The sequence below is a fragment of the Mesorhizobium sp. CA7 genome, from assembly GCF_020165015.1.
GTDB lineage: Bacteria > Pseudomonadota > Alphaproteobacteria > Rhizobiales > Rhizobiaceae > Mesorhizobium.
In genome coordinates this window covers 451,375-506,805 of sequence record NZ_JAIUHH010000003.1, presented here as the reverse complement: position 1 = coordinate 506,805, position 55,431 = coordinate 451,375, and the positions used below count along the sequence as shown (strand labels likewise).

The window sequence follows — 55,431 nt, the reverse complement described above, 5'->3', positions numbered from 1 at the left end:
CAGCGCGCCGAGCGGCGCGCCGACCGCAACCGCCACAGTGGTGCCGCCGACGACGACGGCGATGGCGCGCGCCCGGTGATGATCGTCGACCAGCGCCACCGCCGTGCCTTGCGCGGTCGCCGCGAACAGGCCGGACGACAGCGCCATGACGATGCGGGCGATCAAAAGCACCTCGAAGGAGGAACTGAGCGCGGCAGCAACATTGCCAAGGACGAAGAACACCAGCGTCCACAAGATGACGCGCCGCCGGTCCCATTCGCCGGTCAGCGTCGCCAGCACCGGCGCGCCGAACGCATAGGCGAGCGCGAAGGCGGTGATCAGCGAGCCGGCGAGCGGCACGGATATGCCGGCGTCAGTGGCGATGTCGGGAAGAAGGCTGGAGATGACGAAGCCTTCGGTCGAGATCGCGAACGATCCGAGCGCAAGCCAGAAGATCCGCTTGTCCATGGGGAATTGTCCTTAGTTCAAAAGTTATTGAACAATTGGACATAACAGGGCATGATGTCAACCGAGCCGGGATAAAATAGCTGAACCCTGCTGACAGCCCTGTGTCAGGACGGACCGAAAGGAAGAGGCTATGTCTGTCGGCAGAAAAGGAAGCCGCGTTGAAGTTCGTGCCGTTTGTGCTTAATTCTGGGCCATGAGCCTGCCCCATCCAACCGCCGACCAGATCAGCCTGCCGATCGTGCTCGCCGTGCTCGGCGACCCGACCCGGCTTGCCATTGTCCGCTATCTGGCTCGCAAGGAAGGCGTGCCGATGAACTGCAGCAAGTTCCTCGACCTCGCCTCCAAGACCAATCTCAGCTACCACCTCGCCAAGCTGCGCGAGGCGGGCGTCACCCGCAGCGAGGCTGCCGGCACCAGCCGGCTTATCACGCTGCGCCGCGACGACCTCGACAAGCGCTTTCCCGGCCTGCTCGACAGCGTGATCGCCGCGGCTGACGGCGACAAGGATCTGCCGGCGGTCGGCACCTCCGAGATGGAACTCGAGGCCTGATTGCGGCGCTGACGAAATTGCCTGTCATGGAGCTCTCATGCGCATCGCCGTAGTGGCCGACATCCACGGCAACGTGCTCGCCTTGGACGCTGTGCTCGACGATCTGAACCAGCGAGGCGGCGCCGACATCATCGTCAATCTCGGCGACTGCGTGTCTGGCCCGCTCTGGCCGCGCCAGACGATGGAACGGCTGCAGGCTCTCAATCTGCCGACGGTGCGCGGCAATCACGACCGCCGCGTCGCCCAGGACGTGGCCGATGAAGCCATGTGGCCGTCCGACCGCTACGCCCAGGAGCGGTTGACCGCGCCGCAGCGCGCGGCGTTGCTCGCCCTACCGCTCACATTGGAGATCGTGCCCGGCGTCATAGCCTTCCACGCCCGGCCGGACCATGACGAAAAATATCTTTCCGACGCCATTGTCGACGGCCAGTTGGTGCGCGCGCCGCTCGCCGCGATCAGGCGCCGGCTGAAGCCGCTCGATCCGGCCTGCCGCCTCGTGCTGTGCGGCCACAGCCATCGCAACGAGCTGATCCGCATCCCCGACGGTCCGGTCATCTTTAACCCCGGCAGCGTCGGCTGCCCCGCCTATGACGATGACACGCCGCCGGCGCATGTCTCCGAGCAAGGCTCGCCGCATGCCCGCTACGGCATCGTCGAACTGGACGTGCCCGGCCGCGCCGACCGCTTCGAGGCGATCGCGGTGGACTACGACCATGAAGCCGCCGCAAAGCACGCCGAACAGGCGGGACGGCCAGAATGGGCACACGCGCTGCGGACCGGATTTATGAGGATTGAGCGGAGTTCATATCCCGATCGAGCGGAGCCTATGCATGAAGCGCAGGGTTAGGCTCCCATCCACGCTGCTCTTCGTCGCTCCATTGCTGGCGGCGGCCCTGCCGGCCATGGCCCAGGATGCGCCGGGACCGATCGTTTCGATTATCGGCGGCCTGGCGCCGGACGATCTCCTCAACATCCGCGTCACCGCTTCGCCGAGTGGAAAGGTGGCGGCGCGGCTGCCCAACGGCACGGCCGTCAAGAATTTCGGCTGCAACGTCGTCAACGGCTATCCCTGGTGCAAGGTCGAGGATACGCAGGACGCGCATATCGTCGGTTGGGCGCCCGCCCGCTATCTCAGCCCCAACAACCCTGCGCCGGCGCCTGAAGATGCCGCCGCGCCGGCAACGGATGCAAACCTGCCACGGGAAGCCAACGCGCCCGAGTCTTCCGAAGAACCGCAGCCGGACATTGCGGCGCGCCTGGGCCGCAGCGAGCCGGCCGCTCCGCCAACGGCAATCGATATCAGCGCAATCGCCATGCGGGATGCCTACGCCCTCGCCTTCGCGGCCTCGGCAACCGCTCAGGCCGATGCCCCTGCCCCCGATGCCAGCGGCATCCCCTGCGCCCGCCATGTCGGCCAGCCGATGACCCGCTGCGAAATCAGTGTCGCGCATGAGGGCGGCGACAGCGTCGTGACCGTGACCTGGCCGGACGGCGGCACCCGCCTCATCAATTTCCACGACGGCAAGCCCGCCGGCTCCGACTCCTCCGACGAATTCCGCTTTACCCGCGAAGGCAGCCTCAACATGATCCGCATCGGCGTTTCCGAGCGCTTCGAGATCACGGACGCACTGGCGTTGGGTGCTGATACTGGGGAATAAGGCAGTAGGGCAGTAGGGAAGAGAGCCCCTACTGCCCTACTGCCCTACTGCCCTACTGCCCTACTGCCCTACTGCCCTACTGCCCTACTGCCCTACTGCCCTACTGCCCTACTCCCCTACTCCCCTACTCCCTCATTTTCGGGGTTACATCCGCCAAAACTCTTCCCTATAAGGCCCTCCTAGCCTGATACCAGAATCGCAAGCACAACCGGCCGGGTCCTTCCCGCCCGGTTTTTCGTGCAAGCTGCTCGCCGAACGGAACCCGTAGACATGCCAAGACGCACCGACATCAAGTCGATCCTGATCATCGGGGCCGGCCCCATCGTCATCGGCCAGGCTTGCGAGTTCGACTATTCCGGCACCCAGGCCTGCAAGGCGCTGAAGGAAGAGGGCTTCCGCGTCATCCTGGTCAACTCCAATCCGGCCACCATCATGACCGATCCGGAGCTGGCCGACGCCACCTATATCGAGCCGATCACGCCCGAAGTGGTGGCCAAGATCATCGCCAAGGAGCGGCCGGACGCGCTGCTGCCGACCATGGGTGGCCAGACTGCGCTCAACACCGCGCTGTCGCTGCGCCGCATGGGCGTGCTCGAGCGCTATCAAGTGGAGATGATCGGCGCCGACGCGGCCGCCATCGACAAGGCCGAGGACCGCGCGCTGTTCCGCGAGGCGATGAGCAAGATCGGGCTGGAGACGCCGAAGTCGATGCTGGCCAACGCCACCGACGTCAAGAACGCCGACCGCAAGACGCATGAGGCCGAGCGCGCCGCGCTGAAGGCCGAACATCCCGAAAACCTCGACGCTGCGCTCGATGCGCTGGAAACGCGCTGGAATCTCGGCGAAGGCGACCGCAAGCAGCGCTATATCAGCCATGCCATGGCGATCGCCGCCCAGGCGCTCGACCATGTCGGCCTTCCCGCCATCATCCGCCCCTCCTTCACCATGGGCGGTACCGGCGGCGGCATCGCCTACAACCGCGCCGAATTCTACGACATCGTCCAGTCCGGCCTCGACGCCTCGCCCACCACCGAGGTGCTGATCGAGGAGAGCGTGCTCGGCTGGAAGGAGTATGAGATGGAGGTCGTCCGCGACAAGGCGGACAATTGCATCATCATCTGCTCGATCGAGAACCTCGATCCGATGGGCGTGCACACCGGCGATTCCATCACCGTCGCGCCGGCGCTGACCTTGACCGACAAGGAATACCAGATGATGCGCAACGCCTCGATCGCGGTGCTGCGCGAGATCGGCGTCGAGACCGGCGGCTCCAACGTGCAGTTCGCCGTCAACCCGGCCGACGGCCGCCTGGTGGTCATCGAGATGAACCCGCGCGTCTCGCGCTCGTCGGCGCTTGCCTCGAAGGCCACCGGCTTCCCGATCGCCAAGGTCGCGGCGAAGCTTGCCGTCGGCTACACGCTGGACGAGCTGGAGAACGACATCACCGGCGGCGCGACGCCCGCCTCGTTCGAGCCGACCATCGACTATGTGGTGACGAAGATCCCGCGCTTCGCCTTCGAGAAATTCCCCGGCGCCGAGCCGGTGCTGACCACCGCCATGAAGTCGGTGGGCGAAGTGATGGCCATCGGCCGCACCTTCCAGGAATCGCTGCAGAAGGCTTTGCGCGGACTGGAAACCGGTCTCACCGGATTGGATGAGATCGAGATTCCGGGCCTTGGCCACGGGAGCACCGCCGCCAGCCATGCCGACGACCGCAACGCGATCCGCGCCGCGCTCGGCACGCCGACGCCGGACCGGCTGCGCATGGTGGCGCAGGCGATCCGCATGGGCACCTCGCTGGAAGACGTGCACGCCATGTGCAAGATCGACCCGTGGTTCCTCGAGCAGATCGCCGGCATCATCGCCATGGAGGAACGCGTCCGCGAGCACGGCCTGCCGCAGGATGCCGTCAATCTGCGCATGCTGAAGGCGATGGGTTTTTCCGATGCCCGCCTCGCGTCGCTGACGAAGACCGACGCGGAAGCGATTCAGAAGGCTAGGCAAAAGCTCGACGTTCATCCGGTCTACAAGCGCATCGACACCTGCGCGGCCGAATTCGCCTCGCCGACCGCCTATATGTACTCGACCTATGAAGTGCCCTTCGTCGGCGAGCCCGCCAACGAGGCGCGCGTGTCGTCGCGCAAGAAGGTCGTCATCCTCGGCGGCGGCCCGAACCGCATCGGCCAGGGCATCGAGTTCGACTATTGCTGCTGCCATGCCGCATTCGCGCTGCGCGACGCCGGCTATGAAGCGATCATGGTCAACTGCAACCCGGAGACGGTCTCGACCGACTACGACACCTCCGACCGGCTCTATTTCGATCCGCTGACGGCGGAAGACGTGCTGGAGATCCTGCGCGCCGAGCAGGCGTCCGGCGAGCTGGTCGGCGTCATCGTCCAGTTCGGCGGCCAGACGCCGCTGAAGCTGGCCGACGCGCTGGAGAAGGCCGGCATCCCGATCCTCGGCACCTCGCCCGACATGATTGACCTGGCGGAGGACCGCGACCGCTTCCAGAAGCTCTTGCATAAGCTCAACCTCAGCCAGCCGAAGAACGGCATCGCCTATTCGGTCGAGCAGGCGCGCCTCGTCGCCGGCGAGCTCGGCTTCCCGCTGGTGGTGCGCCCGTCCTATGTGCTCGGCGGCCGCGCCATGCAGATCATCCATGACGAAGGCATGCTGCAGACTTATCTGCTCGACACCGTGCCGGGCCTGGTGCCGGAAGACATCAAGCAGAAATACCCGAACGACAAGACCGGCCAGATCAACACGCTGCTGGGCAAGAACCCACTGCTGTTCGACACCTATCTCTCCGGCGCCATCGAAGTCGATGTCGATTGCCTGTGCGACGGCAAGGATACTTTCGTCTCCGGCATCCTGGAGCATATTGAGGAGGCCGGCATCCATTCGGGCGACTCGGCCTGCTCGCTGCCGGTGCACTCGCTGCCGTCGGACCTCGTCGACGAGCTGGAGCGCCAGACGGCGGCCTTGGCCCGCGCGCTCAATGTCGGCGGCCTGATGAACGTGCAATATGCGATCAAGGACGGCACGGTCTATGTGCTGGAGGTCAACCCCCGCGCCTCGCGCACCGTGCCCTTCGTCGCCAAGACCATCGGGCGTCCGATCGCCAAGATCGCCGCCCGCATCATGGCCGGCGAGACGCTGGAAAACGCCTTCGCCCATTACGGCGCCATGCCCGACGCGCGCAACCCGGGCCACATCGCGGTCAAGGAAGCCGTCTTCCCCTTCGCCCGTTTCCCCGGCGTCGACATCCTGCTCGGCCCGGAAATGCGCTCGACCGGCGAGGTCATGGGCCTCGACCGCGATTTCGCTTTGGCCTTCGCCAAGAGCCAGCTCGGAGCGGGTGTCGACCTGCCACGCTCCGGCACGCTCTTCGTCTCGGTGCGCGACGAGGACAAGAAGGGCATCCTGCCGGCTGTCAAACGCCTTGCCGGCCAAGGTTTTAAAGTGCTGGCCACCTCCGGCACCGCCCGCTTCCTCGCCGAGAACGGTGTGACGGCCGAGAAGATCAACAAGGTGCTGGAAGGCCGCCCCCACATCGAGGACGCCATCCGCAACCGCCAGGTCCAGATCGTCTTCAACACGACGGACGGCCAGAAGGCGGTCTCGGATTCGAAGTCGCTGCGCAGGGCGACGCTGATGCAGAAGGTGCCGTATTACACGACGCTGTCGGGAGCTGCGGCCGTGGCGGAAGCGATTGCTGCGCTAAGGGCGGGGAATTTGGAGGTGCGGCCGCTGCAGGAGTATTTTGCTTAGAAGAGCAGCTGACCTTGTGGAAGGGACTCCGGTACAGGTGCGCTGTCGGCCAGCCTTGTGAGTGCAGCGGAGGAATTGCCAATCAGTGGCCTATTTCAGCTTTGGTCTCCTGCTGATTTTCTAATTCGATGCCCAGCTCTTGCACCACTTTTTCAAGTGTTGAAAAAATTCCAGATTCCTCATTCCAGATATAGGAGGGCCCCTTATCCTCAAGCCGTGGCTTTGCACTATCCTCGTACCATTCCGAGAGCTGACCGCCGCCACCTCGCCGAGATGTCTTTTCAAAGATATCTCTATATCTCCTGGGAGATATTCCCACGAAATGCTCAAAAATAACTCTCTTTTCCTGACCGTCGTCTAGTGAGACGGAATCTTCATGCAATGAGAGCGCTTTACTCTTTGGGTATGGTTCAATAAATACAACTCTTCGAATTCCCGATGCGATAATGTGCTTAGCACAGTTATGACATGGAAATGTCGTAACGAATATTGTAGCTCCGGCGGTGGCTCTACCCGATCGAGCAGCATCGCATAGAGCCGTCATTTCAGCGTGCGTCATCCTGCCGAACTCCGTTATGTCCGAAATTGCAGCATCTTTGATGCGCTTACGGACATTCTCGTCTGAGTAAATCGTTGCAGCGGATGCTCCGTCCCTCAAAACCTGAGCGCCTTCGAGCGTGCGGAGAAAGTCAAAAATAATACGATTCTTCTCGGTGCGGTTGGCATCAATCCCGTCATCAAAATCTCGGTGGGGATCATCGTCTTCGGTCCAATAAGTCCCACCCCCGAACTTTGGAACCTCATTGCAACCAAGTGATATTACTTCGCCTCGCGTTGAAAATATCGCCGCACCAATTTGGCGAGAAAGGTCGATAGATCGAAGCGAGGCCGAGGCCGCCATATAAGCACCGTACTCATCCTTTGTCGGGCTTATCGAGTTTTTTCCGAAGAACGCAGATATGAAGCGGTCAGTCGTTCGTGAAATACTGTCCTCGTTTCGTCCGCTAATGAAGGCATCCCCCATGTGAAAGACTTCCTCAATACGTTGACCATGAATGTCTGAGCGCTCGCTCATGTCGGTCTCAACAAGGCTTTCAGCGTAGTCCGCGCATTGCTTTGGCGTTAAATTTGCATTGTTAAGCGCTATATCACGCTCAAGATTTTTCTTTCGATCTTTCTCGCTTAGATGGACAGATATTTGAATAAATTTCCGTCCATAAACTTTTCTAAGCAGTAGAATTTCTTCGGCTCTTTTCAATTGTCGAAGAATGTAGGCTGCGCGCTCGACGGGGCGCTTTGCGGCATCAGGCGATGGATCAACTTCTCTCCAATGGGCTTCACGACGATTTCGTATCTCATCGATCGCGAGCGCAGCGAGAGCGGCATCATTTTCACATTTCTTCCGGACCGCATTTGCGTATCGAATTTTTGATTCGTATTTTGCGACTGGGTTCGAACCGTCGTCGATCTCGATCCCATCGATTGCAATTTGGGACATCAAATCGGTCAATCGAATTGACTGTGGATTGTAACCAACTGAGACGAGCGCCTCGCGCAGTTTCTGTTCTACGATGCGCATGTTCACGCCGATTGGGCCGACCAGCCCAAAAACGAGTTCGGGCCAATCCGTTGACTCACTTAGCGCGTTGTCATTCGATGTCATGAGTTCCCCCCGGAACCGGACATTTAACTTGTCCGTTGAAACGAAAAGATTCATTAATAGGAATCACGGAGGAATCAACCGATGGCTCAAAATCAGCGAGGGGAAACTGTGACAAACACAAATGTTAAACAGCACTCCAGCCAGCTTCAAAGAAATCTGAGTCAGGTAGCTAAATCTCTAAGCGCGAGGCCACAAGAGCTACGTGGACCATTCGCCGTGCGATCGCAGTCGATGTCTTTGAAGGCGGCCTCGGGGAACGATAAAAAATAGGGATATTAGTTGCACTCCCGCGAAACGGTTGCGTCTAAAAGCTCACCCCACCGCAACGCACTCGATCTCGATATCGAACTCCATCGGCCAGGATGCCACCGGTACGAAACTCCGCGCCGGCGGGTTGGTCGAAAAGTACTTCGCGTAAACCCGGTTGATGGCGTTGTAGAAGCCGGAATTGACGGCGTAGATGCGCACCATCACCACCTTGTCCAGCGAGCTGCCGGCCGCTTCCAGGCAATGCTTCAGCGCCTTCAGCGACGCTTCGGTCTGCGTTTCGATGTCGCCGCGCACCATCTCGCCCGTCACCATGTCCACCGGCGGCGTCGCCGAGATGAACACGAAGCCGTTGGCCCGCACCGCCGTCGAGCACGGCAGGCCGAGCGAGCGCACCTTCGCCGACGTCACGGGTACTTCGATGACTTCCTTGTCCATGGCGGTCCTCCCTTGGTTGCGCGCGAGCTTATCGCGGCAGCTGGGGAACGCCAGCGATTTCCCTTCCCCCCTTGTGGGGGAAGGTGGATCGGCGCGCAGCGCCGAGACGGATGAGGGGTGCTCCAGCGGAGTGCGACGTCGGCATTCCCTGAAGCACCCCTCATCCGACCGAGCTTCGCTCGGCCACCTTCTCCCACAAGGGGAGAAGGGGGAAGGCCCCCTCACTGATGCGCGACCGCCAGTTCCTTCACGTGCTTCTCGTGCATCTTCAGCACCGGCAGCGTTTTCTTGGCGAATTCCTTCATCGCCGGGTCGTCGCCGGATTTGGCGTAGGTGGAAAACAGCGCCACCGCATCCTTATGCGCGTCGGCCTGCATCTTGATGTATTTGGCGTCGAACTCCTTGCCGCTCGCCGCCTTCAAGTCGTCGAGCAACTGCTGCTCCTTCGGCTGCAGCGCAGGGCCGGCCGGCTTGATCGATGCCGTGGTCTGGCCTTGGCTGAGCGCCGCCTTGAAATCCTCCGCCGCCTTGCTGTGATCCTTGATCATCTGCGCGGCGAAAGTCTTGACGTCGGCCGACGCCGACTTCTCTTGCGCCAGCTTGCTCGACTCGATCTCGAACATGTTGGCATTCGGCACGGTGGTGACGAAGGTTTGTGTGTCGACCTTGTTCTCGGTCACCATCGGTCCCACGGCGTCTGAATTGTCCGATTGGGCGAACGCGGCGGGCGCGCCGGCAAGAAGCGCGACGGCGACCAGGGGCAGCAGCGTTTTCATCTCGATCTCCGATCCGAAACAGCCCCTCCGCCTTCCCCAACGCGGCACCGGCCCCAGGGTTGCCTAAGAGGTTGCCTCGAAAGAAGCGCGCGGGCTGAGCGCCCGCATCGCCATCAGTGGCAGTGCGCGCCGGCGGCGTGCCCGGCATATTGCAGCTGCTCGTGCCAGTTCGGCCGGCCTTCGGGCGTGAAATCCATCAGGTTCCACAGGATCTCGCAGGTGCCGATGCCGCGCGGATCCTGTCCCGGGTCCGATGGCGCGAAGTCTAGCTCCGACGACCAGAAATGGCGTATGCCGTCACCATCGCGGTGGAACACCGAAAGCAGCGGTATCTGCGCGCCCTCGGCCGTCTCGGAATTGTAGTCGCGCTTGAAAGGATTGCCAGCCGACGAGACGAGCCGCATGTTTCGCCAGCCGCGGTCGCGGCCGAGCGCTAGCAGATTGTCGAGCGCGGTCTTCGCCACCACGGCGAAGTTGAAGCCCGCCGCTTCGAGATGGCCGATCGCGCCGTCGAACTGGTCGAGCAGGGCCGTGCAGGACGGGCATGGCTGGTCCTGCCGGGCAAGCTTCGCCGTCTCGCCGCCTTTCGCCACCTCGCGCGTCTCCTGCGGGTGACGCGGGAACATCATCTGATAGAGGATCAGCGTATCCTTGCCCGGCGCGAACAGGTCCGACAGCTTGACTTTCGCCGTCTGGCCCTGGTCGTCCAGGGCGTCGAACACATAGTCCTGCGAAACCAAACCGCCCGGCGGCAAAGCGCGCCTTGCCTCCGCCACCGCTTCCATGGCACGGCGCAGCTCGATTTCCTTGCGCAGCAATTTTTCGCGCGCGGTGCGATATTTGGCGGATTCATTGGGAAAGGTGATCATGATCGTCTCCTGGCGCCGGCGTCCCGGCGCGGTTGCTCTACGATCCAAGGACGGCTCGCCGCGACCTGATCCGACATTTCGGCACACGCTTTCCGGTCACTTTTCGCGTCGCATCTAGCCTTTGACGCCGCCGGCAGTGAGACCCGACACGATCCTGCGCTGGAAGACGAGCACCAGCACCACCAGCGGCACGGTGACGATCACCGAGGCGGCCATGATGTTGCCCCACGGAATCTCGAACTGCGAATTGCCGGAGAGCAGCGCGATCGCCACCGGCACGGTGCGCTGCGTGTTCGTGGAGGTGAAGGTGAGCGCGAACAGGAACTCGTTCCAGGCGCTGATGAAGGCAAGCAGCCCGGTGGTGGCGAGCGCCGGCCACATCAGCGGCAGGAAGATGCGCGTGAGGATGGTCCATGGTCCGGCGCCGTCGAGGATCGCCGCTTCCTCGATCTCGACCGGCAGGTCGCGCACGAAAGTGGTGAGCACCCAGACGGTGAACGGCAGTGTGAAGATCATGTAGGACAGGATAAGCGCCAGTAGCGAATTGTAGAGATGCAGCGCCCGGATGATCTCGAACAGCCCGGCAAGTGCCGCGACCTGCGGAAACATCGAGACCGACAGGATGGCCAGCATCAGCGTCGAGCGCCCGCGGAAACGGATGCGCGCCAGCGCATAGGCCGCGGTGACGCCGAGCAGCAGCGAGACCGCCACGACCGCGCCGGAGACGATCAGCGAATTGACGAGATTGCGCAGGAAGGGACCTTCGGTCAGCACGTTGCGGTAATTGGCAAGGCTGAACGATTGCGGCCACAGGCCTGCCTGGAACAGCTCTGTTCCCGATTTCAGGCTGGTGACGATTGCGTAGTAGAACGGAAACACCGCGACGAAAACGATCGCCAGGAGCAGCAGGTAGAAGCCGGCGCGCTTCAGCATCTTCATGTCAGCGCCCTCCGTCGAAACTCAGCCGGCCGATGCGGATATAGGCGATGGTGAGCAGGCCGATGATCAGGAAAAGCAGCGTCGAGGCGGCGGAGCCATAGGCGAACTTGTCGAATTCGAACAGGTTCTCGCGCGCGAAGATCGACATCGACTTGGTCTGCACATTGTTCGGCGTCAGCACGTAGATCAGGTCGAAGATGCGCAGCGCGTCAAGCGCGCGGAAGATCACCGCCACCATCACCGCCGGCCGGATCAGCGGCAAGGTCACCCGCCAGAAGATCTGCCACGGGTTCGCGCCGTCGAGCTTCGCCACCTCGATAATCTCGCGCGGCAGCATCTGCAGGGCCGCCAGGATCAGCAGCGCCATGAACGGCGTCGTCTTCCAGATATCGACGATCAGCACGGCGATCATCGCGGTATCGGCATTGGCGGTCCAGGCGATCTTGGTGTCGATCAGGCCGAGATTGAGAAGCGCGACATTGATGATGCCGAACTGGTCGTTGAGCATCCACTGCCACATCTTGGCCGAGACGATGGTCGGGATCGCCCAGGGGATCAGGATCGCGGCCCGCACGATGCCGCGCCCGGGAAATTCGGCATTGAGGGCGAGGGCGACGATCATGCCCAGCACCGTCTCGCAGGCCACCGACACCACGGCAAAGCGCACCGTGTTCCACACCGCGCGCCACCAGACCGGATCGACGAGCAACCCGTCATAGAGCAGGCGGCCGCTCGGCAGGCGCAGCACCGAAAAGTAATTGTCGAAGCCCACCCATTGCCGCGCGTCGAGGTCCGCCAGCGAAGCATCGGTGAAACCGTAATAGACCGTGCGCAGGAACGGCCAGCCGGCGACGGCGGCGAGCACGAGAAGCATCGGCGCCAGAAACAGCCAGGCCGTGCGGACGCGTCGACGCATCAGCGGCGATCGCCTTGCCGCGCTCACCAGCCCTTGCCTTTCAGCCTGGTCAGCCTCGCGTCGAGATCGGCCAGATTCTCGGCGGCGGTTCCGTTGCCGGAGATCGTGTTGTGCACGGCCGTCCAGAACTGGCTGGATGCCTCGTTGTATTTGATCCTGGCGGTTGCCGAGGGACGCGGCTGCGCGTTGAGAAAGATCTCTTTCCAGCGCGGCACGATCGGCTGCTGCCGGGCGATGTCGGGGTCGTCATAGAGCGCTGCGATGGTCGGCAGGTTGGACGTCTTCAGCGTTCGGTATTTCTGCATCTCGCGCGACGCGATGAACTTGACCAGGTCGATCGCGGCGGCGGGATATTTCGAATATTTGGAGACGGCAAGGTTCCAGCCGCCGAGTGTGGCGACCGGCCGCCCGCCTTCGCCGGCCGGCAGCGGCGCCACGTCGAACTTGCCTTTGATCGGTGAATTCTCGCTGTTGCCGAGCGCATAGGCATAGGGCCAATTGCGCATGAAGACTGCATTGCCGGTCTGCCAGACCCCGCGCGTTTCTTCCTCCTGATAGGCGAGCACGCCCGGCGGCGCTATCGTGCCGATCCAGCCCTTGACCATGTCGAGCGCCGCGGCCGCCTTTGGATTGTCGATGGAGATTTCACCGTCCGGCTCGATGATCCGACCGCCGCCATTCGACATCACCCATTCGAGCGCGTTGCAGGTCAGCCCCTCATAGGCGTTGCCCTGGAAGACGAAGCCCCAGATGTCCTTGTTGCCGGCCGCCCGCTCCTTGTTCATCACGAGCTTGGCGGTATCGGCGAGCTCCTTCCAGGTGGTCGGAACCTTGGCGCCGTATTTGTCGAGCAGATCCTTGCGGTAATAGAGCGCCGGCGCGTCGGTGAAGATCGGCAGCGCGACGAGCCTGCCGTTGACCGTCTGCGATTGGATGATCGACGGGAAATGCTCTCCCACCACATCCCTTGTCGCCTTGGTCAGGTCGACCAGTTGGCTGGCAAGCTGCGGCGCCCAGATCACGTCGGTCTGGTAGACGTCGATATCGCTGCTGCCGGCGGCAAGCCAGAGCCGGTATTGGCCGAACTGGTCGGTGGTCGAAGGCGGAATGACGACGATATCGACCTTGTTGCCGCTCTTCTTCTCGTAACGATCGAGTATCTCGCGCAGCACCTTGATGCCGTTGCCGGTATCGCCCGACACGATCGACAGTTCCACGGCTCGCGCTTGAACAGCGCCGAGCAGGATGCCGGCGGCCAGGAATGCTGAAGCGAGCTTCACGGGATTGCGGACCTCCCTGCGCGACCGGCGACGCATAGGTCGCGGCTCATCAAGGCCCCTGCGTTGAATGCGCGACGCCGCTTAGGGTTCCCGCGTTGTGCGTGGCCGACCGGGCCAGCAGGTCGGTGAAGCCGATCTCGGTGGCTCGCCGCGTCGGCGGCCCGTTCCGTCCGCCTCGCTTCACGCAAAGCGGACGGGCTCCGAAACCCCCGCCCCGGAGCCCGCCTGGGAGTGGCTGACGCATGCCGGCACAGCCTCCTCCGACGCCTTGCCCGCGTCGATCCGCCGATCGGCCGCCCGGCACGACGACGCATTAGCATGCCCTAACGTCAGCCTATGTGAAGGAGTTCACAATGTCCGGGCGCAGGCGATTGCAACGCCGCGCCGGGAGCCTCCGATCCGGCCCGCCGTGCTTTGGCGTCAGCCTTCCCAGTCGACCGGGATCATGCCGAGCCGCTCGTAGAGCCTGAAGGCCGCGGTGTTCTTCACAATATTAGTCTTGAGATCGACATGGGTCGCCCCGCGCTCGCGAAAGGTCAGGAACACCTGCCGCATCAGCGCCTCGCCGAGGCCCTGCCGTCTCGATTCCGGATGGACGGCGAGATCCTTGACGAAACCGGATGTCCAGCAGAGCGCCGCGCCCGCCAGCAGCCCCTTGCCGTCGATCGCCAGGAAACAGAGAGCGGGATTGAACTCCGCATCGCCGGCAATGCGCGGCCACCACTCGTCGAACGTCCCGTCGGCGCCGTCATCGAACACCTCTTCCAGCAGCGCGTGCAAGGCTGGCGCGTCCCGGTGCTCGAACGCGCGCATGACGAAACCCTGCGGCCAGTGCGGCGCGGTGAGCGTGTCGTCGAGCAGCTTGCGCAGGCGGATGTCGTTGGCAGCCGGCGGACGGGGAATTGTGTTTTCATGCATGGCGCTGTCTCGAAACGCCGCGCGGGACCGTCCGCTCAGGCGTCGGGTGGCAGGCGGTGCCGCTTGCGGTCGGAGCCAAGCCCCGTCGCCTCGAGCAGGCCCTTGCGCTTGGCGTCGTAGTAGTAACCGGTCTGGTAGAGCGTGTCGGCCCGCTTAGCGTTGCCGCCCGAAACCAGCCAGGCGCCGCGCAGATATTTCACCGCGTATTTGAGGTTGGTCTCGGCGTCGAACAGGCCGGCCGCCGGCCCGTCATAGCCCATGCCGCGCGCCGTCGCGTGCTTGATCTGCATCAGCCCCCAATGGCCATGATTGTAGGCTTTCGGGTTGAAGGTGCTCTCGCGGTTCACGACATGGCGCACGAGCTCGACCGGCACTTCATAGATCGCCGAATATTTCTCGATCAGCCGCTCGATCTCGCCGCGCGGGCCGCTGGCGTGCTGCTCGGGCTGGCCGGGTGCCGCCAGCAGCGCCGGGTTGTCCGGCGCCACATAAGCAACCTGTTGGACCCCCGGCATCGGGGCGACTTTCGCCGATTGGCCGGTGACCGGCATGGCCATGCCCGCGGTCGTATAGACCGCCGCGCGGCTGATCGACGCCGCTTGCTTGATGGATCCAGGGCCGGTCGGCGAGCCGCCGGCCGTCAGCACCGGCGGCGGCGGAAACTGGCCGGCTATCGGCGTCGCTCCGGCGAAAGCCGCAGGCTGAGCCAGCGCCGCGGCGGGCGCGCCGGGCTGGACAGGCGGCGGCAACAGCGCGCTTTGCGTCGCGGGCGCGCTTTGCGTCGCGGGCGCGCTTTGCGTCGCAGGCGCGCCTTGCGTCGCGGGCGCGCCTTGCATCGCCAATGCGCTTTGCGTCGCGGGCGCCCCTGGCGTGGTCGCCATGGCGACGGCATCGCCAGCCAGCGCGGCAGTCTGCACCTGCGCGAGGCCAGAAGGCTCCGGCAGCACGGCCACCGTTTCGGGCAGCGCGAGCGTCGGCGTATCATCCGCGACGGCCGGCGTCGAGGCTTCCGCGAGCGCGGGCGCGGCCTTCATCTGCGAGGTCGAGGTACAGCCGCTGAGACCAGCAGCGGCTACGAGCACGCTGAGCGCGGTGAATATGATTTTAGCTGGCAAGCCGTGCGGGTCCGGTTTGTCGGTTGTTAAGGAGTCCTTACACCAGCGATTCACACCCGGCAATCGGGGCCACCCGGCGGTTTTCGGGTGGCGACAACAGGGCCGAAGTGCCATATTGTTCTGGATATGTACTCGTTTTTCGCTGTTTTGCCGAAGGAATACGCCATGAAACCCACATCCCAGATCACGGCCGGCCACGCAGTGTTAGAAACAGTGATCGGCTTCATGGGCATTGCCTGGAGCGAGAAGGGCCTGATCCGGCTTTGCCTGCCGGAGCGCAGCCGCGAAGCGGTCGAGCGCCGGCTGCTTCGCCACCCCGGCGTCTCAGCCTCGACAGACCAGCCGTCCTGGGTGGTCGATCTGATCGCCAAGATCAAGGCCTATGCGGCCGGCGAGGACGTCGACTTCTCGAGCGTGCCGGTCGATCTCGACGGCGTCGACGATTTCCGCCTCGCCATCTACGACGCGGCTCGCAAGCTCGGCTTCGGCGAGACCACCACCTATGGCGAACTGGCCAAGCGCGCCGGCCATGCGGGCCTTCCGCGCGAAACGGGCGCGGCGCTCGGCGCCAATCCGGTGCCGCTGGTCATTCCGTGCCATCGCATCCTGGCGGCCGGCGGCAAGATCGGCGGCTTCTCCGCTCCGGGCGGCTCGGCCACCAAGGAAAGGATGCTGGCCATGGAAGGCGTTCGCGTCGGCCCGCCGCCGGCGGCGCAGGCCTCGTTCGGTTTCTAAGGCGCTGCGTATCAGTCCTGCAGGAACCGGCGGCGGAAACGCCGCTCGAAATCCGGACGCTTGCAGACATAGACCATGCAGGACCGGGTGTCGGCGCTCGGCACGTAGGCGCGTGCCCTCACTTCGCCCGCGTTGCAGAAACGCTCGTCGCGCACATAGCGGTCGTAGAGCGGCAGCCCCGGCACGCGCGTCGACTGGTAGCGCAGGATGACGGCGCCCTGTCTGGCGATCGTCGCCTGCACCCGGTCGCAGCTCATGCGCGTCGGATCGTAGCGCGTCACCGCCTGCGCTTCCGCGGCCAGCAGCAGGAAGCAGGCGGCAGGCAGAATGGCTTTCATGGCTTCTCTCCTCTGAAGGGCAAGCATCCCATCCGTTCACAACGCGGCATCGCTGTCAAAACTTCCTGCTTGTATTCCGCTCGATCCGGGATGCGGGGCAGCGTCCAGGCAACCCATCTTGTTTTCTTGCTCAAACTATCCTATATCCGCAGCATTGAATTTGGCCGATCGATCGGGCCGCGATCTTCGCGTTTGCTGACGTCTATCTCCAAAATTTCGATACCGCCGGCCGGACGTTGGTCCGGTCAAACAAAAGCAAATGTGAAGGGCATTCTATATGGCAACTGGTACGGTCAAGTGGTTCAACGCCACCAAGGGCTACGGCTTCATCCAGCCTGACAATGGCGGCGCGGACGTTTTCGTCCACATCTCCGCTGTCGAGCGCGCTGGCATGACGAGCCTGGCTGAAGGCCAGAAAATCAACTTCGAGATCGAGCAGGACCGCCGCACCGGCAAGTCCGCTGCTGGCTCTCTTAGCAAGGCAGCCTGATTTGGCTTAAGCATTTTGCGGCAGGCTTTACGGCCAGCGACGCAAAATGCGACTAAGTAAGGCGCGCACCGGGCGAAGGTTCGGGGCGCGTGGCAAGTCACGGATGTACTGACGGTCGCGCGAGAAGCGCGCCGGAGCGAAAAGACCCGACAAGCTGGAACAGCAGATAGCTGCCGGCCCGGACCAGACGCTCCCGATCAGGCTACCGGCAGAGGAAGGCGGGCATTGCCCGCCTTTTTTGTTGCCTGGATTTTGGCGAGTTGCCTCCTTCTCCCCGTTCACGGGGAGAAGTGCCCGGCAGGGCGATGAGGGGCAGCGCCAACGTTTCAGGGCTGTCATTTTGGCTGACTTAGTAAGGTCGGCGCAGCCCCTCATCTGGCTGCCGCCATCTTCTCCCTGTGAACGGGGAGAAGGAAGCTGTCCCCCAGCCTTTCGCCGATCGCCGGCGCTGCCTTAAGGCATCCACTCGATCGGCACATGCCCCTTGTCCGCCTCGACGCGCTTCAGCCAGGCGGCGACCGCCGGATAGGCGTCGAGCTGAAAGCCGCCCATCCCGGCGGTGTGGGTATAGGCGTATAAGGCGATGTCGGCGACGCTATAGGCGCTGCCTGCGAAAAATTCGTTCCGCTCCAGATGCTGGTTCATCACGCCGAGCGCCTTGTTGCCTCGCTCCAGCGTCTGCGCCAGCCGTTCCGGCGTGGCGTCCTTCGCCCGTCCCGGAAAAGTCAAAAGCGCCTTGCGCACCGCGATATAGGGCTCGTGGCTGTATTGCTCGAAGAACAGCCATTGGTAAGCCAGCGCGCGTTCATACTTGTCAGTCGGCAGGAAGCGCGTGCCTTCGGCAAGATAGAGCAGGATGGCGTTGCTCTCGGCGATACGCCTGCCGTCGTCGAGCTCGAGCATCGGCACCATCGCGTTCGGATTCTTGGCGACGTAGTCTGGTTTGCGCGTCTCGCCGGTATGCGAGCTCACCTCGACCCGGGTGAAAGGAATGCCGAGCTTGGCCATCAACAGCCGCGGCTTGTAGCAATTGCCGCTGTCGGCCATGTCGTAAAGGATCATCGCACATACCTCGCGCGTCGCCTGAAGCTCATTTCAGCACGGCTCTAACGCGCCCAGGCGAGACCATCCAGTGATTTGTTTTCAAGAAGAACCATCAGCGACGCTGATATTTTTTCGCGTCTGCATTAGCGATGCTGATGCGCCTTTTGGATCGAGCATCAGCGATGCTGATGCGTCTTTTGGATCGAGCATCAGCGATGCTGATGCAGGGGCACGACCTTGTTGCCGGCGTCGATGAGAGCGTCGATGGAAAGCGGTTCTTCCTTGAAGACCGTGCCGGCGAGCGCCGGGCGGGCGAGATGGAAGCCTTGCAGCAGGTCGACGCCGCCCTCGAGCGCGACGCGCAAGTGCTGTGCATTCTCGATGCCCTCGACCAGCACTTTGGCGCCGCGCTCGTGCAGCATCGCCACCAACGGCCGGAAGAAGCGTTCGGCGGCGGCATGGCGGCAGAGCTCGCCAAACCAGGCGCCATCGATCTTGACGATGTCGGGTGCAAGCAGATCGATGCGCGCTTCGGTCGAATGCCCCGTGCCGAAATCGTCGATGGCGATGCGGATGCCGTCGCGCCGCATTTCGCGCACCAGGCTGGCAAGAACCTGGTCGTCGGCTGCCTGTTCGGTGATCTCGCAGACCAGCAGGCTGGGCTCAAGCTCCAGATCGCCGAGATGCCTGGTCATCAGCCGGATCTCGGCGAGCGCACGTCCGAGATGATCGTTGATGGTCGGATTATAGTTGAAGAACAGCGTCAATCCCTCGACGCCGATGTTGCGATAATTGCCGAGATGCAGCATCCGGCACATCGTTTCGACAAACAGAAGGTCGGACGCGGGAATGCTGCCGAAGAAGACCGAAGCGGCTACCGGCTGCGCGACGCGGCGCGGCTCGATCAGCCCCTCGACGGCGACGGCTCTGAGCACCCTGCCCTCCGGCGCGAAAATCGGCTGATAGGCGCTCCACAGCCGGTACTCGCCATAGACGCCGAACTGGAGGCCGATCTCGTCGGCGAAGATCGCCTCGGCGACGTTGCGCCGCCTGTCTGGTTGTCCGCTCATGGCGCGACCTTGCGCCCGAACACCCTTGCCGGCCGTCCGTGCAGCGTTGGGGCCGCCGGGCTTGCGGCGGCCGGTGCCTTGCTGTCTTCGCTCGAAGGCTGCTGCGCGCCCTTGCCGAAGACGCGAAAGCTGGTGGGGGCAAGTTCCGGCCGGGCAAGCACGTAGCCCTGCACCATGGAGGCGCCGGACCTCTCGGCGAGCTCCAACTGCCAGCCTTCCTCGATACCTTCGAAGACGGTGCGGATGCCCTGGTTCTCGAAACTTTGCACCATCGCCGTCAGCAAGGCGAAGCCGGCGCCGGACTCCATCAGATGGGTGATCCAATTCGCATCGAATTTGACGATGTCTGGCTTGAGTTCCTTGATCCGATTGATGTCGGAATCATCGGCGCCATAGTCGTCCACCGCGATGCTGAAGCCATTGGCCCTCAGCGCCTCGACAAAGCCGTAGAGCGCTTCCTGCGAAGCCGATTTCTGCTCGGTGACCTCGCAGACGATGCGGCGCGGATCGATGCCGGCTTCATGCAGCACCAGCCGCATGTCGCGCAGGGCCTTGTCGGCGATGTGACGATCGGTGAAGACCGACGGGTCGAAATTGACGAAGATGGAGGCCTCTTGCGGCAGGCAGGCGCCGGCGTTCAGAAGATGCAGCGTGCGTGTCAGCGCCTCGATATGCAGCCGGTCGGCTGCCGGGCAGGTGCCGAAAAATGTCCCCGGCGACTGCGGCTCGCCATCGCGGAACGGCCGGATCAGCCCTTCGAAAGCGACGACCGAGAGCTTGCCCTCCTTGAAGGCGAAGATCGGCTGGAACGCGCTCTGCAACGTATAGATGCCCCAGACACCGGTCGAGGTGCCGTCATCATGACGGATGATGTGGGCGAGCCCGATGCTGCGCGACAAGGTTTCTCGCTCCGCGAATAGTCGCAATCCGATCTGCGATCCTGCCAGCCAAGGGTTTACCGGCCGTTGATGAATTTAGCGTTGCCGCTCACGCAGGCCGACTTTGGTCACGCCTCCTTGACCTCTGGCTCATCGCACAATGCTTGCGCTCCGCGCGATGATGCGACATGAGAGGCGCCGCGGCCGCTCCTGGCCGCTTTTCCTAGGAGACATTTCGTCATGGCCTTTCTCGCCGACGCCCTTTCCCGCGTTAAGCCTTCCGCGACCATCGCGGTGACGCAGAAAGCGCGCGAGCTGAAAAATGCCGGCCGTGACGTGATCGGCCTCGGCGCCGGCGAGCCGGACTTCGATACGCCCGACAACATCAAGAATGCGGCGATCGAGGCGATCCGCCGCGGCGAGACCAAATATCCGCCGGTTTCCGGCATCGTGCCGCTGCGCGAGGCGATCGCGAAAAAATTCAAGCGCGAGAACAATCTCGACTACCGGCCGGAGCAGACCATCGTCGGCACCGGCGGCAAGCAGATCCTGTTCAACGCCTTCATGGCGACGCTGAACCCGGGCGACGAGGTCATCATCCCGCGCCCCTACTGGGTGAGCTATCCCGAAATGGTGGCGATCTGCGGCGGCACATCGGTGTTCGCCGACACCTCGATCGACAACGGCTTCAAGCTGACGGCGGAAGTGCTGGAAAAGGCGATCACGCCGAAGACCAAATGGCTGTTGATGAACTCGCCGTCGAACCCGTCGGGCGCCGCCTACACGGAGGCCGAGCTGCGGGCGCTGGCCGACGTGCTGCTCAGGCATCCGCATGTCTGGACGTTGACCGACGACATGTATGAGCACCTGACCTATGGCGATTTCGTCTTCAAGACCATCGCCGAGGTCGAGCCGAACCTCTATGAGCGCACGCTGACCATGAACGGCGTATCGAAAGCCTATGCCATGACCGGCTGGCGCATCGGCTATGCCGCCGGCCCGGTGCCGCTGATCAAGGCGATGGACATGATCCAGGGCCAGCAGACCTCGGGCGCCTGCACCATCGCGCAATGGGCTTCGGTCGAGGCGCTCAACGGACCGCAGGATTTCATCGCCAGGAACAAGGCGATCTTCCAGGGCCGGCGCGACCTTGTGGTCTCGATGCTCAACCAGGCGCGCGGCATCTCCTGCCCGTCGCCGGAAGGCGCCTTCTACGTCTACCCGTCCTGCGCCCAGCTGATCGGCAAGAAGACCAAGACGGGCAAGGTGATCGACAATGACGAGACCTTCTGCTCCGAACTGCTGGAGGCCGAAGGTGTCGCGGTGGTGTTCGGCTCGGCCTTCGGCCTCGGACCGAACTTCCGCATCTCCTACGCCACGTCGGATGCCTTGCTGGAAGAAGCCTGCACGCGCATCCAGCGCTTTACCGCGTCGCTGACCTGATCGGCCGCCCGGCCGGCCAGCAAGAAAAACCCGGCGCCGCGCCGGGTTTTTCTTGGACGCCGATCAGCTGCCATATTGCTCGTCGGAAACCTGCTCCAGCCAATCGGCGTGGACGCCGTCCAGCGCCTCCTGCATGGCGATGTGTGTCATGGCGGTTTTCCGGCCGGCGCCATGCCAGTGCTTTTCGCCCGGCGCGAAGGAAACGACATCCCCTGCCCTGATCTCCTGCACGGGGCCGCCCCAGCTTTGCGCCAGGCCGGCGCCGGCGGTGACATAGAGCGTCTGTCCAAGCGGATGCGTGTGCCAATGGGTGCGCGCGCCGGGCTCGAAGCTGACCAGCGTCGCCCTCAGCCGCGCCGGCGCCTCTTTCTCGATGATCGGCGTCTGCAGCACCCGCCCGGTGAAATATGTCTCCGGCGCGATGATCGTCGGCACGCTGCCGCACGCAATGAGCTTCATCGTTCAGATCCTCTCGAACAAAGCGCCCCGCCCGGCGTCTCACGCGGTAGTTTCACCTCGTCGGGAGACCGTTGCAACTGGCTTTGAGCCGTTGCCGGGCGGCAACCTCGGTTTCTCATTCGCGCAGCGGGCGGATTGCAGCATTAGAATGTCAGAGAACTGTCACAAATAGTTGCTTTTTAACCATAAAATCGCGATCTCCACTCAGCGGCAAAGGAATAGATCCAGGCAGCGGCCAAGCTCAGCGTTTCTTAACGGCTAAGGTCCTAGCCATGTCGCGTGCTGTGGGGGCGCGGACATGAGTATCTTGGCGACAATCAAAGATCACAGCGGCCGTATCTATCGCGGCATCCAGGCGTTGCTCGTGATGAGCATCGCCGCCACCGGGCTTGCGGCTTTCGCGCTGACGGAGAACGCCTCCCGCGCCGGCGCGCTCGCGGTGTCGGTGACTTCGACCTTAATGGCGCTTTTGGTGTTGATGTATATGCGCTCGAACGTCGTCCAGCGCCTGCAATCGGCGGCGGACGCCGAGGCCGAGAAGCATCGCTTTCTCACTGTCGATGCCATGACAGGCGCGATGACCCGGCGCTATTTCATCGAAGCGTTGGGCGATTGGCTGAGCGGCTCGCGCAATCGCCGCCAGGCAAGCCTGCTTTTGATCGACCTCGATCATTTCAAGCAGCTCAACGACACGTTCGGCCATCAGTTCGGCGATCTGGCGCTGGCGCATCTGGTCGCGGAAGCGCAGCGCATCTTCGAGGACGGCGTCATCGGCCGGCTCGGCGGCGACGAGTTCGGCATCATGGTTCCGCATGGCGACGTCGCCAGTATCGGCAACGACGCCCGCCGGCTGCTGCATGCGATGCGGGCCGGCAAGAGACATGAAGGCAAGATCATTCCCCTGTCGATCTCGGTGGGCGTCGCGCTCGCGCCGTTGCACGCTTCGAACGGCACTGAATTGATGCTGCTGGCCGATCTCGCGCTCTACGAGAGCAAGGCGGGCGGCCGCGGCCGCGTCACCGTTTTCGACGAGGAGATGCTGTCTGACAAACGCTATCGCCGGCTGGTCGAACGCGAGCTGCGCGCTGCGATCTATCTCGGCGAATTGGAACTGCACTACCAGCCGATCGTCGATCCCGACGGCTCGGTCGACGCACTGGAAGGATTGATCCGCTGGCGTCATCCCGTGCGCAGCTTGATCTCGCCGTCGGAATTCATCCCGATCGCCGAGCGTTCGACGCTGATCGACATGATCGGCGAATGGGTCTTCAAGCGCGCCTGCGCAGATATCGGGCATTTTCCCGGACGGCGCATCTCGATCAACGTCTCCGGCGAGCAGCTGAAGCGCGACGAGATCGTGACGATGTGCGACCGGGTCCTGCGCGAGACCGGCCGGTCCGCGTCGCAGTTCATCATCGAGATCACCGAGACGGTGGCGACGGCCGCGACGCCCGAGGTTCTCAGGCGCCTCGAGGCACTGCGCGGCCTCGGCTTCCACATCGCCCTCGACGACTTCGGCACCGGCCATTGCGGCTTCAACTACCTGAAGTCGCTGCCCATCGACAGCGTCAAGATCGATCGCTCCTACATCCGCAGCCTCGCCCACGACCAGGTGGCGCAGATCTTCGTGTCTGCGCTTGCGCAGATCGCCCGCATCCAGGACATCGCCATCGTCGCGGAAGGCGTCGAAACCGCGGAGGAATTCGCGCTTGCCCGGACGGCCGGCTGCAGCCGCTTCCAGGGCTACTTCTTCGGCAGGCCGGCGCCGCGCGACAAGGCAAGCGCGTTATGTGCCGCCGCCCGCGAACCGCTCGCCCTCACAGCCTGACAAGCAAAAATGGCGGCCTGCTGAACCCAAGCCGGCGAACGTCCTATTTTTCTTGCCCTCCGACAAACCTGTGTGACGATGGTTTTGGGAAGAGGTGAAACCCTGAAAAATGCCGGTCGTGACGCGATCGGCCTCGGCGCCGGCGAGCCGGACTTCGATACGCCCGACAACATCAAGAACGCGGCGATCGAGGCGATCCGCCGCGGCGAGACGAAATACCCGCCGGTCTCCGGCATCACTTGTCGGCTACCACCCCAGCCGCGGCCAGAACAGGCCGGCTCGACCGCGATAGGCCTGGTAATCGCCCGCCAATGGCGTCCGCGAAAATTTCTTTTCTTCGCCCAGCGCCGCAACCACATAGAGTACGGCGATCCCGGCGACCGGCACCACCGCCCAGATCGACCAGGTCGCGATCCCCCATCCAATCCAGAAGATGATGTATGACGAGTAGAAAGGGTGGCGGATGTAGCGATAGGGGCCACCGGTCAGCAGGCTGTGCGGATTATCGGGCGCGAAGGCGAAGTGCAGCCGCGCCTTCCGCGAGGTGACGATCGCCCACCAGAAGAGGGCAGAGCTTGCCAGTTCGACGGCGAGCCCGGCGAGCTTTGCCGGAACCGGCTGCGATTGGATCCACAGGATGGCGAGAAAGAAAAAAGTCGTGGCAATCACCGCTGCCGAAATCACCATGGCGCCTGGAAACATGGCCTGCAATTGGAAATGCGCCCGCATCGACCAGACATATTGGCCAATGGTCGCGATGCTGCAAATCGAGACAAGAAGATCGAGGAGTGGTTCCATCGTAGGGGTTTCCGCCGGTGCTGCCATCCAGCCGGTAGCCACGCCGGCCGCTATTTCCAGGAACCCTCTCTTAACCACATGCTTAAAGAAGATATAGAGCCCCGGATGCGATGTTGGCCACCAGCCACATCCGAGGATCTATCCAGCATGAGCGTCACTGACCGCACAATCCGTACGCCGCAGGCTGATTTGCGCCTCAGCCAGTCGTCTGGTTCCGGCCTGCCCATCGTCATGATCCACGGCTCGGGCAGTTCGCGCGCCGTCTTTGCGCGTCAGTTCGACAGTCCGCTCGCCGATGCCCACCGGCTGATCGCTTTCGACCTTCCCGGCCATGGCGACTCCTCCGATGCTCGCGACCCGGCCGCAACCTATACGATCACCGGCCTCGCCCAGACCACAGCCCGCCTTCTCGATGCCCTCAACATCGGCCACGCCATCATCTTCGGCTGGTCGCTTGGCGGCCATGTAGCGATTGAACTTGCCAGCTTCCATCACGCGGTGAACGGTCTGGTGTTGACCGGGGCGCCGCCGGTGTCGAGGGGGCCGCTCGGCATGCTGCGTGGCTTTCATGCCAACTGGGACATGCTGCTCACTTCCAAGAAAGTTTACTCCGAACGCGACATCGAGCGCTTTGAGGCGTTTTGCTTCGGCGGCAGCGCAAGTCCGTCTTTCCGCGAGGCCATAAGGCGCACCGACGGCAGGCTGCGCGCGGGCGTGGCGTTCGGCATGTTTGCCGGCAAGGGTGCCGACCAGAAGCAGGTGGTCGAGAATGCCCCCTTCCCGGTCGCGGTGATCAATGGAGAGCATGACCCGCTTGTGCGGTTGAGCTACTTCGAGACTGTGGCCTACGCCTCGCTGTGGGAACGGTGCCATGTCATATCCGGCGCCGGCCATGCACCTTTCTGGGAAAAGCCGGACCTGTTCAATCCGCTGCTGTCACGCTTTGCGGAGAGGGTAGTGAAGCAGAGCGCAGCCATGCCGGTGCGCCGAACCGAGGCCGGCTGAGCCTTTATTGACATCTTCCGATTCCGGCTTCTCGCGGACGGCCCAATTGGCAGGTGCCGGCTTGGCTTTTAGCGGCTGCGGTCTTGCCCTCACGGCCTGACGAATAGGAAATGGCAGCCTGCCTAAACCAAGCCGGCGAACATTCTATTTTCCTTGCCCTCCCGTCGAACCCGTGTGACGATGGCTTTGGGAAGAGGTGAAAACCCGCCCGCGACGGCCGAACAGGCCGGCCGCCGCTCTGCACAGGGTGCGATCGGACGCAAACCGGTTTCCACTTTTGCTGATCGCTCCTTGGGAAACGCCTGAGTGGAGGTTCAGCCATGGGTACTCGCGCCGGAGGACGACGCACGGGACCGAAATGCATTGCCATAGTCGGTCCCTTCGCAAGCGGTAAGACGACACTTCTCGAAGCCATCCTCGCCCGCACGGGCGCCATCCCCCGCCAGAACCCCGTTTCGTCGGGCAACACCGTTTCCGATCATTCGCCCGAAGCCCGCGCTCACGGCATGAGCGTCGAGGCGACCTTCGCCACTACTGATTTCATGGGCGAGCAGATCACATTCGTCGACTGCCCCGGCTCGATCGAATTCGCCTTCGAGGCCGAACCCGTGCTCGCCGCCTGCGACCTCGCGGTCGTCGTCGCCGAGGCCGACGAGAAGAAGATCCCGGCGCTGCAGCTCATCATGCGCAAGCTCGACGATCTCGCCATTCCGCGCATCTTGTTCCTCAACAAGGTCGACAAGGCAGTTGCGGGCGTGCGCGAAACGCTGAAGATGCTGCAGCCGGCAAGCACGGTACCGCTGCTGCTGCGCCAGATACCGGTGCGCAAGGACGGTATCGTCATCGGCTCGATCGATCTGGCGCTGGAACGCGCCTACATCTATCGCGAATATGCCGAAAGCCAGGTCGCCGAGATTCCGAACGACGACAAGGCGCGCGAGTTGGAAGCGCGTTTCTCCATGCTGGAGACGCTCGCCGACCATGACGATCACCTGATGGAGCAGTTGCTGGAGGAGATCGAGCCGCCGAAGGACGCGATCTTCGACGATCTCTCGGCCGATCTGCGCGCCGGCGCGGTGACGCCGGTGCTGATCGGCACGGCCGAGAAGGGCAACGGCGTGCTGCGCCTGTTGAAAGCCATCCGCCATGACGCGCCGGATGTCGAGGCGACGCGGAAGCGCCTTGGCGCGCCGGACGGCCAGACGGTAGTGCAGGTGATGAAGACCATTCACACCGCGCATGGCGGCAAGCTTTCGGTGTCGCGCGTGCTCTCGGGCCAATTGGCCGACGCAGCCGAGCTCTTCCTTTCCAACGGCGACACGGCGAAGGTTTCCGGCATCTACAGGATGCTCGGCAAGGACCAGTCGAAGCTGACATCCGCCAAGGCGGGCGACACGGTTGCGCTCGGCAAGCTCGACAACGTCAAGACCGGCCAGACGCTGAGCTCGGCCAAGGGCGGCATCCGGCCATTGGTCACGCTGGAGCCGCCGCAGCCGGTCTTCGCCTTCGCGCTTCGCCCCAAGGAGCGCAAGGACGAGGTCAAGATGTCGGCGGCGATCCAGCGGCTTGCCGAAGAAGATCCATCGCTCAGCCTGCGCCACAACCAGGACTCCGCCGAAACCGTCCTGTCGGGTCACGGCGAGATGCATCTGCGCGTGGTGCGCGAGCGCCTCGAAGGCAAGAACCAGATCCCGATCGAGGGCCATACCCCGGCGGTGCCTTACCGGGAGACGATCCGCAAATCGGCGCAACAGCGTGGCCGCCACAAGAAGCAGTCCGGCGGCCACGGCCAGTTCGGCGACGTGGTGATCGAGATCAAGCCGCTGCCGCGCGGGTCCGGCTTCCAGTTCTCCGACACCATCACCGGCGGCGTGGTGCCGAAAACCTATATCCAATCGGTGGAGACCGGCATTCGCGACTATCTGAAGACAGGCCCGCTCGGCTTTCCGGTCGTCGATGTCGCCGTCAATCTGTCGGATGGTTCCTACCACGCGGTCGATTCCTCCGACATGGCCTTCCAGATGGCGGCGAAGCTCGCGATGAAGGAAGGCATGGCCGCCTGTTCGCCGGTCCTGCTTGAGCCGATCATGAAGGTCGAGATCGTCACGCCCTCCGACGCGACCTCCAAGATCATCGCGCTGATCCCGCAGCGGCGCGGCCAGATCCTCGGCTATGACGCAAGGCCCGATTGGCCCGGCTGGGACGTCGTCGAGGCGACCATGCCGCAGGCCGAAATCGGCGATCTGATCATCGAGCTGCGCTCGGCGACCGCCGGCGTCGCCAGCTACAAGGCCACTTTCGATCACATGGCCGAGCTCACCGGCCGGCTGGCCGACGAAGCGATGAACGCCAACGGCAAAGCGGCCTAGAGCAATTCCGGGAAAAGTGTGAGCGGTTTTCCGTGCGGAATTGCGAAAGAACAAGGAGATAGTGCGGTTCGCCGTTTCCGTGAAACGGTGAAACGCACGAGCAGATCGGCCTGCTAGCAGGCTTCTGTTGGGGATATGAAAGCGGCGTCCGGATGATCCGGACGCCGTTCCTATTGCGGACCGTTCTCCTGGGAGGCAACGGCTGGTCCGCCGCATCCGTAAAAAGGTTCGGACGCGGTGCTTGCCTGAGCCCGGTCTTTCGAGTGATGCCCCCATCTCCCGAACCGACCAACCGCGTCCTATCGTCTACTTAAACGATAGAGTGGGTCTGCGACATGTTACCCGATGTTACATGTCACTGTTACGCGGTGGATTCAGTCGTTTTCTTGCCGGCTCGAAGGCATGCGGGCAACAAAAAAGCCGGATCAATAAAGATCCGGCTGAGTTTGATTGGAAGTGCCGATTAAGGCTAACCTCCAGAGGGGAACACTCAAGGGCGCTAATGGGAGGAGAACGCGCCCCGGAGATGTGACTATATATGTGCTCATCATGCCCAAGAAACAAGCATCTATTTTGCAACACACGCATGCAAAAAGACGCAGGCTGTGGTCCAACCTGTTCCTCGAAGCCATAGGACCAGAAAAGTCGCCGATTCCGGCGCGTTTCAGGCGCTAAAGCGACTGCTTAAAAGCAAACCGAGCCGATTTTGCTCAGAAATATGCGAGTCGGCGAAATGATGTCGATTTCGGCAGGCCGAGTTTATTTTTACGGCAGGAGACCGATGATGCGAACTTTTTCAGCAATCGCCGGCAGCGCGCTGTTCCTAGTCGCAGCGCCGGGCGTCGTCGCCGGCTTGGCGCCGTGGCTGCTGACCGACCATTATCGCAAACCTCTGTCGGCTCTGCCGGGCTTCGTGCCTGTGGGCTCGATTCTTGTGATCGGAGCGGCCGCCATCCTCCTTCATGCCTTCGCCCGCTTTGCCCTCGAGGGCCTGGGCACGCCCGCTCCCGTGGCGCCGACCGAGAAACTGGTCGTCGGCGGCGTCTACCGCTATGTGCGCAATCCCATGTATGTGGCGGTGTTGTCGATCATCCTCGGCCAGGCGCTGATCTTTTCGAGTTGGGCGGTGCTGGTCTACGGCCTCATCGCCGCGGCGGCGATGATCTCCTTCGTCAAGCTCTATGAAGAGCCGACGCTCGCCAACCGCTATGGCGAAGAATACGAGATCTACCGCCGCGCCGTGCCCGGCTGGCTGCCGCGCCTGAAACCCTGGCGCGGATAAGCCGCCCTTTCCGAGAGGGGTGCCGATATTCAGGTCAGGCCGAGTCGAGAACGGTAGGCTCCGAGAACCGGAACGGAGCGTACTTCAGTACGTGAGTACCGGAAGCGCAGGAGCCTGCCGTCCGCAGGCCGGCCTCACCTGAATATTCAGTAAGACCAGCTGCGCGCCTTGGCGATGATAAAGTCGCGAAACACGTGCAGCTTCGCCTGGTTCTTCATCGCGTCGGGATAGGCGAAATAGGTGTCGAAGGACGGCACCTCGGTCTCCGGCAGCAGCTGCACCAGGTTCGTGTCCTTGTTGATCACGTAGTCCGGCAGCATGGCGATGCCGGCGCCGCCCTGCACCGCCCGCTTGATCGACAGGATGTCGTTGATCTGCAGCGTCGGCACCCGCTGCCCGCCCTCGAAATCGCCGACCGTCTCCAGCCAGTTCAGCTCCGACAGATGCGAGGGCACCGGCAGGCCGAAAGTGACGATGCGGTGGTTCCTGAGCTCGGCGATCGAGGCCGGCCTGCCGAACTTGGCGATATAGGACGGCGCCGCATAGAGGTGGAAATGCACCGTGAACAGCCGGCGCTGGATAAGGTCGGGCTGCTGCGGTTGGCGCAGCCGGATCGCGCAATCGGCCTGGCGCATGGTGAGATCGAGCTCCTCATTGGCCAGGATCAGCTGCAGGCTGATCTCGGGATAGAGCTCAATGAATTCCTGCACGCGCTCGGTCAGCCAGCCGGCGCCCAGGCCGACCGTGGTCGTCACCCTGAGCACGCCCGACGGCCGATCCTTGGTTTCGGTCAGCCGCGTCTTGATGGTTTCCAGCTTCATCAGCACGTCATGCGCCGTGCGGAACAGCATCTCGCCCTGCTCGGTCAGCACCAGGCCGCGCGCATGGCGGTGGAACAGTGCGACGCCGACATCGTGCTCCAGCGCGCTGACCTGCCGCGAAATGGCCGATTGCGACAGATGCAGCGTCTCGGCGGCATGGGTGAACGACCCAGCCTCCGCCGCTGCGTGAAATACGCGTAGCTTGTCCCAGTCCAGCGCCATGATTCCCCTCGCGTTGCCTTTGGCGTCTGAATGAAAAATCAGGCTTTTAAACGGCTCTTTTCAGCCGATTGTCATTCCGCCGCTTCGCGGTGAACCTCTATGCCCGCCAGATATTTTTCCGCCTCGAGCGCCGCCATGCAGCCAAGCCCGGCCGCCGTCACCGCCTGGCGGTAGATGTCGTCGGTAACGTCGCCGGCGGCGAACACGCCGGGCACGTCGGTGCGGGTGGAATCGGGCGCCGTCCACAGATAGCCGTTCGGCTTCTGCTTCAGCTTGCCCGCGAAGAGCTCGACCGCCGGCGCATGGCCGATGGCGACGAACACGCCGTCGACCGGCAGCTTCGATTCCTGGCCGGTCACCACGTTGCGCAGCGTCAGGCCCTCGACCGAGGGCGGCAGCGGCGCCTTGCCCGGCCGTCCGGTGATCTCGTCGACGACCGTGTCCCAGATGACGCGGACATTGTCCCTCTTGAGCAGCCGCTCGCGCAGGATGCGCTCGGCGCGGAAATCGCCGCGCCGGTGGATGACCGTGACGCTCTTGGCGAGGTTCGACAGATAGAGCGCCTCCTCGACCGCCGAATTGCCGCCGCCCACCACCGCGACGTCCTTGCCGCGATAGAAGAAGCCGTCGCAGGTGGCGCAGGCCGAAACGCCGAACCCCATGAAGGTCTGCTCCGACGGGATGCCCAGCCACTTCGCCTGCGCGCCGGTGGCGATGATCAAGGCGTCCGCGGTGTAGACGGTGCCGGAATCGCCTGTGGCGCGGAATGGCCGCACATTGAGATCGACCTCGGTGATGATGTCGTTGATGATGTCGGTGCCGACATGCTCGGCCTGCTTGAGCATCTGCTCCATCAGCCACGGACCCTGGATCGGATCGGCGAAGCCCGGATAGTTTTCCACGTCGGTGGTGATCATCAATTGGCCGCCCTGCTGCAGGCCGGCGACCAGCATCGGCTTCAGCATGGCGCGCGCGGCATAGACCGCCGCCGTGTAGCCGGCCGGGCCGGAACCGATGATGAGAACGGGCGCATGTTTGGTGTTCATGAAAGTCCCCTGCGGCGCGCAGCCGTGGTTTGTCGCGGCTAATGTAAGTGTTGCCCGTGAGACCAGCAAGGCAAGTTGGCTTTCGTCCCCGGAAAGCTTCGTTCCTCGCATATCGGGCATATCGCCGCCCCTCACCGATGCATGTCGTCCGGAGGTATGCGCGGCTCTGGCATCACCGCATGCATCAAAAGAAGGAGAAAATCATCGTAAAGGGATGGCCTCCCAGGCGAAACCAAATTACAAAATCGCGAAAGATTCTTGCGCGAAAGCCATCCATGCCGCTCAAAGCCGATCTCGATGCCATCGACTGGAAGATCCTCCGCGAGCTGCAGGGCGACGGCCGCATGACCAATGTCGAATTGTCTAACCGGGTCGGCATTTCGGCGCCGCCCTGCCTGCGCCGTGTCAGGCGGCTGGAAGAGGCCGGCATCATCCGCGGTTACCGCGCGCTGCTGAACGCGCCGGCGCTCGGCATGGATGTCGTCGCCTTCTGCCTGATCGGCCTGCATCATCAGGCCGATGCCGAGCTGAAGACCTTCGCCGAACGCACGCGCGGCTGGCCGATCGTGCGCGATGCATGGATGGTTTCGGGCGAATCCGATTTCCTCCTGCATTGCGTGGCGAGCGATCTCGGCACCTTCCAGACCTTCGTCATCGAGGAACTGGCTTCGGCTCCGAATGTCGACACCGTGCGGACCGCCTTGACCATCCGCCGCGTCAAGGACGAAGGGCTGGTGGCGTTCCCGACTTAATGTGCCGGCTTGTGGAAATTCCCCAGCGCAAACAACGAGCTTAGCGCCAGATATTGAATCAATCTGCGATCAGAGCGACCGTATCGCGGCAAGCAGCCCTTCAAAGTCCGCGGCGTCGCGCAGCGGCGAGACCGAAAGCCCGTCCATCGTCGAGACCTCGCCGTCGACGAGCCAGCCGCGCCTGAGACCGGCGCGACGGCCGGCTTCCATATCGGCCGGCTTGTCGCCGACGATCAGCGATCGCCTCAGATCGATGCCGAGCCGGCGGCCCGCCTCCAGCAGCATGCCCGGATTGGGCTTGCGCATCGGGTGATCGGCAATGGCGAGAGGACCTGAACCGGCGTCGTGATAAGCGCAGGCCAGCACCATGTCGGCAAAGGCGTTCTGGTCGGCCAGCAGGTCGAGCACGCGCCCGTTGACCCGTGCGAACGCGTCCCAGCCGAAATAGCCGCGGGCGATGCCGGACTGGTTGGTAACGACAACGACCGGGATGCCGTGCCCGTTCGCGGCCTCGATGACCGGCGCGATGTCATCGCGCAGCACCATGGTCGCCGGATCGTCTGGATAGCCGGTATCGACATTGATGGTGCCGTCGCGATCGAGGAACAGCGCCGGCCGGCTGGCCGGAAACGTCCTGTCACCGACCCGCTCGACCCAAAGGCCCGGCCCGGCCAGTGGAAAGCCGTCGCTTTCAGCCATTGCTGAGGCGCGCTTCGACAGCCTCGCACAGATGGTGATAGAGGCACAAATGCCCCTGCTGAATGATCGGCGTCGAGGTCGACGGCACGTTGAGCAGGATATCGGTCAGCGGCTTGAGCTTGCCGCCGGTCTCGCCGGTGAGGCTGATCACCGTCATGCCCATCGCCCGCGCCTGCTCGGCGGCGGCAAGGATGCTTGGCGAATTGCCGCTGGTGGAAATGGCGAGCAGCACCGCGCCTTCCGATCCATGCGCCTCGACCTGGCGCGAGAAGACCGTGTCGAAGCCGTAATCGTTCCCCCAGGCGGTCAGCACCGCGGCGTTGGCCGGCAGCGCGATGACGTTGTAGGCCTTGCGCTCCTTCAGGAAGCGGCCGACCAGCTCGCCGGCGATGTGGATGGCATCGCTGGCCGAGCCGCCATTGCCGCAGATCAGCAGCGCCTTGCCTTGCGACAGCGCCGTCACCACGGTGCTCACCGCGCGTTCCATCTCGTCGGTGAGGTCGCGCTCGACCATCGCCGATATCGCCGCCGCGGAGCGGACCAGGTAGTCGTTCAAATCTGACATGAGATCCTCAGTTTGCGGCACGCAGCTTGCCGATCGTGTTCGTCGTGCTCTTGCCGGCGACGAGATCGACCAGCACCACGCGCCCGCCCGCCTTCTGCACGACATCGGCGCCGACCACGGTCTCGACCGTGTAATCCGCGCCCTTGACCAGAATGTCCGGCAGAAGCGCCTCGATCAGCTTCAGCGGCGTGTCCTCCTCGAAGACGACGACGGCGTCGACAGAGGCAAGTGCCGCCAGCACGCAGGCGCGGTCATGCTGGGTGTTGACCGGGCGCCCCGGCCCTTTCAGCCGGTGCACCGAGGCGTCGCTGTTGAGGCCGAGCACCAGCCGGTCGCACTGGCTGCGCGCGGCATGCAGCAGGCTAACATGGCCGGCATGCAGGATGTCGAAGCAGCCATTGGTGAAGCCGACGGTCAGCCCCTCTTCCTTCCAGGCAGCGACCATCCTGGCCGCGGCATTGAAATCGAGGATGGCGTCCTGATGGCCGGTCGGCCCGTGCGAGCGGAAAAGCGCGCCGGATAGCTCCTCGACGTTGAGCCGCGCCGTGCCGCGCTTGCCGACCACGACGCCGCCGGCCGCGTTGGCGATGACCGCGGCATGCACCCGGTCGGCGCCGGCGGCGAGCGACAGCGCGAAGCTTGCGATGACCGTGTCGCCGGCGCCGGAGACGTCGAACACTTCGCGCGCCTGGGTGGAGATGTGGCGGGCGTCCTCGGCGGAGACCACGCTCATGCCCTTCTCGCTGCGCGTGGCGACGATGAACTCGAAATCATGCGTGGCGATCAGGTCGCGCGCCGCCGCCACGATCTCGTCATCGCCGAACACATTGCGCCCGACCGCCTCGCCAAGCTCCTTGCGGTTCGGCGTCACAGCCGTGGCGCCGGCATAGCGCGCATAGTCGCGTCCCTTCGGATCGACCAGCACCGGCTTGCCGGCATCTCGGCAGATCGCGATCAGCTCGCCGGCGACGCCGTCGAGCAGGATGCCCTTGCCGTAATCGGAGAGGATGACGATGTCGGCGCGGCCAAGCGCCGCCTGGAAATGATCGATGAGCTTCGCCCGCTCGGCCCCGGTGAGCGGCTTGATCTCTTCCTCGTCGAACCGCAGCACCTGCTGGTTGAGCGCGCTGAAGCGGCTTTTCGACGAGGTCATGCGGTCCTGGCGCTGCAGGAGCCCGTCGGTATCGACGCCGATCTCGCTGAGCATGCGCATCAGATTGTCGCCGGCCTGGTCGGCACCGATCACCGAGACGGGAATGGCGGCCGCGCCCAACGAAACGATGTTGGAGACGACATTGCCGGCGCCGCCGATGTTCAACGCCTCGCCCTTTCCATGCAGCACGGGAATGGGAGCTTCCGGCGAGATGCGCTCGATCACCCCGCTGACGAAACGGTCCAGGATGAAATCGCCCACCACCAGCACGGTGACGTCGCCGAACCGGGCGATGGTGCGATGCAAAGGTTCCGGAGAAGGCAGATGGTGCTTGATCATCTCGCTCGAGCTATGCCTGAAGACGGCCGGACTTGATTAGGTTTCAGCGCCGGAATTGTGGCGCGGGCTGTTCAAAGCGATGCCGATATACCGCAATTCGGGCGAGCGCAACGGCAGCCCGGCGCGGACCTTAGCCGGAGCCGGGTTGGCAATCAGCTCCTCTGCAGGGCGACGTGGACGCCGAGGCCAACCAGCACGGCGCCGCCCGCTCGCTGCATCAGGCGCTGCGCGCGTCCCGAACGCCGCAGCCGCGCTATCATCGCGCCGGCAAGGAATACGCACATGACGTCGGCGGAGGAGAACATCAGGTTGACGATGGTTCCAAGCACGACGAACTGCAGCCAGACCGGAAACGCCGCCGAAGCATCGATGAATTGCGGCAGGAACGCCATGAAGAAGATCGCCGTCTTCGGATTGAGCACCTCGACGGTGATGCTTTCGAAAAAGGCGCGCCGGGCCGATTTCCGCTCGATGGCGGGCAGAGCCATATCGCCGTCCGCCCGTTTGCGGAACATGGCAACGCCGAGCCAGACCAGATAAAGCGCGCCGATCAGCTTGACCGCCAGGTACAGCGGCGGCACGGCGTGAAACAGGACGGACAGGCCGGCAGCGGCAGCGAAGACATGCACATAGCCGCCGAGATGGATGCCGAGTGCCGCCGTCAGCCCAGACCAGCGCCCGCGCGCCATTGTCTGCGCAGCGGCGTAGAGCATGGCGGGGCCAGGGATATAGGCGAAGACCGCGGTGGTGGCGAAAAAAGCGATGAGCAGTTCGGTCGACGGCATCTTGTCCCTCATGATCCGGTCGCAGCCTGTTCAGTCCGCACGCGGGATGGCTTTGGATTGACCTTTGCGGACAACCGCAATGAAAGCAGCCATGACTTTCTTGTGGAATGACGGACTGAACGCGCCGATGCGCGCGCCCGGCTCGAAATAGGCTGACGATTCCAGGATATCGTGATTGTATTCGTCGACTATGACCCAAAGAGGAATAGGGTCAAGGCCGGCGCGGCGGCGTTCGATTTCCGGAACGGAAACGGCAACACGATCGCGACCCGGTTGCGTAGAGGTGATTGCGAGGATGAAGAGGTTCGTGCCGCCGGCTTTCCCGGGAAGGACGGCCACGAAGGCAACGGGCCATCTCTTGCGGCCTTCGGTCTCGCCGTCTCCATGCTGCCGATACCAAAGATATGGATATCGCCAGACGTCGGCGGCAACCGGCTTAATCACGATCCAACTCCGCAGCGTACTCCTCAAGCATCTCGACATGGTCTGATGGAGCATCCTTGGCAGCGTAAGCGCGACGGCTGTCGTTGGCAAAGCGAGCCTCGTAGGCCTCGATGCTCATTAGGACATATCTCGGCTTGTTGTGACGGGTAATGGAGACAGGCTGCTGGCTCGCGGCCGCAAGCACGTCACCGAGATTTTGTTTCAGATCAGTAGACGGGTATTGCTTCATGAAGTCCTCCATCTTGTACAAAATAGGCAAAACAGACGAAATAGACAAGCTCAACGACCTAAGACGGGACGATGCCTGCTTTGTCGACAGCCCGACTGGCCTCCCCTATAAGAGCCGGAATCGCAAGCAGCAGAGGCCATCATGATCATCGTCACGGGCGGCGCCGGCATGATCGGCTCCAACATCGTCGCCGCTCTCAATGCCGAGGGCCATGACGACATCGTCGTCGTCGACGATCTCACCGACGGCCACAAGATCGCCAACCTTGCCGACCTTCGCATCGCCGACTATTTCGACAAGGACGATTTTCTCGCCCGGCTCGAGGACGGCGCGCTCGGTCGCATCGAAGCCGTCTTCCATCAAGGCGCCTGCTCGACCACCACAGAGTGGAACGGCAAGTTCATGATGGAGGTGAACTACGCCTATTCGAAACGGCTGCTGCATGCCTGCCTGAAGCTGCGCGTGCCTTTCCTCTATGCGTCGTCGGCTTCGGTCTATGGCGGCGGCAGCGAGTTTCGCGAGGAGCCGGACTTCGAGCGGCCGCTCAACGTCTATGCCTATTCGAAGAAGTTGTTCGACGACTACGTCCGCCGCAACGTCTTCGATACCGATCATTCGCAAGTGGCGGGCCTGCGCTACTTCAATGTCTATGGGCCGCGCGAGGCGCACAAGGGCGCCATGGCCTCGGTCGCCTTCCATCTGTTCAACCAGGTCGAGCGTGGCGAAAACCCGAAGCTGTTCGGCGCCTATGGCGACTTCGGACCCGGCGAGCAGAGCCGCGACTTCATCCATGTCGGCGATGTGGCCGACGTCAATCTGTGGCTGTGGAAGCGCGGCTTGAGCGGCATCTTCAACTGCGGCACCGGCCGCGCTCAGCCGTTCCGGGCGATCGCCGAGACGGTGATCGACACGCTGGGCAAAGGCGAGATTGAATTCATCCCCTTCCCCGACCATCTCAAGGGCAGCTACCAGAGTTTCACGCAGGCTGATATGTCCCGCTTGCGCGCGGCCGGCTACAATGGCCAATTCCGCACAGTCGAAACCGGCGTCAGGGACTATGTCGAATGGCTGAAGGCCCAACGATCCTCGTGATCGGCCCACGCTGGGTGGGCGACATGGTCATGGCGCAGTGCCTGTTTGCGGCGCTGAAGGAAAAACATCCGAACGCGGCCATCGACGTGCTGGCGCCGGCCTGGGCGGCCCCGCTGGTCAAGCGCATGCCTGAGATACGCAGCCAGATCGACTTTCCTTTGATGCCGGGAGCGCTCGAATTCCGCAGCCGCAGGCGCTTCGGCCGCCTGCTGCGCGGCCGCTACGACATAGCCTATGTGCTGCCGGGGAGCTGGAAATCGGCGCTGATCCCGTTCTTCGCCCGCATCCCACATCGCGTCGGCAATCTGCGCGAGATGCGCTACGGCCTGCTGACGGATGTCGTACCCCTGCCCGAAGCGCTGAAACGGCGCACCGCACGCGCCTATTTCGGCCTCGCGCGCGGCGGCACTTTTCGCGCGCCGCGTCTTACCATCGACAAGGCCAATCAGGCCGATCTGCTGGCGCGCTTCGGGCTGACCGGGAAGAAATTCGTGGCGCTCATGCCCGGCGCCGAATTCGGCCCGGCAAAACGCTGGCCGAGCGATCGCTATGCCGGGCTGGCCCGAGACATGATGGCCAAGGGCTTGGGCGTCGCGCTGCTCGGCTCGAAGAACGATGCCGACGTGACCGGCGAGATTGCAGCCCTTGCGCCGGGGGCCGTCGACCTTGCCGGCAAGACACGCCTCGAGGACGCTATCGACCTGATCGCCGCGGCGAAGCTTGCGGTCTCGAACGATAGCGGGCTCATGCATGTCGCCGCCGCCGTCGGCACGCCGATCGTTGCCGTCTATGGTTCGACCTCGCCGGAAAACACGCCGCCGCTCAGCGAGCGCTCCGAGCTGATCTGGCTGCATCTGTCCTGCTCGCCCTGCCACAAGAAGGTCTGTCCGCTCGGGCATCTCAACTGCCTCAAGACGCTCGACGTCGCCCGAGTCGCGACCGCAGCCGACCGCTTGCTCAACGTTCCGGCAGCGGCATGAAGGTGCTTATCGTCAAGACATCGTCGATGGGCGACATCATTCACACGTTTCCCGCCGTCGAGGATGCGGTGCGCAATCGCCCCGATATAGATTTCGATTGGTGCGTGGAGGAGCCGTTTGCCGGTATCGTGGCTCTGCATCCGGCGATCGGCACCATTCACAAGGTGGCGGTCCGGCGCTGGCGCAAGCGGCTTCTCGACGGAGCCACGTGGCGCGAAATGGCCGGACTGCGCGGAGCGCTCCGCGCCTCCCGCTACGATCTGGTCATCGATGCGCAGGGCTTATTGAAATCGGCCCTGGTCGCGATCCAGGCCGGCGCGCCGATTGCCGGCTTCGACCGGGCGAGCGCCCGCGAGCCTTCGGCGACGCTGTTTTATCGACACAGATACGCCGTGCCGCGCGACCTGCACGCCATCGAACGCACTAGGCGGCTGTTCGGGCTGGCGCTTGGCTATCAGCCCGACCTGTGGACGCTTCGCTCAGGCATCGTGCCGCCGGCGGGCAACCTGCCTGGCATCGACGGGCAGACCGCCTTCCTGCTGCACGGCACCAGCCGCGAGGACAAGAAATGGCCGGTCGAGGATTGGATCGAAACCGCGCGCCGACTGACCGACCGGCAGTTCACACCAGTGGTCACCTGGTCGAATGAGGCGGAAAAGAATGTGGCGGAAGCCGTTGCCACTGCGGTGCCAGGGACGGTGCTGGTTGCGAAATCGCCGCTCGCGGATGTCGCCGCGATCCTTGGCCGCGCGGCGCTGGTCATCGGCGCCGACACCGGCCTCACCCACCTCGCCAGCGCCTTCGGCCGGCCGACGGTCGCCATTTTCCTGGCGACGGAGCCAGGTCTCACCGGCCCGCGCGGGCCTTTCGCATCGACCTTGCTTGCGCCAGCCGGCGGCAGAGTGACGCCGGCTGAAGTGATAGCGGAAGCGGAACGGCTGCTGGCACTCAGTTCAAAGGCGCCAGCGTGAGGACCTTTTCAGAATTCGCTCTGGCGAGTCGAATGGCGTAGTTTTCGAGAACCGGAGCGGAGCGTACTTAAAGTACGTGAGCACCGGAAGCGCAGAAAACTACGCTAGTCGGCCGCCAGAGTAGAATTATCAAAAGGTCCTCAGATAAACTGCACCTGGACGATCTCGTACCCTCGGGCGCCGCCCGGAGCATTGACCTCGATGGCATCGCCGACTTCCTTGCCGATCAGCGCACGCGCGATCGGCGATGAAATCGAGATGCGGCCCGACTTCACGTCCGCCTCCTGGTCGCCGACGATCTGATAGGTCTTCTTTTCCTCGGTATCCTCGTCGACGAGCACGACGGTCGCACCGAACTTGACCTTGTCGCCGCTGAGCTTGGAGACGTCGATGACCTCGGCGCGCGCGATCAGATCCTCGAGCTCGTTGATGCGGCCTTCATTGAGGCTCTGCGACTCTTTCGCCGCGTGATACTCGGCATTTTCCGACAGGTCGCCATGCGAGCGCGCTTCGGAAATCGCCTCGATGATGCGAGGACGCTCCTCCTGCTGGCGCCAGCGAAGCTCTTCCTTCAATGACGCGAACCCCTCGCCTGTCATCGGGACCTTGATCATAGCCTGACCTTTCTGCCGCCACCCCCGTTTTCGGGAGGGACCTTGTCAATAGGTACAAAAAGAAAACGGTCCGGCAGCCTCGGGCTAACGGAACCGTCTCACCACAATTTCCCTGAATATAGCGATCTTTGCGCGATTTTCACGCCCAAAAATTGAAGTTCGGCAAAATGATCACCGCTTTCGCGGGTCCGGGCTGACGGCGAGCAATAAAAAACCGGCTGCGATTGCCCGCAGCCGGTTCGAGAGGCTTCGAGCCCTGTTCAGCTCCTCAGGAAATGATCGATCTGCTCGGACAGCATGCCATATTCGCGTGAGCCCTTGCCGGTCCGCTTTTCGATTTCCTGGAGCTGCTGCTGCGCGCCGGCGAGATCGCCGATCTGCAGATGCGCCTCGCCGAGATATTCGCGCACCAGCGTGTAATTCGGGTCGATCCGCAGCGCTTCCTCGTAATAGCCGAGGCCGACCGCGACGCGGCCCGAATGGCGATGCGAATAGCCGAGATAGTTGAGGATGCGCGGATCCTGCTTGTTGGCGGCGAGCGTCAGCACCGAGATCGCCTCGTCATAGCGTCCGGCCATCGCCAGATCGTGACCGGCCTCGTAGATGCTGTCGTCGTCCAGCATGCCATATTGCGGCTTTACGCATTTGTTCTTCTTCTTGTCCCAGACCTCGCCCTTCTTGCAGGTGGTGGTCGTCTGGCCACCGCTGCTGCCGCCTTCACCAGCCGCAAAAGCCGGCGCAACGAACAGCGGCAGCGCCGCAATAGCCATGACCTGAACAAGCAAACGTCTGCGCATCGAAGCCTCCGTGAGTGTGACAATGCCAGATTAACGCCGCCTTGGCGCGGTTTCATCCCGAAATGCGGGCGACCACCGAACTATTTTGAACGGGCCGGACAGAAGCCGATAGCTGCGGACGTGACGCGCGCTTTAATTCCGCTATCATCGGACCAAGCGCATCACGTGGAGAAGGACCGTGCAGCAGCGCCTCGAGAAGGAGTGGGAACTTTCGATCGATCCGGACACGGTGCGCCTGTTCATCCTCAAGGCGAAGGCGCTGAGTGCTGCCGTCAACGAGGACTATGATGACGGCGCTGAGCACGAGGTCGAGTTCGACGGCGACACGCATGACAGCCACCATCATGACGGCCTTGTCGAGGAAGCCTCGGAAGACCTGACCGGGGAAGAATTGCGCGAGCTGATCAACGATCTCAATATCGACGAAGCGGCCGAGCTCATCGCGCTCGCCTGGGTCGGCCGCGGTGACTATGAGGCATCCGAATGGACGGACGCGGTGGCCGCCGCCAGGGAGCGTCCCAGGAAGCGCGCGGCCAAATATCTGCTCGGGCTTCCGATGCTTGCCGACTGGCTGGAGGAAGGCCTTGAAGCCATCGGCGCGTAACGCGCCGGTAACCGATTGTGATCGGCAAGGCAGCCGATACAGGCAACTTCGCAACGCGACCGCCGTTTCCGGGCGATGGCAACGCTGAGCCTTTCACGACTTTGCAGATTGGCGCTGCCTGTGGCGGCTGCGATGTTGCTGGTTACGCCGGCCATGGCCAAGCATCATCAGCGGCATAAAAGACATCTGCCGCCGGCCAGCCAGAGCGCCGCTCCGGCTCCGGAAACGCCGCCGGCGACCCCGGTTCCAGGGTCGCGTCCGCAGGACCTGGAGAACGGCACTGAGAAGTCCGGGCAAGGCAAGCCGCGCGCGGACGGCAGCGACGACTTCCTCAACCAGCAGAAATCGCATCCGAAATGGGACGCCCGTCCGCCGCGTTCGAAGAGCGCTCAATCCGCGCCACGGACGGAATTCGAGCCGCAGACGCCGGATGTTGTGCCGACGCCCCCGCAGAAGCCCACCGAACTGGAGCCTGAGCCGCCGGAAACCGCGCCGCAGCCAGCGGAGAAACCCGAACCGCCGGGCGAGGAAAAGATGCTTCCCGATCCGCGCTCGGCCGACATGCCGGCCGAAACGATGCCGGCGGAAGAAACCGCGTGCCGCGAGCGGCTGAAGGCTCTGGGCGTCGAGTTCGAGGAGCACAAGGCCGAGCACGATGCGGAAATCGGCTGCTCGATCCCCTATCCGATAATTCTGAAAACGCTCGGCAAGTCCATCGGCATCAGTCCCGGCACCGAGCTCAACTGCCAGATGGCCGAAGCGGCGGCGCGCTTCATGGCCGAAATCGTCCAGCCCACGGCAAAGGCCGAGCTCGGCGCCGATTTGAAGTCTATCGACCAGGGCTCGGCCTTTGTCTGCCGCCCGCGCAACGGCACCCGCAAATTGTCCGAACACGCCTTCGGCAACGCGCTCGACATCGCCAGCTTCACCTTGTCGGACGGGAGGAAGATCGAGGTCGGGCCGACGCCGCCGGAGAAGGACGCAAAATTCCTCGACGTGGTGCGCAAGGCTGCCTGCGGGCCGTTCAAGACGGTGCTCGGACCAGGCGCCGATCCCGACCACGCGCTGCATTTCCATCTGGACCTGGAACCGCGCCGCCACGGCGGAACCTTCTGCCAATAGGTGAATTCCGGAAGTCTTGCCCGCACCAAGCCAAGCACAGCGCCGCAATTCCGCCCCATGCGTGAATGCCGGCGCTGATCTTTCCTTTACTGTTGGCGGTTAATCTTGTGCCATTCGGGGACAAGGACGCCTTTCAATGGCTCGAAGACTTGGCGCTATGCTGGCAGCGGCGCGACGGAGCAAGCGTGCGCGCATCACGATCGCCGGGCTGGCCGCGGGCGTCGCCATGGCGGCGATATCGGCCTGCACGACCGGCGACGTCTTTGCGCTGCAGCCGGCCGTCGATGTCGGCAGCCAGACGGCAGCCGTGCCGCAGCCCGATGCGCCGCAATATTCCGGAATGCAGCGTCTTGTTCCGTCCAACCCTTATATGACGCAGGCCGCCTATCCGCGCATGGACGAGCCGATGTCGCCTCTCGAGCAGATGCCGGCCAGCGAGATCGACTGCCGCAACGAGCTGAGGCGGATGGGAGTCGTCTATCAGGACGTCCAGCCGATCCATGAGGGCCAGTGCGGCATCGATTATCCGGTAAAAGTCTCGGCCATCGGCAATGTCGCCATGACGCCCGCGGCGACGCTGACCTGCAACATGGCCGCAACCTTTGCCGCCTGGACGAAGAACGAGTTGCAGCCGGCTGCCCGCTGGCGCTATTTCTCCGGCGTCAAGGCGATCCACCAGGGCTCCAGCTATTCCTGCCGCAACATCGCCGGCGAAGGCGTGCTGTCCGAGCACGGCAAGGGCAACGCCCTCGACGTCATGAGCATCGAGCTCAACAATGGCGACGACATCGACGTCCGCAAGCCCGGCCTGTTCGCCTTCCGCACGCGCGGCTTCCTCAACAATGTGCGCGCCGACGGCTGCGAGTATTTCACCACGGTGCTCGGCCCCGGCTACAATTACGACCACCGCAACCATTTCCATTTCGACATCAAGAACCGCAAAAGCGGTTATCGTGCCTGCCGCTGAGGCTGCCCTGCCCAAAACGGCCAACGCCGCATAAAATGGTCGCGAAAGGATTTGGGAGCGGTCGGTCGTGGGTGAACGAAGCGTGAGGCGGCGCGCGGCGATCTGGCTGGCGGCGGTTTGCGCCTTCTATCTGGCGCTCGCCTACGTCGCGGCGCCGGAATTCTGGACCTGGCGGGAGCGTGGTTTTCGTACCCGGCCCTTCGAGATGGTGACGCATACGCCGCAGGGCATTCCCGGCGACCCGATCAATGTCGGCCTGATCGGCACCGAGAAGGAAATCGTCCACGCCTTCGCGGTCGCCGGCTGGGACACGGCCGATGCCGTGACGCTGCGGACCGCGATCGACATCGGCGAAAGCGTCTTGTTTTCCGGCCCCTATCCCGATGCGCCGATGAGCCGCCTTCTGTTCGAGGGCCGAGCCCAGGACCTGGCCTTCGAGAAGCCGGTCGGCGACAGCGCAGACCGGCGCCACCACGTCCGCTTCTGGCAGACGGACACGGTGGGCGACGACGGCCGCCCGCTCTGGCTGGGCGCCGCGAGCTTCGACCGCGGCGTCGGCCTCAGCCACGATACCGGCGCCGTGACCCACCATATCGGCCCCGACGTCGATGCGGAGCGCGACTTCCTGATTGGCGACCTGAAGGCCGCCGACCTGCTGGCCTCCACCAGCGAGATACCCGGGATCGGCGCCACCAAGGCCGGACGCAATGGCGGCGGCGACCCCTATTTCACCGACGGCATGGCCATTATCGGCGTTCTGAAGACGCAGCAGTGACGGCGCACCCGTCACGCGCGCGCTGACGCCGAAGGTGCGCGTCGTGGTCGACGCGCTTGTCGGGGCATTTTTCGGCGCCGCTTTGGGATGCCGCCTGAACAGCGCGCCTGTCATGTTCCAAAAATACCCGCGGGCTATTTTCGAACGCACTGCAGCAATGCTATTGACCGCCCATGCTATATGTTGAAATCGCCGTCGTGGCCGTCCTCATTCTGGTGAACGGCCTCTTGTCGATGTCGGAGCTAGCCATCGTCTCGTCGCGGCCCGCCCGCCTCAAGGCGATGATCGACCGCAACGTCAGGGGCGCCGGCCGCGCGCTGGCGCTCGGCTCTAACCCCGGCAAGTTCCTGTCCTCGGTGCAGATCGGCATCACCCTGGTCGGCGTTCTCTCCGGCGCCTTTTCGGGCGCGACGCTCGGCGAAAGGCTGGCGCAATATCTGGCGTCGACCGGCATCCGCGAAAACATCGCCGATCCTGTCGGCGTCGGCATCGTCGTCGCTTTGATCACCTATGCCTCGCTCATCGTCGGCGAGCTGGTGCCGAAGCAGATCGCGCTCAAGGATCCGGAGCGCGTCGCCGTCAGAGCCGCGCCGGCAATGACCATCCTCGCCACCTTCTCGGCGCCCCTGGTTTTCCTGCTCGACCTCTCGGGCCGCGCGGTGCTTTGGCTGCTTGGGCAGGCCGGCGAGACCGAAGAGAAGGTCACCGACGAGGAAATCAAGATGCTGGTCGCCGAGGCCGAGCATCACGGCACCATCGAATCCGACGAGCGCCGCATGATCGCCGGCGTCATGCGTCTCGGCGACCGTGCCGTGCGCGCCGTCATGACGCCGCGCACCGAGGTCGACTGGCTGAACCTGCAGTCAGACGACACGGCGGTCAAAAAACTTCTGATGGATACCCAGCACTCGCGGCTGCCCGTCGGCGACGGCAATGTCGACGCCATGGTCGGCGTCATCCAGACGCGCGACGTGCTGGCCGCCCTTCTGGCCGGCAGGGTGCTGGATCCGCGCCAGCATGTGCGCGCCGCCCCCATCGTGCATGATCAGGCCGACGCGCTCGATGTCCTGCAGAAGCTGAGGGAATCGGACGTGCCGATGGCCCTCGTTCACGACGAATACGGCCATTTCGAAGGCATCGTCACCCCGGCCGACATCCTCGAAGCCATCACCGGCGTGTTCCGCTCCGACCTCGAAGCCGGCGAGGAGGAAAACGCCGTCAAGCGCGATGACGGCTCGTGGCTGCTCGCCGGCTACATGCAGGCCGACGAGATGGCCGAGGTGCTTGGCATCGACCTGCCCGAAAACCGCGACTACGAAACCGTCGCCGGCTATGTGCTGTCGCATCTGCATCATCTGCCGACCACCGGCGAATGCGTCGACGCGCAAGGCTGGCGTTTCGAGGTGGTCGACCTCGACGGCCGCCGCATCGACAAGCTGATCGCCACCCGCCTGCCCGACGGCCACCGCCCGGTGGCGCGCTGAGGACGAAATTTATGTGGTAACCAACTCGCCGTCAGCTTTGCGGCGGGAGGCGCCCAGTCTGCTTTTCGGCAGGCCCACCAACAAGCTGCCGCCCCCGACCGTACAGGGTCGCCGCATAGAGAAGGCGCAGATAGCGTTTCGATCATTCCGTCTCATCCGCCGATATAGGCCGCCAATTCGTCAGGGGTTCCCTTGGGAAAGGCCTGCTTCAAATAGTCGAGGAACGCTGATACCCGGACGCTGAGCAAGCGTCGGGACGGATAGAGCGTCCATAGGGCGATGTCCGGGCCGTCGACATCGCCCCAATGCACCAGCGTTCCAGCAGCCAGATCGTGACTTACGAGCGAGATCGGCAAACGTCCGGCGCCGACGCCCGCCCGGACGGCATCGCGGAACATCAGGAGCGACGAAAGGCGAAGGACTGGCTCAATCGCGATGCGTGATCGTCCGGTCGGCGTCACGATGTCCCAGGCGGCAACGCGCTCGCCGGATTCCCGCACGACGGCCGGAACGGCGAGATCGTCGGTCGGTCTGGCGAGGCCCGGACTCGCGACCACCACCAGCCGGTCGCGCAGGAACACCCGTCCGACAAGACTTTCATCGGGCTCAGGATTGACCCGGATCACCAGATCGTACCCCTCCTCGATCATATCGACGGCCCGGTCTTCCGTCGTGACCTCGAGCCGGATTTCCGGATATTTCAGCGCGAACCCGGCGGCCAGCTTCCCCATCGCAGTTTGGGAGAAGAGCAGCGGTGCGCTGATCCGCAGCTTGCCCCGCGGCGTGTGTCCGCCCGAAGCGATCGCCGTCGCGGTTTCGTCCAGTTCGGTCAGCAACGCTCCCGTCCGCTCGAAGAGCGCCCGTCCTTCCTCGGTGAGCTTCAGCGCGCGCGCCCCGCGCTCGAACAGACGCAAGTCGAGGGCGGCCTCCAGTTCCGCGACCCGGCGAGACAGGGTCGCCTTCGGGCGCCCCGCGGCGCGCGCCGCCCTTCCAAACCCTCCGTGCCGGGCAACCAGATTGAAATCAGCGAGGGCGAGAAGGTCCATCTGTTCCAACATTGAGACGCTGTGTCCAAATATAGCGCCTATCGGTTCGAATGTGGATCACTCATTTACGGGATGTCTTTTGACCCAAACCCGGAGTGAACCCCATGACCATTCTCGTTACCGGCGCGACCGGCAATGTCGGCAGCCAAGTCGTCAACCAACTCGTCAAGCGCGGCGCCGATGTCCGTGCGCTTGTCCGCGACCCTTCGAAGGCGAACTTCCCTGCGAGCGTCGCCGTGGTGCAGGGCGACCTGATCGACGTCGATTCTCTGCGCAGCGCCTTCTCGGGCGTTTCCACCCTATTTCTGCTCAATGCCGTGGTGCCCGACGAATTCACCCAGGCGCTGATCGCGCTCAACTCGGCCCGCGAGGCAGGCATCGAACGCATCGTCTACCTGTCGGTGATCCACGGTGAGCTTTACGCGAACGTGCCCCACTTCGCCGGCAAGCTCGCGGTCGAGCGGATGATCGAGCAGATGGGCGTCAACGCCACCATCCTTCGTCCGGCCTATTTCATGAACAACGAGTTCATGATCAAGGACGTGATCCTCAGCTATGGCGTCTATCCGATGCCGATCGGCAGCAAAGGCTTGGCAATGGTCGACGCGCGCGACATAGCCGAGGTCGCGGCGATCGAGTTGCTTCGCCGCGAGCAGACCGAAATTGCCCTCCCGCTCGACCGGATCAACCTCGTCGGTCCCGACACCCTGACCGGCACGGATGTCGCCGGCATCTGGACCGAGGTCCTGGGCCGCCAGATCGCCTATCCCGGCGAAGACCTGGCAGGCTTCGAACAGAACCTGCGGCAGTTCATGCCGGGTTGGATGGCATTCGACATGCGCCTGATGGGCGAGCGCTTCATCAGCGAGGGCATGATTCCCGACGCTGGCGACGTCGACCGCCTGACCAAGCTGCTGGGCCGTCCGCTACGCACCTATCGCGACTTCGCCGCAGAAATCGCTGCCTCGGCCTGACGCCGGCGGCAGCCTGCCACCCCAACATCAATCCCAAGGACACCATTATGATCTACTCAACCGCCACCGTCCCGGTGAACCCGGAAGGCGCGACCAGGCTGACCCGTGCACAAGCCTGGGCTGGCCTGGAGCTCAAGGCCCGCGACGCCCGCGAATTCCTGCCGCCCGGCCTCTGCACCCGCTGCGATGTCGTGGAAGAAAGCGAGACGCATTTCGTGCGCGAAGCAACCATCGCGGGTGCAGATCTGCGCGAGATCATCACGCTTGAACCGGAGAGCAAAGTCACATTCTTCCAGGCCACCGGGCCGCGCGAGGGCGCGATCATCAACGAACTGTTCGAGGGCACCGACGGCACGCTCCATCTGCGCTTCTACTGCTATCTCGGCCGGCGCGGCAAAGAGCCGAACGGCCCAGAGGAGCAGGCCGAACAGGCGCAGTTCGACGGCGACCAGGGCTACAAAGCTGCCCTGCTGTCCACACTGAAGCGCACCCGCGAGTTGCTCATGGAGGGCCGGCTCTGACCATCACCCATGAACATCAACCAGGGACCTTCTCTCGTCGGCTTGGCTATTCTCGGACGAAGGTGTCGAGGCTGATGCCGAAGGCACGCCAGGTTCCTACCTGCTTGCGGGAAGCGGTTTCGCCCTCTTTGCCGGTGATGGTGCTGCCGGCCACTGTCAGCCACATCGTCTCCAGCTTGCCGTCCCGCAAAATGCCGGTGTAGCTCACGGCGGCGGGGCCGGCCGTACCCTCGCCGGCGGCCGTTACTCCAATCACGTCGCCATGCGCGATGCCGGATATCGGCACGGTCTGTCCATAGAAGCTGCTGTCTTCGAGCGCCGTGCGAAACGTGCCTTCAATCCGGCCGCCGTCCTCGCCGGTGATGTCGAGGACGGACCCATACTGATTGCGCCATCTGCCAAGCCAAGGCATTCCGCCCCTCCCACGACTGTGCTGTCTTTTTCTTCGGTGGATTCGGGCCTGCATCTAACGCGCCGTTCCGAGCGGTCAACAGCGCGGCGGCAAAGGGATCAGCCTGGGATCCAGAAGACAGACAGCTCCGCAAATCGAAAGGGGCAGCGCTGGCGCCGCCCCTTTCTCATTGAGAGGACAGTGTCGATCGACCGCTCAGGCGGCCTGGGCTTCGCCGGCGATCGCATCGGCGGCGCGAGCCGCTTTCAGCACCCTTGCCCACCAGGCGACGTCGTTGACCAGGGCGGCGGCGGACTGGTTCAGGTGCTCGAGATCTTCGAGCTTCTTCTCGCCCTGGCGAACCGCAAGGAAATCGCCCCAGGCGATGTGCACCGCCGACTTGACCGGCGCCATCTGCAGCTCGACGGCGATCAGCCGAAGGTGCTCGATCGCGCGCGAGCCGCCGACGCTGCCATAGCCGACAAAGCCGGCCGGCTTCTTGTTCCACTCATTGGCGGCGTAATCGATGGCGTTCTTCAGCACAGCGGTCGGGGCGTGATTGTATTCGGCGGCGGTGAAGATGAAGCCGTCGAACTCGGCGACCTTCTTCTGCCAGCGCTGCGCCACTTCGTTCTGCGACGGCGCCCAGGCGGAGGAAGCGACCTCGTCGAAGAAAGGCAGCGGCCAGTCGCGCAGATCGACGATCTCGACATCGATATCGGCGTGCGACTTGGCGATCTTGACGATCCACTGCGTCGGCACGTCGGCGAAGCGGGCGGCGCGCGTCGAACCGACGACAATGGCGATTTTGGGCTTGGACATAAGGGGCTCTCCTTGCGGGAATTTCTGGTATCGTTTGGATACCGGCGCTATATGTGATACTGACAAATCGGCGCGCAAGGAGGCACTTCTTTGTTACTGAGGCACCCGCACAACACCGAGGACTGCCGGGCCGTTTCAGAAATCCTGCAACGGGTCGGCGACAAATGGACGGTGCTCGTGGTCGGCAAGCTCGGCGGCGGACCAATGCGCTTCAACGAATTGCGCGCCGCCGTTGGCGGAATTTCGCAAAAGATGCTGACCACCACCTTACGCGGTTTGGAGCGTGACGGCTTCGTCACGCGCAAAGTGTTTCCGACCATTCCGCCACGTGTCGATTACGAGCTCACCCAACTCGGTCACGAGCTGCTCGTGCCGGTCGGCGCGCTCGGCGAATGGGCGCGCAAGAACACCAATCGGGTCCGCGAAGCGCGCGCGAAATTCGACGGCCTGCAGGCCTGAAACCCTTGAAGTTCAAGGATTTCTGAACCATTGGATGAGCCATGCGGCTGGGCGCAGGGCCCGTCCCACCTTCCGGTTTAATGGATCCGCTGCGGCCCCGCAGTCAGCCTCGCCGGCGTCTCCGCGCAACCGGCTCGCCAAGGAGATCCGTCTTTAGCCGGCAACGGATCAGGCGCTTGGGGCAGTGCTGTCGCAGCACGCGGTCGAGCAGCTCTCCCGCTGCGCGGCCTTCTTGTCGATCGCCTTCAGGCCCCGCATGCAGGCGACGTGTGGAAGGCCTTTGCTGACCTCCACATAGGCTGTTATCCCGAGCAGGCAGACCAAGGCAATAAGAGCTGCCACGAGCCAGCCGTTCAGCATATGTTGACGCATTGTCTTTCCCTCGCGCCTACAAGGTGGGGGGTGAAGGCAACCATTGGATGTCGCGAAGCGAATCTCCCGAGCAGGCGTTGTTACAAAGCGGCAAGTCTGGGGAGAATCAGTATCCCGCCGGAGCGTCAGCTCTCGGCCGGAACCGGCTTCGGCTTGCCTTCGCCGTCGAGCGCCACCATGACGAAGTCGGCATGGGTGACCTTCTCCATCAGATCGGAAAGATAGCGCTGCGCCCAGGCCTCGACCTTGAGCACCATCGAGGTGCGGCCGACGCGCTCGACATGGGTGTAGATGCACAACGTGTCGCCGATCTTCATCGGCTTGGCGAAGGACATCTCCTTGACCGCGGCGGTGACCACGCGCCCCTTGGCGCGCTCGGCGGCGCGGATGCCGCAGGCAAGGTCCATCTGCGCCATCACCCAGCCGCCGAAGATGTCGCCGGCCGCATTGGCGTCGGACGGCATGGCGAGCGTGCGCAAGGTCAGATCGCCAAGGGGTTTTCCGTCCGCGTAATGCACCATGGCGAAATCCTCAAAGGGCAGCTTCTGTTGCGTATCAATGCGACCGCCATGTCGCAAGCTCTGGTAAAAGCAAAATGTGCCCCACTGCGCCGGTCGCTTTTTTCACAAGCCATGCCGGAAGCCACGGCGACGCCGCAAGCCGGCAATGTCTAGGGTAAGCGCAACATTGCGGAGCCCGCTTTTCCATCATGCAGACTTACGACTTCATCATCGTCGGCTCCGGCTCGGCCGGTTCGGTCGTTGCCGACAAATTGTCGGCGTCGGGCCGCTTCTCGGTGCTGGTGCTGGAGGCCGGCGGAACCGATCGGCGCTTCTATGTCCAGATGCCGCTCGGCTACGGCAAGACCTTCTTCGATCCGGCCGTCAACTGGAACTACAAGGCGGAGTCCGACCCCGGCCTTGCGGGCAACAGCGACCACTGGCCGCGCGGCAAGCTGCTCGGCGGCTCGAGCTCGATCAACGCCATGGTCTATATCAGGGGCGCGCGCGAGGATTTCGACGCCTGGGCCGCTGCCGGCAATCCCGGCTGGGCCTATGATGACCTCCTGCCCTCCTTCAAGGCGCTGGAAGATAATGCGGCGGGCGCTGACCAGTGGCGCGGAGTCGGGGGCCCTTTGCACATCACGGACTGCACGAACGCGGTGCATCCGCTGACCAAGCGCTACCTTGCCGCCGCACAGCAAGCCGGGCTGCCGCTCAATCCGGACTTCAACGGCGCCTCCCAGGAAGGCGTCGGCGTCTACCAGATCACGACGAAAAACGGACGCCGCATGTCGGCCGCCCGCGCCTTCCTCCGGCCGGCGATGAAACGCGGCAATGTCCGTGTCGAGACCAACGCGCTGGCGACGAAAATCCTGTTCGAGGGCAAGCGCGCCGTCGGCATCGAATACGAGCAGAGCGGGCAGAAGAAGACGGCTCGCGCGGGCCGCGAGGTGATCCTGTCGGGCGGCTCGATCAACTCGCCGCAGTTGCTGCAGCTGTCCGGTATCGGCCCTGCGGCATTGCTGGCCGACCTCGGCATCCCGGTCGTCCATGCAAACGACAACATCGGCGCCAATCTGCAGGACCATGTCGGCATCAACTACACCTTCAAGGGCAAGCTGCCGACGCTCAACCAGATCCTGCGCCCGTGGTGGGGCAAGCTGCTGGTCGGCATGCAATACATCCTCTTGCGCTCCGGTCCGCTGTCGCTGTCGATGAACAATGCCGGCGGCTTCTTCCGCACCGACCCGTCGATGACACGGCCGAACATGCAGCTCTATTTCCAGGCCTTCTCCACCGTCATCCCGAAGAGCGGCGAGCGTCCGATCCTGACGCCCGACCCCTGGCCGGGCTTCTCGATCGGCCTGTCCAACTGCCGGCCCTCGAGCCGCGGCGAGATCATGATCCGCTCGAAGGACCCGCGCGAGTATCCAAGGATCACGCCCAACGCCTATTCGACCAACGCCGATGTCGACGAGATGCTGGCGGCGGTGAAGTTCGTGCGCAAGATCGCCTCGATGCCGGCCATGGCCGAGATCATCGAGGAAGAGGTTCTGCCCGGCCCCTCGATCCAGTCGGACGCCGACCTGATCCAGGATTTCAGGAAACGCTCGGGCACCGTCTATCACCCGGTCTCGACCTGCCGCATGGGACCTGACGCATCGCGCGCCGTCGTCGACCCGCGGCTTCGGGTGCATGGGCTGGACGGTCTGCGCGTCATCGACGCTTCAATTTTCCCCGACAACATCACGGGCAACACCAACGCCGCCGCGATCCTGACCGGATGGAAAGGCGCCGACCTGGTTCTGGAGGATCACACATGAAAATCACCGACGTGAAGACCTGGGTTGTCGGCAACCCGCCGCCCGGCATCGGCGGCAAGTATTTCATCTTCGTCAAGCTCACCACCGATGGCGGCGTGGTCGGCTATGGCGAGGCCTACAACGCCACCTTCTCCGCGCATGTCACCGCCAGGATGATCGAGGACATGGCCGAGCGCTATCTCGTCGGCCGCGATCCGCACGACATCGAGAATTTCTTCCGCCGTGCCTATTCCTCCGGCTTCACCCAGCGCCCCGACGTCTCCGGCATGGGTTGCTTCTCGGCGCTCGAAATGGCCTGCTGGGACATCGTCGGCAAGGAGGCCGGCAAGCCGGTCTACAAGCTGCTCGGCGGCCAGGTGCACGAGACCCTGCGCTCCTACACCTACCTCTATCCGCACACCGGCAGCGTCCATTCGGAAGATGCGCGCGGCAAGAACGTCTACAATGACCCCGATATGGCGGCCGCCTGTGCGCTCGAATATGTCGAGCAGGGTTTTAATGCCGTGAAGCTCGATCCGGCCGGCCCCTACACCGCCTATGACGGCCATCAGCCGCGCTTGATCGACATCGACCTGTCGGCGCGCATGGTCAAGGCGATCCGCGAAGCAGTCGGTAACAGGGCGGATATCCTGTTTGGCACGCATGGCCAGTTCACCGCCTCGGGCGCGCTGCGGCTTGCCCGCGCCATCGAGCCCTACGATCCGCTGTGGTTCGAGGAGCCGGTGCCTCCGGACATGCCGGAAGTAATGGCGCAAGTCGCCCGCCAGACCTCCATCCCGATAGCAACCGGCGAGCGGCTGACGACGAAGTTCGAGTTCGCCCGCGTCATCGAGAACCGCGCCGCGACCATCCTGCAGCCGGATCTCGGCCGCTCCGGCGGCATTCTCGAGACCAAGAAGATCGCTGCCATGGCCGAAGCCTACCACATCCAGGTGGCGCCGCATTGCTATTGCGGCCCGATCGTCGGCGCCGCCAACATCCAGCTCGCGGTGACGCTGCCCAACTTCCTCATCCTGGAATCGCTCAAGCAGTGGGACGGTTTCCACGCCACGCTGCTCAAGAAGAAGATCGAATGGCAGGACGGCAACGTCATCCCCTCGAAGGAGCCCGGCCTCGGCGTCGAGCTCGACGAGGCGGTCTGCGAGGCCCATCCCTATAGCGGCAAGGAGCTGCATCTGCAGATGATGCAGACGCCGCTGATGCCGTGACCCTCGCTTATGCCTTCGTCGGCCTTGGCCATCTCGGCGGCAACCTTGCCGCCAGCCTGCTGCGCAACGGCTTTGCCGTCACCGTCTTCGACCGCGACCAGGCGCCGGTCGAGCGCCTGGTCGCGCTCGGTGCATCGGCGTCGGGTAGCCCCGCCGAGGCCGCTGCCCGCACCGGCAATGCAATCACCTGCCTGCCCTCGCCGAAGGTCAGCGAAACAGTGCTCGCCGGCCCCGACGGATTGCTCCAGGGCCTGCCCGCGGGCGGCACCTGGATCGAGATGTCGACCAATGGCCGTGACGAGATTTTACGACTCGCCGCGCTGGCATCGGCACAAGGCATCGAGACGCTCGAATGCCCGGTGACCGGCGGCGTGCATCTGGCCGCAGTGGGCAGGATCACGGCGCTCGTCGGCGGCGATGCGGCGCTCTACGAACGCCATCGTCCGGCCATCGAGGCGATGTGCGCGAAATCCTTCCTGATGGGCACGGTCGGCTCGGCGGCGGTGATCAAGGTCATCACCAATATGCTCGCCTTCATTCATCTCGTCGCTGCCGGCGAAGCGTTGATGCTGGCGAAGCAGGGCGGCCTCGACCTCGCTCAAGCCTACCACGCCATCGTCGCCTCTTCCGGCAACAGCTTCGTCCATGAGACCGAAAGCCAGCTGGTGCTCAACGGCTCATACGACATCGGCTTCACCATGGACCTGGCGCTGAAGGACCTCGGCTTCGCGCTGGCCATGGCCAGGGATTTCGGCGCGCCGCTCGATCTTGCCACCCGCGTCAACGCGATTTTCGAGGAGGGCAAGCGCGCCTATGGCGGTGGCGCCTGGTCGACCCAGATCGTCAAGCTGCTGGAGGATGCAGTCGGCACGGAGCTTCGCGCGCCGGGCTTTCCGGCCAAGCTGGAACTGTAAACGGGCAGCAATTTAGCCAACCATTTCAATAGCCTGACCGTACCGGCTGGATCGGCCTCTTAGCCGGCTGATTCAACCTCTCAAGGTCAGCGCGCCGGGCAGGATCTCGAAAGTCGCTGGAATTCGGCCTGGCGACTCGCCGTCTATGTCCACCAGCGCGCCGTTCTTCTCGGCATCGCCGAGCGGCTCGACCAGCACCTTGCGGCCACGCAGGATGGTGATTGCCGGATGGTTGCGGTGGCGCCCTCCGTAGAGCAGGCGGAGGTCGCGGATCAGCCCAAGCTTGCCGGCGGCCCGCAGGATGATGATGTCGAACTGGCCGTCGGCGAGCTCGGCGTCCGGCGCGATCATCATGCCGCCGCCGAAGAATTTGCCGTTGGCCACCGCCACCAGCGCCATGCGCGCCTCGACCGGCTCGCCGTCGTCGATGGTGATCCTGACATCCTGAAAACGGTAGCGGATGAACTCCAGCACGGTGCGCCAGAAGAACAGCGCCTTGGCCGAGACCCTGCCCTTGCGCTTGTCGGCATTGACGGCGCGATCCGTCGCGCCGGACAGGCCGAGGCTGGCGATGTTGATGAAGTGGCG

The 55,431-nt window shown here is 63.6% G+C and carries 58 protein-coding genes and 1 pseudogene (2 of these 59 cut by a window edge); 27 read left to right on the top strand and 32 right to left on the bottom strand.

Features of this window, described 5'->3' with window-relative positions:
• Positions 1-447 carry the start of an MFS transporter gene (locus LB552_RS10135; protein ID WP_224604687.1) on the bottom strand. 732 nt of this gene lie to the left of the window's left edge, so the window shows 447 of its 1,179 coding nt (coding positions 1-447); it begins with the start codon at positions 445-447; the stop codon falls past the left edge of the window.
• 193 nt (positions 448-640) lie between these two features.
• Here LB552_RS10135 and LB552_RS10130 point away from each other — a divergent pair, with 193 nt between their 5' ends.
• The 4 genes from LB552_RS10130 to carB all read left to right on the top strand — a co-directional run bounded on the left by LB552_RS10130 (position 641) and on the right by carB (position 6,429).
• Complete coding sequence (locus LB552_RS10130) at positions 641-997, top strand: ArsR/SmtB family transcription factor (RefSeq protein ID WP_140838528.1); 357 nt, start codon at positions 641-643, stop codon at positions 995-997.
• Between the two features lie 37 nt (positions 998-1,034).
• On the top strand, positions 1,035-1,844 hold the full coding sequence (locus LB552_RS10125; protein ID WP_224604686.1) for a metallophosphoesterase family protein: 810 nt from the start codon (positions 1,035-1,037) through the stop codon (positions 1,842-1,844).
• Positions 1,828-2,655: an SH3 domain-containing protein gene (locus tag LB552_RS10120; RefSeq protein ID WP_224604683.1), complete on the top strand. Its 828-nt coding sequence runs from the start codon at positions 1,828-1,830 to the stop codon at positions 2,653-2,655. The genes LB552_RS10125 and LB552_RS10120 overlap by 17 nt, the downstream gene beginning before the upstream one ends.
• 270 nt (positions 2,656-2,925) lie before the next feature.
• Entirely contained in the window at positions 2,926-6,429 is a 3,504-nt protein-coding gene (carB, locus tag LB552_RS10115; protein ID WP_224604679.1) for a carbamoyl-phosphate synthase large subunit, read from the top strand.
• Between the two features lie 82 nt (positions 6,430-6,511).
• On the opposite strand, the gene LB552_RS10110 is transcribed toward carB, so the two are convergent.
• The 9 genes from LB552_RS10110 to LB552_RS10070 form a co-directional block, all read right to left on the bottom strand.
• Positions 6,512-8,092, bottom strand: coding sequence for an anti-phage dCTP deaminase (locus LB552_RS10110; RefSeq protein WP_224604677.1), 1,581 nt, complete (start codon positions 8,090-8,092; stop codon positions 6,512-6,514).
• 312 nt (positions 8,093-8,404) lie between these two features.
• On the bottom strand, positions 8,405-8,797 hold the full coding sequence (locus LB552_RS10105) for a RidA family protein (protein WP_224604676.1): 393 nt from the start codon (positions 8,795-8,797) through the stop codon (positions 8,405-8,407).
• Positions 8,798-9,018: 221 nt separating this feature from the next.
• Positions 9,019-9,573 (bottom strand): DUF4142 domain-containing protein, encoded by a 555-nt coding sequence (locus LB552_RS10100; protein ID WP_224604673.1) that lies wholly within the window; start codon positions 9,571-9,573, stop codon positions 9,019-9,021.
• A 113-nt stretch (positions 9,574-9,686) separates the two neighbouring features.
• Complete coding sequence (locus LB552_RS10095; protein ID WP_224604668.1) at positions 9,687-10,442, bottom strand: DUF899 family protein; 756 nt, start codon at positions 10,440-10,442, stop codon at positions 9,687-9,689.
• 114 nt (positions 10,443-10,556) lie between these two features.
• A complete protein-coding gene (locus LB552_RS10090) occupies positions 10,557-11,381 on the bottom strand; it encodes a carbohydrate ABC transporter permease (RefSeq protein WP_224604665.1) in 825 nt (274 codons plus the stop codon).
• Between the two features lies 1 nt (position 11,382).
• Positions 11,383-12,297, bottom strand: a complete 915-nt coding sequence (locus LB552_RS10085; protein ID WP_224604662.1) for a carbohydrate ABC transporter permease — start codon at positions 12,295-12,297, stop codon at positions 11,383-11,385.
• Positions 12,298-12,320: 23 nt separating this feature from the next.
• Positions 12,321-13,577 carry an ABC transporter substrate-binding protein gene (locus LB552_RS10080; RefSeq protein ID WP_224604660.1) on the bottom strand — a complete coding sequence of 419 codons (1,257 nt, stop codon included), beginning with the start codon at positions 13,575-13,577 and terminating at the stop codon, positions 12,321-12,323.
• Positions 13,578-13,997: 420 nt separating this feature from the next.
• The gene (locus tag LB552_RS10075; protein ID WP_224604656.1) at positions 13,998-14,495 is read right to left on the bottom strand and encodes a GNAT family N-acetyltransferase; all 498 of its coding nucleotides are present in this window, start codon (positions 14,493-14,495) and stop codon (positions 13,998-14,000) included.
• Positions 14,496-14,530: 35 nt separating this feature from the next.
• The gene (locus LB552_RS10070) at positions 14,531-15,610 is read right to left on the bottom strand and encodes a transglycosylase SLT domain-containing protein (protein ID WP_224604654.1); all 1,080 of its coding nucleotides are present in this window, start codon (positions 15,608-15,610) and stop codon (positions 14,531-14,533) included.
• A 165-nt stretch (positions 15,611-15,775) separates the two neighbouring features.
• On the opposite strand from LB552_RS10070, the gene LB552_RS10065 reads away from it, so the two are divergent.
• Positions 15,776-16,345: a methylated-DNA--[protein]-cysteine S-methyltransferase gene (locus LB552_RS10065; RefSeq protein WP_224543126.1), complete on the top strand. Its 570-nt coding sequence runs from the start codon at positions 15,776-15,778 to the stop codon at positions 16,343-16,345.
• An 11-nt stretch (positions 16,346-16,356) separates the two neighbouring features.
• Here the strand turns inward: LB552_RS10065 and LB552_RS10060 are convergent, their stop codons facing one another.
• Positions 16,357-16,683 carry a hypothetical protein gene (locus LB552_RS10060; protein ID WP_224604649.1) on the bottom strand — a complete coding sequence of 109 codons (327 nt, stop codon included), beginning with the start codon at positions 16,681-16,683 and terminating at the stop codon, positions 16,357-16,359.
• 277 nt (positions 16,684-16,960) lie between these two features.
• On the opposite strand from LB552_RS10060, the gene LB552_RS10055 reads away from it, so the two are divergent.
• A complete protein-coding gene (locus LB552_RS10055) occupies positions 16,961-17,173 on the top strand; it encodes a cold-shock protein (protein ID WP_027168154.1) in 213 nt (70 codons plus the stop codon).
• A gap of 453 nt (positions 17,174-17,626) precedes the next feature.
• Here LB552_RS10055 and LB552_RS10050 read toward each other — a convergent pair whose 3' ends face one another.
• The 3 genes from LB552_RS10050 to LB552_RS10040 form a co-directional block, all read right to left on the bottom strand.
• The gene (locus tag LB552_RS10050) at positions 17,627-18,235 is read right to left on the bottom strand and encodes a glutathione S-transferase family protein (RefSeq protein WP_224604647.1); all 609 of its coding nucleotides are present in this window, start codon (positions 18,233-18,235) and stop codon (positions 17,627-17,629) included.
• 191 nt (positions 18,236-18,426) lie between these two features.
• The gene (locus LB552_RS10045; protein WP_224604643.1) at positions 18,427-19,287 is read right to left on the bottom strand and encodes an EAL domain-containing protein; all 861 of its coding nucleotides are present in this window, start codon (positions 19,285-19,287) and stop codon (positions 18,427-18,429) included.
• Entirely contained in the window at positions 19,284-20,186 is a 903-nt protein-coding gene (locus LB552_RS10040) for an EAL domain-containing protein (protein ID WP_140838562.1), read from the bottom strand. The genes LB552_RS10045 and LB552_RS10040 overlap by 4 nt, the downstream gene beginning before the upstream one ends.
• Positions 20,187-20,405: 219 nt before the next feature.
• On the opposite strand from LB552_RS10040, the gene LB552_RS10035 reads away from it, so the two are divergent.
• Positions 20,406-21,608 (top strand): pyridoxal phosphate-dependent aminotransferase, encoded by a 1,203-nt coding sequence (locus LB552_RS10035; RefSeq protein ID WP_224604640.1) that lies wholly within the window; start codon positions 20,406-20,408, stop codon positions 21,606-21,608.
• Positions 21,609-21,671: 63 nt separating this feature from the next.
• Here the strand turns inward: LB552_RS10035 and LB552_RS10030 are convergent, their stop codons facing one another.
• Complete coding sequence (locus LB552_RS10030; protein WP_224604625.1) at positions 21,672-22,067, bottom strand: cupin domain-containing protein; 396 nt, start codon at positions 22,065-22,067, stop codon at positions 21,672-21,674.
• Between the two features lie 298 nt (positions 22,068-22,365).
• Here LB552_RS10030 and LB552_RS10025 point away from each other — a divergent pair, with 298 nt between their 5' ends.
• The gene (locus tag LB552_RS10025) at positions 22,366-23,895 is read left to right on the top strand and encodes a putative bifunctional diguanylate cyclase/phosphodiesterase (RefSeq protein ID WP_224604623.1); all 1,530 of its coding nucleotides are present in this window, start codon (positions 22,366-22,368) and stop codon (positions 23,893-23,895) included.
• Positions 23,896-23,994: 99 nt separating this feature from the next.
• Positions 23,995-24,132 (top strand): annotated as a pseudogene (locus LB552_RS10020) (aspartate transaminase); the annotation flags it as partial.
• A 9-nt stretch (positions 24,133-24,141) separates the two neighbouring features.
• Here LB552_RS10020 and LB552_RS10015 read toward each other — a convergent pair.
• Positions 24,142-24,693, bottom strand: coding sequence for a methyltransferase family protein (locus LB552_RS10015; RefSeq protein WP_224531322.1), 552 nt, complete (start codon positions 24,691-24,693; stop codon positions 24,142-24,144).
• Positions 24,694-24,771: 78 nt separating this feature from the next.
• Between LB552_RS10015 and LB552_RS10010 the strand changes: the two genes are divergently transcribed.
• The 3 genes from LB552_RS10010 to LB552_RS10000 all read left to right on the top strand — a co-directional run bounded on the left by LB552_RS10010 (position 24,772) and on the right by LB552_RS10000 (position 29,349).
• Positions 24,772-25,698, top strand: coding sequence for an alpha/beta fold hydrolase (locus tag LB552_RS10010; protein WP_224604621.1), 927 nt, complete (start codon positions 24,772-24,774; stop codon positions 25,696-25,698).
• Between the two features lie 320 nt (positions 25,699-26,018).
• Entirely contained in the window at positions 26,019-28,067 is a 2,049-nt protein-coding gene (locus LB552_RS10005) for an elongation factor G (protein WP_224604619.1), read from the top strand.
• A 784-nt stretch (positions 28,068-28,851) separates the two neighbouring features.
• Positions 28,852-29,349 (top strand): methyltransferase family protein, encoded by a 498-nt coding sequence (locus LB552_RS10000; protein ID WP_224604617.1) that lies wholly within the window; start codon positions 28,852-28,854, stop codon positions 29,347-29,349.
• 146 nt (positions 29,350-29,495) lie between these two features.
• Here the strand turns inward: LB552_RS10000 and LB552_RS09995 are convergent, their stop codons facing one another.
• Positions 29,496-30,392: a LysR family transcriptional regulator gene (locus tag LB552_RS09995; RefSeq protein ID WP_095766582.1), complete on the bottom strand. Its 897-nt coding sequence runs from the start codon at positions 30,390-30,392 to the stop codon at positions 29,496-29,498.
• A 71-nt stretch (positions 30,393-30,463) separates the two neighbouring features.
• Entirely contained in the window at positions 30,464-31,438 is a 975-nt protein-coding gene (gene trxB, locus LB552_RS09990) for a thioredoxin-disulfide reductase (protein ID WP_224604603.1), read from the bottom strand.
• 275 nt (positions 31,439-31,713) lie between these two features.
• Here trxB and LB552_RS09985 point away from each other — a divergent pair, with 275 nt between their 5' ends.
• Entirely contained in the window at positions 31,714-32,190 is a 477-nt protein-coding gene (locus tag LB552_RS09985; RefSeq protein ID WP_040989590.1) for an Lrp/AsnC family transcriptional regulator, read from the top strand.
• Positions 32,191-32,259: 69 nt separating this feature from the next.
• On the opposite strand, the gene LB552_RS09980 is transcribed toward LB552_RS09985, so the two are convergent.
• The 6 genes from LB552_RS09980 to LB552_RS09955 form a co-directional block, all read right to left on the bottom strand.
• Positions 32,260-32,889, bottom strand: a complete 630-nt coding sequence (locus LB552_RS09980) for an HAD family hydrolase (RefSeq protein ID WP_224604601.1) — start codon at positions 32,887-32,889, stop codon at positions 32,260-32,262.
• Positions 32,882-33,454, bottom strand: coding sequence for an SIS domain-containing protein (locus tag LB552_RS09975; protein WP_224543137.1), 573 nt, complete (start codon positions 33,452-33,454; stop codon positions 32,882-32,884). Before LB552_RS09975 ends, LB552_RS09980 begins: the two co-directional genes overlap by 8 nt.
• A 7-nt stretch (positions 33,455-33,461) precedes the next feature.
• Entirely contained in the window at positions 33,462-34,946 is a 1,485-nt protein-coding gene (gene rfaE1, locus LB552_RS09970; protein WP_224604588.1) for a D-glycero-beta-D-manno-heptose-7-phosphate kinase, read from the bottom strand.
• A gap of 152 nt (positions 34,947-35,098) precedes the next feature.
• Complete coding sequence (locus LB552_RS09965) at positions 35,099-35,731, bottom strand: LysE family translocator (RefSeq protein ID WP_224604742.1); 633 nt, start codon at positions 35,729-35,731, stop codon at positions 35,099-35,101.
• A 30-nt stretch (positions 35,732-35,761) separates the two neighbouring features.
• On the bottom strand, positions 35,762-36,175 hold the full coding sequence (locus tag LB552_RS09960; protein ID WP_411965791.1) for a hypothetical protein: 414 nt from the start codon (positions 36,173-36,175) through the stop codon (positions 35,762-35,764).
• Positions 36,168-36,404: a type II toxin-antitoxin system Phd/YefM family antitoxin gene (locus tag LB552_RS09955; protein ID WP_217575619.1), complete on the bottom strand. Its 237-nt coding sequence runs from the start codon at positions 36,402-36,404 to the stop codon at positions 36,168-36,170. The genes LB552_RS09960 and LB552_RS09955 overlap by 8 nt, the downstream gene beginning before the upstream one ends.
• A 141-nt stretch (positions 36,405-36,545) precedes the next feature.
• Here LB552_RS09955 and rfaD point away from each other — a divergent pair, with 141 nt between their 5' ends.
• The 3 genes from rfaD to waaC are packed head-to-tail and all read left to right on the top strand — an operon-like array spanning position 36,546 to position 39,447.
• Positions 36,546-37,496: an ADP-glyceromanno-heptose 6-epimerase gene (gene rfaD / locus LB552_RS09950; RefSeq protein WP_224604586.1), complete on the top strand. Its 951-nt coding sequence runs from the start codon at positions 36,546-36,548 to the stop codon at positions 37,494-37,496.
• A complete protein-coding gene (gene waaF / locus LB552_RS09945) occupies positions 37,469-38,476 on the top strand; it encodes a lipopolysaccharide heptosyltransferase II (protein WP_224604583.1) in 1,008 nt (335 codons plus the stop codon). The genes rfaD and waaF overlap by 28 nt, the downstream gene beginning before the upstream one ends.
• A complete protein-coding gene (gene waaC, locus LB552_RS09940) occupies positions 38,473-39,447 on the top strand; it encodes a lipopolysaccharide heptosyltransferase I (RefSeq protein ID WP_224604580.1) in 975 nt (324 codons plus the stop codon). Before waaF ends, waaC begins: the two co-directional genes overlap by 4 nt.
• A 140-nt stretch (positions 39,448-39,587) precedes the next feature.
• On the opposite strand, the gene greA is transcribed toward waaC, so the two are convergent.
• On the bottom strand, positions 39,588-40,061 hold the full coding sequence (greA, locus tag LB552_RS09935) for a transcription elongation factor GreA (RefSeq protein WP_095766573.1): 474 nt from the start codon (positions 40,059-40,061) through the stop codon (positions 39,588-39,590).
• A gap of 260 nt (positions 40,062-40,321) precedes the next feature.
• Positions 40,322-40,858, bottom strand: coding sequence for a tetratricopeptide repeat protein (locus tag LB552_RS09930; protein ID WP_224604578.1), 537 nt, complete (start codon positions 40,856-40,858; stop codon positions 40,322-40,324).
• A gap of 178 nt (positions 40,859-41,036) precedes the next feature.
• On the opposite strand from LB552_RS09930, the gene LB552_RS09925 reads away from it, so the two are divergent.
• The 5 genes from LB552_RS09925 (at position 41,037) to LB552_RS09905 (ending at position 45,810) form a co-directional block, all read left to right on the top strand.
• A complete protein-coding gene (locus tag LB552_RS09925; RefSeq protein WP_224531280.1) occupies positions 41,037-41,462 on the top strand; it encodes a DUF3775 domain-containing protein in 426 nt (141 codons plus the stop codon).
• Between the two features lie 132 nt (positions 41,463-41,594).
• The gene (locus tag LB552_RS09920; RefSeq protein WP_224604576.1) at positions 41,595-42,584 is read left to right on the top strand and encodes an extensin family protein; all 990 of its coding nucleotides are present in this window, start codon (positions 41,595-41,597) and stop codon (positions 42,582-42,584) included.
• A 136-nt stretch (positions 42,585-42,720) separates the two neighbouring features.
• Complete coding sequence (locus LB552_RS09915) at positions 42,721-43,551, top strand: extensin family protein (protein ID WP_224604550.1); 831 nt, start codon at positions 42,721-42,723, stop codon at positions 43,549-43,551.
• A 67-nt stretch (positions 43,552-43,618) separates the two neighbouring features.
• Positions 43,619-44,326, top strand: a complete 708-nt coding sequence (locus tag LB552_RS09910) for an LssY C-terminal domain-containing protein (protein ID WP_224604548.1) — start codon at positions 43,619-43,621, stop codon at positions 44,324-44,326.
• Positions 44,327-44,499: 173 nt separating this feature from the next.
• Positions 44,500-45,810 (top strand): hemolysin family protein, encoded by a 1,311-nt coding sequence (locus LB552_RS09905; protein ID WP_224604546.1) that lies wholly within the window; start codon positions 44,500-44,502, stop codon positions 45,808-45,810.
• 152 nt (positions 45,811-45,962) lie between these two features.
• Here the strand turns inward: LB552_RS09905 and LB552_RS09900 are convergent, their stop codons facing one another.
• Positions 45,963-46,856, bottom strand: a complete 894-nt coding sequence (locus LB552_RS09900) for a LysR family transcriptional regulator (RefSeq protein WP_224604737.1) — start codon at positions 46,854-46,856, stop codon at positions 45,963-45,965.
• Between the two features lie 104 nt (positions 46,857-46,960).
• On the opposite strand from LB552_RS09900, the gene LB552_RS09895 reads away from it, so the two are divergent.
• Together LB552_RS09895 and LB552_RS09890 are read left to right on the top strand one after the other, a co-directional pair.
• Positions 46,961-47,830, top strand: coding sequence for an SDR family oxidoreductase (locus LB552_RS09895; RefSeq protein WP_224604545.1), 870 nt, complete (start codon positions 46,961-46,963; stop codon positions 47,828-47,830).
• Between the two features lie 47 nt (positions 47,831-47,877).
• Entirely contained in the window at positions 47,878-48,351 is a 474-nt protein-coding gene (locus LB552_RS09890; protein WP_224604543.1) for an SRPBCC family protein, read from the top strand.
• A 46-nt stretch (positions 48,352-48,397) separates the two neighbouring features.
• Here LB552_RS09890 and LB552_RS09885 read toward each other — a convergent pair whose 3' ends face one another.
• Both LB552_RS09885 and LB552_RS09880 read right to left on the bottom strand, forming a co-directional pair.
• Positions 48,398-48,763, bottom strand: a complete 366-nt coding sequence (locus tag LB552_RS09885; RefSeq protein ID WP_224604541.1) for an avidin/streptavidin family protein — start codon at positions 48,761-48,763, stop codon at positions 48,398-48,400.
• A gap of 195 nt (positions 48,764-48,958) precedes the next feature.
• Complete coding sequence (locus tag LB552_RS09880) at positions 48,959-49,564, bottom strand: NADPH-dependent FMN reductase (RefSeq protein WP_224604532.1); 606 nt, start codon at positions 49,562-49,564, stop codon at positions 48,959-48,961.
• 90 nt (positions 49,565-49,654) lie between these two features.
• On the opposite strand from LB552_RS09880, the gene LB552_RS09875 reads away from it, so the two are divergent.
• Positions 49,655-50,023, top strand: coding sequence for a winged helix-turn-helix transcriptional regulator (locus LB552_RS09875; RefSeq protein ID WP_140629822.1), 369 nt, complete (start codon positions 49,655-49,657; stop codon positions 50,021-50,023).
• Positions 50,024-50,191: 168 nt separating this feature from the next.
• Here the strand turns inward: LB552_RS09875 and LB552_RS09870 are convergent, their stop codons facing one another.
• Both LB552_RS09870 and LB552_RS09865 read right to left on the bottom strand, forming a co-directional pair.
• The gene (locus LB552_RS09870) at positions 50,192-50,395 is read right to left on the bottom strand and encodes a hypothetical protein (protein ID WP_224604530.1); all 204 of its coding nucleotides are present in this window, start codon (positions 50,393-50,395) and stop codon (positions 50,192-50,194) included.
• A 125-nt stretch (positions 50,396-50,520) separates the two neighbouring features.
• Positions 50,521-50,916, bottom strand: coding sequence for an acyl-CoA thioesterase (locus tag LB552_RS09865; RefSeq protein ID WP_042646168.1), 396 nt, complete (start codon positions 50,914-50,916; stop codon positions 50,521-50,523).
• Positions 50,917-51,104: 188 nt separating this feature from the next.
• Here LB552_RS09865 and LB552_RS09860 point away from each other — a divergent pair, with 188 nt between their 5' ends.
• From LB552_RS09860 to LB552_RS09850, 3 genes are read left to right on the top strand one after another with little or no spacing between them, the layout of a single operon-like run.
• The gene (locus LB552_RS09860; RefSeq protein ID WP_224604528.1) at positions 51,105-52,721 is read left to right on the top strand and encodes a GMC family oxidoreductase; all 1,617 of its coding nucleotides are present in this window, start codon (positions 51,105-51,107) and stop codon (positions 52,719-52,721) included.
• On the top strand, positions 52,718-53,929 hold the full coding sequence (locus tag LB552_RS09855; RefSeq protein WP_095766560.1) for a mandelate racemase/muconate lactonizing enzyme family protein: 1,212 nt from the start codon (positions 52,718-52,720) through the stop codon (positions 53,927-53,929). Before LB552_RS09860 ends, LB552_RS09855 begins: the two co-directional genes overlap by 4 nt.
• On the top strand, positions 53,926-54,843 hold the full coding sequence (locus tag LB552_RS09850; protein WP_224604525.1) for an NAD(P)-dependent oxidoreductase: 918 nt from the start codon (positions 53,926-53,928) through the stop codon (positions 54,841-54,843). Before LB552_RS09855 ends, LB552_RS09850 begins: the two co-directional genes overlap by 4 nt.
• Before the next feature lie 72 nt (positions 54,844-54,915).
• Here the strand turns inward: LB552_RS09850 and LB552_RS09845 are convergent, their stop codons facing one another.
• On the bottom strand, positions 54,916-55,431 hold the 3' portion of the coding sequence (locus LB552_RS09845; RefSeq protein ID WP_224604523.1) for a diacylglycerol/lipid kinase family protein. Its footprint extends 423 nt past the window's final position; the window shows 516 of its 939 coding nt (coding positions 424-939); the start codon falls outside the window, past its right edge; it ends in the stop codon at positions 54,916-54,918.

Bases quoted from the DNA above. Each gene is read 5' to 3' on its own strand.
- LB552_RS10090 (WP_224604665.1), bottom strand. From the start codon at position 11,381: ATGAAGATGCTGAAGCGCGCCGGCTTCTACCTGCTGCTCCTGGCGATC.
- carB (WP_224604679.1), top strand. From the start codon at position 2,926: ATGCCAAGACGCACCGACATCAAGTCGATCCTGATCATCGGGGCCGGC.
- LB552_RS09885 (WP_224604541.1), bottom strand. From the start codon at position 48,763: ATGCCTTGGCTTGGCAGATGGCGCAATCAGTATGGGTCCGTCCTCGAC.
- LB552_RS10025 (WP_224604623.1), top strand. From the start codon at position 22,366: ATGAGTATCTTGGCGACAATCAAAGATCACAGCGGCCGTATCTATCGC.
- LB552_RS09975 (WP_224543137.1), bottom strand. From the start codon at position 33,454: ATGTCAGATTTGAACGACTACCTGGTCCGCTCCGCGGCGGCGATATCG.
- LB552_RS10050 (WP_224604647.1), bottom strand. From the start codon at position 18,235: ATGATCCTTTACGACATGGCCGACAGCGGCAATTGCTACAAGCCGCGG.
- LB552_RS09985 (WP_040989590.1), top strand. From the start codon at position 31,714: ATGCCGCTCAAAGCCGATCTCGATGCCATCGACTGGAAGATCCTCCGC.
- LB552_RS10110 (WP_224604677.1), bottom strand. From the start codon at position 8,092: ATGACATCGAATGACAACGCGCTAAGTGAGTCAACGGATTGGCCCGAA.
- LB552_RS10105 (WP_224604676.1), bottom strand. From the start codon at position 8,797: ATGGACAAGGAAGTCATCGAAGTACCCGTGACGTCGGCGAAGGTGCGC.
- LB552_RS10065 (WP_224543126.1), top strand. From the start codon at position 15,776: ATGAAACCCACATCCCAGATCACGGCCGGCCACGCAGTGTTAGAAACA.
- LB552_RS09870 (WP_224604530.1), bottom strand. From the start codon at position 50,395: ATGCGTCAACATATGCTGAACGGCTGGCTCGTGGCAGCTCTTATTGCC.
- LB552_RS10085 (WP_224604662.1), bottom strand. From the start codon at position 12,297: ATGCGTCGACGCGTCCGCACGGCCTGGCTGTTTCTGGCGCCGATGCTT.
- LB552_RS09920 (WP_224604576.1), top strand. From the start codon at position 41,595: ATGTTGCTGGTTACGCCGGCCATGGCCAAGCATCATCAGCGGCATAAA.
- LB552_RS10095 (WP_224604668.1), bottom strand. From the start codon at position 10,442: ATGATCACCTTTCCCAATGAATCCGCCAAATATCGCACCGCGCGCGAA.
- waaC (WP_224604580.1), top strand. From the start codon at position 38,473: ATGAAGGTGCTTATCGTCAAGACATCGTCGATGGGCGACATCATTCAC.
- LB552_RS09865 (WP_042646168.1), bottom strand. From the start codon at position 50,916: ATGGTGCATTACGCGGACGGAAAACCCCTTGGCGATCTGACCTTGCGC.
- LB552_RS10035 (WP_224604640.1), top strand. From the start codon at position 20,406: ATGGCCTTTCTCGCCGACGCCCTTTCCCGCGTTAAGCCTTCCGCGACC.
- LB552_RS09905 (WP_224604546.1), top strand. From the start codon at position 44,500: ATGCTATATGTTGAAATCGCCGTCGTGGCCGTCCTCATTCTGGTGAAC.
- rfaD (WP_224604586.1), top strand. From the start codon at position 36,546: ATGATCATCGTCACGGGCGGCGCCGGCATGATCGGCTCCAACATCGTC.
- trxB (WP_224604603.1), bottom strand. From the start codon at position 31,438: ATGAACACCAAACATGCGCCCGTTCTCATCATCGGTTCCGGCCCGGCC.
- LB552_RS09965 (WP_224604742.1), bottom strand. From the start codon at position 35,731: ATGCCGTCGACCGAACTGCTCATCGCTTTTTTCGCCACCACCGCGGTC.
- LB552_RS10000 (WP_224604617.1), top strand. From the start codon at position 28,852: ATGCGAACTTTTTCAGCAATCGCCGGCAGCGCGCTGTTCCTAGTCGCA.
- LB552_RS10010 (WP_224604621.1), top strand. From the start codon at position 24,772: ATGCTTAAAGAAGATATAGAGCCCCGGATGCGATGTTGGCCACCAGCC.
- LB552_RS10060 (WP_224604649.1), bottom strand. From the start codon at position 16,683: ATGAAAGCCATTCTGCCTGCCGCCTGCTTCCTGCTGCTGGCCGCGGAA.
- LB552_RS10030 (WP_224604625.1), bottom strand. From the start codon at position 22,067: ATGAAGCTCATTGCGTGCGGCAGCGTGCCGACGATCATCGCGCCGGAG.
- LB552_RS09890 (WP_224604543.1), top strand. From the start codon at position 47,878: ATGATCTACTCAACCGCCACCGTCCCGGTGAACCCGGAAGGCGCGACC.
- LB552_RS09955 (WP_217575619.1), bottom strand. From the start codon at position 36,404: ATGAAGCAATACCCGTCTACTGATCTGAAACAAAATCTCGGTGACGTG.
- LB552_RS10075 (WP_224604656.1), bottom strand. From the start codon at position 14,495: ATGCATGAAAACACAATTCCCCGTCCGCCGGCTGCCAACGACATCCGC.
- LB552_RS10130 (WP_140838528.1), top strand. From the start codon at position 641: ATGAGCCTGCCCCATCCAACCGCCGACCAGATCAGCCTGCCGATCGTG.
- LB552_RS10015 (WP_224531322.1), bottom strand. From the start codon at position 24,693: ATGGAACCACTCCTCGATCTTCTTGTCTCGATTTGCAGCATCGCGACC.
- LB552_RS10125 (WP_224604686.1), top strand. From the start codon at position 1,035: ATGCGCATCGCCGTAGTGGCCGACATCCACGGCAACGTGCTCGCCTTG.
- LB552_RS09880 (WP_224604532.1), bottom strand. From the start codon at position 49,564: ATGTCCAAGCCCAAAATCGCCATTGTCGTCGGTTCGACGCGCGCCGCC.
- LB552_RS09860 (WP_224604528.1), top strand. From the start codon at position 51,105: ATGCAGACTTACGACTTCATCATCGTCGGCTCCGGCTCGGCCGGTTCG.
- LB552_RS09900 (WP_224604737.1), bottom strand. From the start codon at position 46,856: ATGGACCTTCTCGCCCTCGCTGATTTCAATCTGGTTGCCCGGCACGGA.
- LB552_RS10120 (WP_224604683.1), top strand. From the start codon at position 1,828: ATGAAGCGCAGGGTTAGGCTCCCATCCACGCTGCTCTTCGTCGCTCCA.
- LB552_RS10005 (WP_224604619.1), top strand. From the start codon at position 26,019: ATGGGTACTCGCGCCGGAGGACGACGCACGGGACCGAAATGCATTGCC.
- LB552_RS09980 (WP_224604601.1), bottom strand. From the start codon at position 32,889: ATGGCTGAAAGCGACGGCTTTCCACTGGCCGGGCCGGGCCTTTGGGTC.
- greA (WP_095766573.1), bottom strand. From the start codon at position 40,061: ATGATCAAGGTCCCGATGACAGGCGAGGGGTTCGCGTCATTGAAGGAA.
- LB552_RS09855 (WP_095766560.1), top strand. From the start codon at position 52,718: ATGAAAATCACCGACGTGAAGACCTGGGTTGTCGGCAACCCGCCGCCC.
- LB552_RS09930 (WP_224604578.1), bottom strand. From the start codon at position 40,858: ATGCGCAGACGTTTGCTTGTTCAGGTCATGGCTATTGCGGCGCTGCCG.
- LB552_RS10055 (WP_027168154.1), top strand. From the start codon at position 16,961: ATGGCAACTGGTACGGTCAAGTGGTTCAACGCCACCAAGGGCTACGGC.
- LB552_RS09915 (WP_224604550.1), top strand. From the start codon at position 42,721: ATGGCTCGAAGACTTGGCGCTATGCTGGCAGCGGCGCGACGGAGCAAG.
- rfaE1 (WP_224604588.1), bottom strand. From the start codon at position 34,946: ATGATCAAGCACCATCTGCCTTCTCCGGAACCTTTGCATCGCACCATC.
- LB552_RS09995 (WP_095766582.1), bottom strand. From the start codon at position 30,392: ATGGCGCTGGACTGGGACAAGCTACGCGTATTTCACGCAGCGGCGGAG.
- LB552_RS10100 (WP_224604673.1), bottom strand. From the start codon at position 9,573: ATGAAAACGCTGCTGCCCCTGGTCGCCGTCGCGCTTCTTGCCGGCGCG.
- LB552_RS10045 (WP_224604643.1), bottom strand. From the start codon at position 19,287: ATGAGCGGACAACCAGACAGGCGGCGCAACGTCGCCGAGGCGATCTTC.
- LB552_RS09895 (WP_224604545.1), top strand. From the start codon at position 46,961: ATGACCATTCTCGTTACCGGCGCGACCGGCAATGTCGGCAGCCAAGTC.
- waaF (WP_224604583.1), top strand. From the start codon at position 37,469: ATGGCTGAAGGCCCAACGATCCTCGTGATCGGCCCACGCTGGGTGGGC.